General features: G+C 48.6%; 53 protein-coding genes and 1 tRNA gene (1 of these 54 running past the window's edge). 32 read left to right on the forward strand and 22 right to left on the reverse strand.

Translation table 11 applies throughout. From position 1 onward, the window contains the following. From WC647_11895 to WC647_11925, 7 genes are all read left to right on the forward strand, one after another. On the forward strand, positions 1 to 296 hold a 296-nt coding region (locus tag WC647_11895), incomplete at its 5' end, for a hypothetical protein (protein ID MFA6223005.1). A gap of 117 nt (positions 297 to 413) precedes the next feature. Further along, a complete protein-coding gene (locus WC647_11900; GenBank protein MFA6223006.1) occupies positions 414 to 704 on the forward strand; it encodes an antibiotic biosynthesis monooxygenase in 291 nt (96 codons plus the stop codon). A gap of 199 nt (positions 705 to 903) precedes the next feature. Continuing rightward, positions 904 to 1,413 carry a ferritin family protein gene (locus WC647_11905; GenBank protein MFA6223007.1) on the forward strand — a complete coding sequence of 170 codons (510 nt, stop codon included), beginning with the start codon at positions 904 to 906 and terminating at the stop codon, positions 1,411 to 1,413. Between the two features lie 9 nt (positions 1,414 to 1,422). Then, positions 1,423 to 2,472: a 4Fe-4S dicluster domain-containing protein gene (locus WC647_11910; protein ID MFA6223008.1), complete on the forward strand. Its 1,050-nt coding sequence runs from the start codon at positions 1,423 to 1,425 to the stop codon at positions 2,470 to 2,472. Continuing rightward, positions 2,465 to 3,352, forward strand: coding sequence for an FAD/NAD(P)-binding protein (locus WC647_11915; protein ID MFA6223009.1), 888 nt, complete (start codon positions 2,465 to 2,467; stop codon positions 3,350 to 3,352). Before WC647_11910 ends, WC647_11915 begins: the two co-directional genes overlap by 8 nt. Positions 3,353 to 3,373: 21 nt before the next feature. After that, entirely contained in the window at positions 3,374 to 4,222 is an 849-nt protein-coding gene (locus WC647_11920; protein MFA6223010.1) for a hypothetical protein, read from the forward strand. Next, a complete protein-coding gene (locus WC647_11925) occupies positions 4,176 to 5,465 on the forward strand; it encodes a Ni/Fe hydrogenase subunit alpha (protein ID MFA6223011.1) in 1,290 nt (429 codons plus the stop codon). The genes WC647_11920 and WC647_11925 overlap by 47 nt, the downstream gene beginning before the upstream one ends. 314 nt (positions 5,466 to 5,779) lie before the next feature. On the opposite strand, the gene WC647_11930 is transcribed toward WC647_11925, so the two are convergent. Then, the gene (locus WC647_11930; protein MFA6223012.1) at positions 5,780 to 7,588 is read right to left on the reverse strand and encodes a glycoside hydrolase family 15 protein; all 1,809 of its coding nucleotides are present in this window, start codon (positions 7,586 to 7,588) and stop codon (positions 5,780 to 5,782) included. 504 nt (positions 7,589 to 8,092) lie between these two features. Here WC647_11930 and WC647_11935 point away from each other — a divergent pair. Beyond that, on the forward strand, positions 8,093 to 8,335 hold the full coding sequence (locus WC647_11935; protein ID MFA6223013.1) for a hypothetical protein: 243 nt from the start codon (positions 8,093 to 8,095) through the stop codon (positions 8,333 to 8,335). A 178-nt stretch (positions 8,336 to 8,513) separates the two neighbouring features. Continuing rightward, positions 8,514 to 8,936, forward strand: a complete 423-nt coding sequence (locus WC647_11940; protein ID MFA6223014.1) for a DUF488 domain-containing protein — start codon at positions 8,514 to 8,516, stop codon at positions 8,934 to 8,936. A 236-nt stretch (positions 8,937 to 9,172) separates the two neighbouring features. Here the strand turns inward: WC647_11940 and WC647_11945 are convergent, their stop codons facing one another. Then, positions 9,173 to 10,171 (reverse strand): 4Fe-4S binding protein, encoded by a 999-nt coding sequence (locus WC647_11945; GenBank protein MFA6223015.1) that lies wholly within the window; start codon positions 10,169 to 10,171, stop codon positions 9,173 to 9,175. Positions 10,172 to 10,652: 481 nt separating this feature from the next. Here WC647_11945 and WC647_11950 point away from each other — a divergent pair, with 481 nt between their 5' ends. From WC647_11950 to WC647_11960, 3 genes are all read left to right on the forward strand, one after another. Next, on the forward strand, positions 10,653 to 13,214 hold the full coding sequence (locus WC647_11950) for a pyruvate formate lyase family protein (protein MFA6223016.1): 2,562 nt from the start codon (positions 10,653 to 10,655) through the stop codon (positions 13,212 to 13,214). A 75-nt stretch (positions 13,215 to 13,289) separates the two neighbouring features. Next, on the forward strand, positions 13,290 to 13,742 hold the full coding sequence (locus WC647_11955; GenBank protein MFA6223017.1) for a hypothetical protein: 453 nt from the start codon (positions 13,290 to 13,292) through the stop codon (positions 13,740 to 13,742). A gap of 36 nt (positions 13,743 to 13,778) precedes the next feature. Beyond that, positions 13,779 to 14,675, forward strand: coding sequence for a glycyl-radical enzyme activating protein (locus WC647_11960; protein MFA6223018.1), 897 nt, complete (start codon positions 13,779 to 13,781; stop codon positions 14,673 to 14,675). Between the two features lie 44 nt (positions 14,676 to 14,719). Here WC647_11960 and WC647_11965 read toward each other — a convergent pair whose 3' ends face one another. The 6 genes from WC647_11965 to WC647_11990 form a co-directional block, all read right to left on the reverse strand. After that, positions 14,720 to 20,668, reverse strand: coding sequence for an AAA family ATPase (locus WC647_11965; protein MFA6223019.1), 5,949 nt, complete (start codon positions 20,666 to 20,668; stop codon positions 14,720 to 14,722). Between the two features lie 503 nt (positions 20,669 to 21,171). Continuing rightward, a complete protein-coding gene (locus WC647_11970; protein MFA6223020.1) occupies positions 21,172 to 21,579 on the reverse strand; it encodes a transposase in 408 nt (135 codons plus the stop codon). A gap of 100 nt (positions 21,580 to 21,679) precedes the next feature. Next, a complete protein-coding gene (locus WC647_11975; GenBank protein MFA6223021.1) occupies positions 21,680 to 22,249 on the reverse strand; it encodes a flavin reductase family protein in 570 nt (189 codons plus the stop codon). Positions 22,250 to 23,128: 879 nt separating this feature from the next. Then, positions 23,129 to 23,764, reverse strand: a complete 636-nt coding sequence (locus WC647_11980) for a hypothetical protein (protein ID MFA6223022.1) — start codon at positions 23,762 to 23,764, stop codon at positions 23,129 to 23,131. A 401-nt stretch (positions 23,765 to 24,165) separates the two neighbouring features. Next, complete coding sequence (locus WC647_11985) at positions 24,166 to 24,411, reverse strand: hypothetical protein (GenBank protein ID MFA6223023.1); 246 nt, start codon at positions 24,409 to 24,411, stop codon at positions 24,166 to 24,168. Between the two features lie 17 nt (positions 24,412 to 24,428). Continuing rightward, positions 24,429 to 24,962, reverse strand: a complete 534-nt coding sequence (locus WC647_11990) for a hypothetical protein (protein ID MFA6223024.1) — start codon at positions 24,960 to 24,962, stop codon at positions 24,429 to 24,431. A 695-nt stretch (positions 24,963 to 25,657) separates the two neighbouring features. Between WC647_11990 and WC647_11995 the strand changes: the two genes are divergently transcribed. Next, complete coding sequence (locus WC647_11995) at positions 25,658 to 26,116, forward strand: hypothetical protein (GenBank protein ID MFA6223025.1); 459 nt, start codon at positions 25,658 to 25,660, stop codon at positions 26,114 to 26,116. Positions 26,117 to 26,129: 13 nt separating this feature from the next. Then, the gene (locus tag WC647_12000; protein MFA6223026.1) at positions 26,130 to 26,720 is read left to right on the forward strand and encodes a hypothetical protein; all 591 of its coding nucleotides are present in this window, start codon (positions 26,130 to 26,132) and stop codon (positions 26,718 to 26,720) included. A 244-nt stretch (positions 26,721 to 26,964) separates the two neighbouring features. Here WC647_12000 and WC647_12005 read toward each other — a convergent pair. The 5 genes from WC647_12005 to WC647_12025 all read right to left on the reverse strand — a co-directional run bounded on the left by WC647_12005 (position 26,965) and on the right by WC647_12025 (position 32,416). Then, a tRNA-Met gene (locus WC647_12005) sits at positions 26,965 to 27,041 on the reverse strand. A 55-nt stretch (positions 27,042 to 27,096) separates the two neighbouring features. Beyond that, positions 27,097 to 28,653, reverse strand: coding sequence for a radical SAM protein (locus WC647_12010; protein MFA6223027.1), 1,557 nt, complete (start codon positions 28,651 to 28,653; stop codon positions 27,097 to 27,099). A 26-nt stretch (positions 28,654 to 28,679) separates the two neighbouring features. Then, positions 28,680 to 29,804, reverse strand: a complete 1,125-nt coding sequence (locus tag WC647_12015; GenBank protein ID MFA6223028.1) for an acyl-CoA N-acyltransferase — start codon at positions 29,802 to 29,804, stop codon at positions 28,680 to 28,682. A gap of 97 nt (positions 29,805 to 29,901) precedes the next feature. Then, the gene (locus WC647_12020; protein MFA6223029.1) at positions 29,902 to 31,347 is read right to left on the reverse strand and encodes a radical SAM protein; all 1,446 of its coding nucleotides are present in this window, start codon (positions 31,345 to 31,347) and stop codon (positions 29,902 to 29,904) included. Between the two features lie 25 nt (positions 31,348 to 31,372). Next, a complete protein-coding gene (locus WC647_12025; GenBank protein ID MFA6223030.1) occupies positions 31,373 to 32,416 on the reverse strand; it encodes a hypothetical protein in 1,044 nt (347 codons plus the stop codon). Positions 32,417 to 32,602: 186 nt separating this feature from the next. Between WC647_12025 and WC647_12030 the strand changes: the two genes are divergently transcribed. Continuing rightward, on the forward strand, positions 32,603 to 33,787 hold the full coding sequence (locus tag WC647_12030) for a glycosyltransferase family 4 protein (GenBank protein ID MFA6223031.1): 1,185 nt from the start codon (positions 32,603 to 32,605) through the stop codon (positions 33,785 to 33,787). A gap of 36 nt (positions 33,788 to 33,823) precedes the next feature. Next, complete coding sequence (locus WC647_12035; GenBank protein MFA6223032.1) at positions 33,824 to 34,723, forward strand: class I SAM-dependent methyltransferase; 900 nt, start codon at positions 33,824 to 33,826, stop codon at positions 34,721 to 34,723. Here WC647_12035 and WC647_12040 read toward each other — a convergent pair. After that, positions 34,691 to 35,299, reverse strand: coding sequence for a histidine phosphatase family protein (locus WC647_12040; GenBank protein ID MFA6223033.1), 609 nt, complete (start codon positions 35,297 to 35,299; stop codon positions 34,691 to 34,693). The genes WC647_12035 and WC647_12040 overlap by 33 nt on opposite strands. Before the next feature lie 219 nt (positions 35,300 to 35,518). Between WC647_12040 and WC647_12045 the strand changes: the two genes are divergently transcribed. The 3 genes from WC647_12045 to rpmA all read left to right on the forward strand — a co-directional run bounded on the left by WC647_12045 (position 35,519) and on the right by rpmA (position 36,776). Continuing rightward, a complete protein-coding gene (locus tag WC647_12045; protein ID MFA6223034.1) occupies positions 35,519 to 36,019 on the forward strand; it encodes a phosphatidylglycerophosphatase A in 501 nt (166 codons plus the stop codon). A 105-nt stretch (positions 36,020 to 36,124) separates the two neighbouring features. Continuing rightward, a complete protein-coding gene (rplU, locus tag WC647_12050) occupies positions 36,125 to 36,499 on the forward strand; it encodes a 50S ribosomal protein L21 (GenBank protein MFA6223035.1) in 375 nt (124 codons plus the stop codon). Between the two features lie 16 nt (positions 36,500 to 36,515). Next, positions 36,516 to 36,776 carry a 50S ribosomal protein L27 gene (gene rpmA, locus WC647_12055; GenBank protein MFA6223036.1) on the forward strand — a complete coding sequence of 87 codons (261 nt, stop codon included), beginning with the start codon at positions 36,516 to 36,518 and terminating at the stop codon, positions 36,774 to 36,776. Between the two features lie 99 nt (positions 36,777 to 36,875). On the opposite strand, the gene WC647_12060 is transcribed toward rpmA, so the two are convergent. From WC647_12060 to WC647_12080, 5 genes are all read right to left on the reverse strand, one after another. After that, positions 36,876 to 37,580, reverse strand: a complete 705-nt coding sequence (locus tag WC647_12060) for an ABC transporter ATP-binding protein (GenBank protein MFA6223037.1) — start codon at positions 37,578 to 37,580, stop codon at positions 36,876 to 36,878. Continuing rightward, entirely contained in the window at positions 37,573 to 38,295 is a 723-nt protein-coding gene (locus WC647_12065; protein ID MFA6223038.1) for an ABC transporter ATP-binding protein, read from the reverse strand. The genes WC647_12060 and WC647_12065 overlap by 8 nt, the downstream gene beginning before the upstream one ends. Before the next feature lie 8 nt (positions 38,296 to 38,303). Next, entirely contained in the window at positions 38,304 to 39,311 is a 1,008-nt protein-coding gene (locus WC647_12070; GenBank protein ID MFA6223039.1) for a branched-chain amino acid ABC transporter permease, read from the reverse strand. 6 nt (positions 39,312 to 39,317) lie between these two features. Then, entirely contained in the window at positions 39,318 to 40,193 is an 876-nt protein-coding gene (locus WC647_12075) for a branched-chain amino acid ABC transporter permease (protein ID MFA6223040.1), read from the reverse strand. Positions 40,194 to 40,293: 100 nt separating this feature from the next. After that, positions 40,294 to 41,493, reverse strand: a complete 1,200-nt coding sequence (locus WC647_12080) for an ABC transporter substrate-binding protein (protein ID MFA6223041.1) — start codon at positions 41,491 to 41,493, stop codon at positions 40,294 to 40,296. Positions 41,494 to 41,666: 173 nt separating this feature from the next. On the opposite strand from WC647_12080, the gene WC647_12085 reads away from it, so the two are divergent. From WC647_12085 to cyoE, 13 genes are all read left to right on the forward strand, one after another. Beyond that, on the forward strand, positions 41,667 to 42,365 hold the full coding sequence (locus WC647_12085; protein ID MFA6223042.1) for a lipid-binding SYLF domain-containing protein: 699 nt from the start codon (positions 41,667 to 41,669) through the stop codon (positions 42,363 to 42,365). 337 nt (positions 42,366 to 42,702) lie between these two features. Continuing rightward, complete coding sequence (locus WC647_12090; protein MFA6223043.1) at positions 42,703 to 43,752, forward strand: branched-chain amino acid ABC transporter permease; 1,050 nt, start codon at positions 42,703 to 42,705, stop codon at positions 43,750 to 43,752. Between the two features lie 10 nt (positions 43,753 to 43,762). Beyond that, positions 43,763 to 44,641 (forward strand): branched-chain amino acid ABC transporter permease, encoded by an 879-nt coding sequence (locus tag WC647_12095; GenBank protein ID MFA6223044.1) that lies wholly within the window; start codon positions 43,763 to 43,765, stop codon positions 44,639 to 44,641. A gap of 11 nt (positions 44,642 to 44,652) precedes the next feature. Then, positions 44,653 to 45,090, forward strand: coding sequence for a hypothetical protein (locus WC647_12100; protein ID MFA6223045.1), 438 nt, complete (start codon positions 44,653 to 44,655; stop codon positions 45,088 to 45,090). 133 nt (positions 45,091 to 45,223) lie between these two features. Next, positions 45,224 to 46,408, forward strand: coding sequence for an ABC transporter substrate-binding protein (locus WC647_12105; GenBank protein MFA6223046.1), 1,185 nt, complete (start codon positions 45,224 to 45,226; stop codon positions 46,406 to 46,408). A 95-nt stretch (positions 46,409 to 46,503) separates the two neighbouring features. Continuing rightward, on the forward strand, positions 46,504 to 47,274 hold the full coding sequence (locus WC647_12110) for an ABC transporter ATP-binding protein (GenBank protein MFA6223047.1): 771 nt from the start codon (positions 46,504 to 46,506) through the stop codon (positions 47,272 to 47,274). Between the two features lie 58 nt (positions 47,275 to 47,332). Continuing rightward, positions 47,333 to 48,097 carry an ABC transporter ATP-binding protein gene (locus WC647_12115; GenBank protein MFA6223048.1) on the forward strand — a complete coding sequence of 255 codons (765 nt, stop codon included), beginning with the start codon at positions 47,333 to 47,335 and terminating at the stop codon, positions 48,095 to 48,097. Between the two features lie 29 nt (positions 48,098 to 48,126). Beyond that, positions 48,127 to 49,935, forward strand: a complete 1,809-nt coding sequence (locus WC647_12120; GenBank protein MFA6223049.1) for a long-chain fatty acid--CoA ligase — start codon at positions 48,127 to 48,129, stop codon at positions 49,933 to 49,935. A 563-nt stretch (positions 49,936 to 50,498) separates the two neighbouring features. Next, complete coding sequence (cyoA, locus tag WC647_12125; GenBank protein MFA6223050.1) at positions 50,499 to 51,425, forward strand: ubiquinol oxidase subunit II; 927 nt, start codon at positions 50,499 to 50,501, stop codon at positions 51,423 to 51,425. Between the two features lies 1 nt (position 51,426). Continuing rightward, positions 51,427 to 53,454, forward strand: a complete 2,028-nt coding sequence (cyoB, locus tag WC647_12130; protein MFA6223051.1) for a cytochrome o ubiquinol oxidase subunit I — start codon at positions 51,427 to 51,429, stop codon at positions 53,452 to 53,454. Beyond that, positions 53,455 to 54,072 carry a cytochrome o ubiquinol oxidase subunit III gene (gene cyoC / locus WC647_12135; protein ID MFA6223052.1) on the forward strand — a complete coding sequence of 206 codons (618 nt, stop codon included), beginning with the start codon at positions 53,455 to 53,457 and terminating at the stop codon, positions 54,070 to 54,072. Continuing rightward, a complete protein-coding gene (gene cyoD / locus WC647_12140) occupies positions 54,072 to 54,398 on the forward strand; it encodes a cytochrome o ubiquinol oxidase subunit IV (protein ID MFA6223053.1) in 327 nt (108 codons plus the stop codon). Before cyoC ends, cyoD begins: the two co-directional genes overlap by 1 nt. A 2-nt stretch (positions 54,399 to 54,400) precedes the next feature. Beyond that, complete coding sequence (gene cyoE, locus WC647_12145) at positions 54,401 to 55,300, forward strand: heme o synthase (GenBank protein ID MFA6223054.1); 900 nt, start codon at positions 54,401 to 54,403, stop codon at positions 55,298 to 55,300. A gap of 130 nt (positions 55,301 to 55,430) precedes the next feature. Here cyoE and WC647_12150 read toward each other — a convergent pair whose 3' ends face one another. The 3 genes from WC647_12150 to WC647_12160 all read right to left on the reverse strand — a co-directional run. Further along, complete coding sequence (locus tag WC647_12150; GenBank protein ID MFA6223055.1) at positions 55,431 to 56,021, reverse strand: carbonic anhydrase; 591 nt, start codon at positions 56,019 to 56,021, stop codon at positions 55,431 to 55,433. 85 nt (positions 56,022 to 56,106) lie between these two features. Then, the gene (locus WC647_12155) at positions 56,107 to 56,529 is read right to left on the reverse strand and encodes a response regulator (protein MFA6223056.1); all 423 of its coding nucleotides are present in this window, start codon (positions 56,527 to 56,529) and stop codon (positions 56,107 to 56,109) included. A gap of 9 nt (positions 56,530 to 56,538) precedes the next feature. Continuing rightward, positions 56,539 to 57,671 carry the 3' portion of an ATP-binding protein gene (locus WC647_12160; GenBank protein ID MFA6223057.1) on the reverse strand. It continues 577 nt past the right edge of the window, so the window shows 1,133 of its 1,710 coding nt (coding positions 578-1,710); the start codon falls outside the window, past its right edge; the stop codon is at positions 56,539 to 56,541.

Below are 57,671 nucleotides of genomic sequence, written 5' to 3' on the forward strand. Positions count from 1 at the left end.
GGTATGCTGCCCTGCCGGTGTCCCCGGTTGCCCAGGGTCCTCCTGAAGTGGTGATCTTTAATCAAGAGTTAAAAGAAGCCACTCGTGTGCTGAAGCAACAGCAGAGGGAAGCTGAGCGGGCCCAGGAACAGTTAATACTTCAGCGCCGTTTAGCCGGGCAATTTGCGATGTTACAGGTCCAGGCTACTGCGCAGCACGCAATAATAGAGCAGTGGAGGAAGGCGCACGCTAGTGAACCCAACTCCTGGTCATCAATGGAGGCGAGAGGGGGCGTTCATAAAAGGCGCTTCCGCTGATGGTTATATTTCTGATCCGAGAAATTGGATTTTTTTTTACGGAACACGTGAACAATTTTTAAGGAAGGCCAAGACAAAAAGGACATCAAACCTGAGGAACAGGAGGATGTATTTAACATGTTTGTAGTAATTATCAGTTTTCCACCAATCAAAGCAGGGAAAGACGCTGACTTTCTTGAGTGGTTTGCTTCGACAAACAAAACGTTTGCAAACTATAAGGGTTTTATTGGTCGCCGCCTCTTGAAGCCTGTGAAAGGCGCCAATTATACCGCCATTGTCGAGCACGAGAGTCAGGAAACCTTCTTGGCAATGCACAACAGTCCCGCCCACGACGATGCCAGCAAGGGGCTTGGGGCGTTGTTCGACGGCCACCCCTCTCCCGAGTTTTTTGAGGTGATCATCGGGTAAGGAGCGCCGAACAGAGAAAGATGCGGAAAGAGGCAAACGAGCGAAGGCAGGAAGAGTAGGCATCTACTTCAACCCTGTCGGTTCAGAATTATGGAGGTCACGACGAGCAATCCGCTTTATGCGAAGTTGGTGAATTTTGGCGTAAGGTTGAAGATGAAATTTTAGCCAAGTGTCGGCAAGCCGCTGAGGGAGAAAACCTATGAAGTATCCTCTCTTCCGTGCCGGAGAGATCCTGGATATGGCCATCCAGATAGAGCGTCAGGGGATAAGATTTTATGAAGTGTGCGCATCATCAACATTGCAGCAGGACGTTTTGGAGGTCTTCCGGCGCTTGATAGAGCAAGAACGTCTACATGTCGATATCTTTTCTCGTATGAAGGCAGGACTCGTCGATTACCCGCTTCCTGAAACGTACACAGGGGAAATGCGCAGCTATGTGGATAGCCTCGTTCGGGATCAGGTATTTTACCAGACGGCGGAAGCCTCTCGGAATGCCTCCGACATCAAAGATCCGTTCAAGGCCATCGAGTTCGGTGTCGGCTTTGAGAAACGCTCAATACTCTTTTACTCCGCCATCAAGGAAGTGATTCGTGATTCCGAGACCAATGTAGTTGACGACGTGATTAACCAGGAACATGGTCACATCCGATGGCTCCTTCGGTTACGCCAAGAATTGGAGCAAGGGCAAACCGAACAAGAGCAAGAGTAAGGAGTGGGCATGCAAACCTATGTAGTCTCACATGAAGATTGGAGCCTTTTCCTGGATCGTATCATGGAAGACTGGACGGTCGTCGGGCCAAGGCAGAGGCCGGATCAGCCAGGGTTTCACTATTTCGATCAGGTGAAAGGTCCGCTGGATCTGACGCTAGACTACACAACCACAACGATCCCCCCCAAAAAAGTGTTTTTCCCTCCGACAGAGAACCTGTTCCGCTTCACTGAGGGCAATCCGCCGTCAATAGACGTCGTCTGCGAGACAACCCCGTTCCTTCTCATCGGTGTTCATCCTTGCGATCTGGCGGCGATAGACGCTTTAGACGCTGCATACTCATGTCCCCCAGCCGAGATGCGATGGGCCGTACAAAGAAAACGAGCAACCATTATCGGCATTGATTGCCTGCCTGATGAGTATTGTTTTTGCGCTTCAATCGGAACCAGCGAATCCCGCAAAACCTGCGATCTGTTTCTGACACCGATCGACGGCGCCTATTTCATCGAGATACACACGGCGGCCGGTGAAAAGACGCTGAAAACTGCCCGAAAAGTTCCGGCGCAGGCCCGGCACTTGGAAGAAGTCAAGCGCTGGCGTTCGGAAAAAGTTGCACGTACAACCGCTTCGTTGGATTCGCCGATAGCCGAATTTGCAGACATTCTTGACCGTGGTGGGCTGACACCCGTATGGCAAGAGGTTGCGTCACGGTGTTACAGTTGCGGATCGTGCAACACAACCTGTCCCACCTGTTTCTGTTTCAGCATGGACGACGAATTCGACCTGACGCTTGCAGGCGGTGTAAGGAGACGTTCATGGGATTCTTGTCAACTGCTGGAGTTCGCTCTTGTTGCAGGCGGACACAACTTTCGTGGAGAACGTTGGCAACGGGTGAGGCACCGTTGGCACAGGAAATTCCTATATCTGTACAGGAGGTTGGGCCGTCCTTATTGCACCGGTTGCGGTCGATGCAGCCGCGCGTGCGCCGCAGACATCAATATAGTGGATGTTTCCAATCAACTCATAAGCTATTCCCAAAAAGGGGGTCACAATGCCTGAAAGTGTCTCCAAGAGACCCGATCTAGGCCAAGGTGTGTTCTATAAGCCGGAATTGGCGAAAGTCGTCAGGGCATACCAGATGAGACCCACTGAAGCTTTCCTGGAAATAGAACTAGCTGACGGCCGCCCATTGAACCATCAGCCCGGACAATTCGTCATGGTATCCGTATTCGGCCACGGCGAAGCCCCGATATCAATTTGCTCTTCTCCGTCTCAGGAGGAAAGCTTTGAAATCTGCGTCAGGGCAGTGGGCAATTTGAGTAGAGCCGTCGACGCTGTGTGCGCTGGCGATTGGCTCGGCATCAGGGGGCCCTACGGCAGAGGCTTTCCGGTCTCTGAGATGAGAGGTCGAGACGTCCTTGCCATAGCTGGGGGCATCGGTTTGGCTCCTCTCAGGTCTCTCATAACGTACGTGCTGGATAACCGCGAAGATTACCGCCGTCTTATCGTGGTTTACGGCGCAAGAAGCCCTTCCACCCTTCTTTTTCAGGATGACATGGAGCAGTGGTCCAAAGCTCCGGACGTGACGGTATACATTACCGTGGATCAACCGGATGACACATGGAAGGGGAGAACGGGCGTATTAACATTGCCTCTTCGAGAAATAGAATTTAATTCCGGCAAGGGCATGGTGGTTGCAGCAGTCGGGCCTCCCGTGATGTACCGATTTGTTGCGATGGAATTGCTTGGAAGGGGACTGAGCGAGGATCAGATATACTTCTCGCTGGAAAGGCAATTCAGATGTGGGATCGGGAAATGTGGTCATTGCCAGCTTAACGACGTCTATGTATGTCAGGACGGACCGGTGTTCCGCTATTCTGAACTCCTGGGCCGCACGGAAGCCGTGGAAGCTTGGGCGCCTGAAAAGGATCAGGATTAGGGCTTGCAAGGGAGCAATCTCATGAAGGGAAGTATCAAGCCTCGTGTAGCTTTCTTCGACTTCGCCTGTTGCGAAGGGTGTCAATTGACTGTTCTGCAGCTTGAAGAAAAGCTGCTGGAAATGCTCAATCATGTCGAAATAGTGGCTTGGCGCGAGGTCATGACAGATGAAAGCCAAGACTATGACATAGCTTTTTGTGAAGGAAGTATAACGAGACACGAGGATGTAGACCGCATAAAACGAATTCGAGAAACAGCCAAGACCCTCGTGTCTCTCGGAGCGTGCGCCAGCATCGGTTGCCACAATGCGCTGAAAAACACTAGACCAATGGAAGAGATGCTCAAAGTTGTATACGGCAGTGAGTGGCGTCACTTCGAAACCATGCCTGCACGCCCGATTACTGCGGTCGTCCCCGTTGATTATCAGATTCAAGGATGTCCTGTCAGCTTGCCTGAATTCTTGACAGTATTCAAACACATCATCACAGGACAAACCTATTATCCGCCAAATCAGCCGGTGTGCGTAGAATGCAAGCTTAATGACCATCTCTGCGTGTACGAGAAAGGTGAGGTGTGCCTTGGACCGCTCACCCGCTGCGGATGCAATGCGATCTGCACCGCCTACGGGGATCCATGCCGGGGATGCCGTGGCTTCATGGATCAGGCCAACCTCGAAGCCACAGCGATGGCTCTCTCCCGTGAACGGCTCCACTCGATTATGGATGTGGTAGCGAAAAAGCATCCTCTCACAGCAGAGGAAATCCTGGACAAATTCTCGATATATAACAATTGGCCGGAATTGGGACGTAAGGAGTTTTCCAGTCATGGCGAAGGACGCTCAGATAAAATTGCGCCACATGACAAGGGTTGAGGGACACGGCGATATCATCGCTGAGATTAAAGACGGCAGCCTGGTGGATGTTCGATTTGCCGTAGTTGAAGCGCCACGTCTCTTTGAAGCGTTCCTGGTGGGACGGACCTATGACGAGGTTGTTCATTGTGCGCCCAGGATTTGCGGAATCTGTTCGGTTAGCCACAAGTGCGCTGCCCTGAAAGCGACCGAAACTGCTCTGGGTGTAGAAGTCACCGAGCAGACGCTTTTGCTGCGGCGGCTCGCTTTTCACGGAGAAGTTATAAGCAGTCATATTTTGCATATCTACTTTCTGGCGGCGCCTGACTTCTTCGGTGTCTCCAGTGTATTTCCACTAGTTGAAACCGCTCCGGACGTCGTGCGGCGAGCTATGCGCATGAAAAGGCTCGCATACGACCTGTGCGACGTTACGCTTGGAAGGCATACACATCCGGTAGCGATGACTATCGGTGGTTTCAGCTTTGTACATTCGGAGAAGAGGCTTGCCGCGATGAGAGATCGCCTGGTGGATGGCCTGGAAGATATAAAGGTTACCGTAAAGCTGTTCAAGACCGTAGATTACCCTAAATTCGAGCGTGAAACTGAGTACGTTTCCCTCAGGAGCCCCACGCGCTACGCCTTTTATGATGGTGACCTGTTCTCCAGCGATGGCGAATGCGTGCCAGCCGGCAGGTACCGCGATTACATCCATGAGCGGGTTGTTCCTTATTCCACCGCCAAGCACGCTTCCTGGAGTCGGCCGCAGTACATGGTGGGAGCCTTGGCTCGTGTCAATAACAACCACGACCAACTCAGTTCTCTCGCCTTGGAAGCCGCCCATGATCTGGGAATTACCGCGCCATGCTTCAATCCGTTTGCCAACACTCTCGCGCAGATTGTCGAATGCGCCCATTGCCTGGAGGACAGTATTCACATTATAGACATGCTACTTGAGCGGGGAATAAGGGCCGGAGAAGAGCAGGCTGCGGTTTCGCCTCGTGAAGGAAGAGGAGTAGGAGCTGTAGAGGCCCCTCGCGGCACTCTGTTTCACGAGTATGAATACGGCCCAAATGGCAAATGCCTGACGGCTAACCTGGTTATTCCCACCGCACAAAACCTGGCAAACCTCGAAGCGGATATGCGAGCGTACGTGCCTGCGATTATCGAACAAAGCGAGGAATCCATCACCCATCAGTTGGAAATGCTGGCACGAGCCTACGATCCTTGCATTTCCTGTTCTACACACATGATTTTGGCTATGTGAGGTTTGAAACGATCAGTTCTTGTTTTCCGCTGGACCGTTACGTATCGGAGACGACCTTCCTGCATCTAAGCGCCATAGATAGCTATATGAATAAGGAGGCGGACTATGGATTGGCAAGCGCTCATCAGTTTCGCAGTTGTGATATTTGCGGTAGCCGGCTTCTTTTTCCTGGCGCGAACGCTATGGTCGATATGGCGAGCGAAACAAATATTGAAATAATTCTATGATTTCCCTGAGGCGCACTCCACGGACCGGGGTTGTCTCAGGTCCATGATGGCTTTAGCCATTGTTCATGGTTTGACTGCGGCCTTGTCTCACTCCATTTCCGCAAGGGCTACCGCAGCCTGGATAAGAGACAAATGCGTTAACGCCTGGGGGAAATTTCCGAGCATCTCATTGGAAATAGTGTCGTATTCCTCTGAAAACAGACCCAGGTCGTTGCCGGTAGCCAGGGCACGCTCAAAGATCTCGCATGCGTGGTCTCGTCGGCCCTGACGAGCCAGGCATTCCGCAAGCCAGAAAGAGCAGGGCAGGAAAACCCCTTCAGAGCCCGGCAACCCATCGTCGTAGGGGACATAGCGGCGCAGTAGACCGCCTTCTTCTAGCTCCTCCCACACAGCGTCGGTGGTACGGATCATGCGTTCGTCATTGTAATCCACGAAATCACAGCCAGGGAGCAAAAGCAGGGACGCATCCATAACGTGATGATCAAACGCCTGCGCAAAAGCTCCCCGGTTCGAGTCGTAGCCTTTTGTTTCAACAGCCAAGCGCACCTTATCTCGTGTTTTTTTCCATTTATCCAAGGGGGCTTGACGACCGGTTTCCTCAGCCAACTTGATTCCACGATCCAGGGCGTTCCAGCACTTCACTTTGGAGTATACGAAATGACGGGGCTCACCGCGCAGTTCCCAGATGCTACGGTCCGGGCGCTGCCAGGATCCGACGACAGCATCTACCACTTCAACAAGAAACTCCCAGTAGTCGTCGTCAGGGGATTCGCCGCGGTTGTGCCATCGGTAAGCGAGATCCAGCAGGTCACCGTAGGTATCCAATTGACTCTGTCTCCAAGCGTCGTTCCCCACCCGTACTGGCTTGGAACCACGATAACCTTCCAGTCTTGCGATTTCGTTTTCAGGGAGCCAGCGTTCCCCGCCAAGCCCGAAAACTATCTGGAGTTGGTCGGCGCTCGCTGCGCTCCTTTCAATAAACCGGCGAAACCCGTTGGCCTCTTTCACATAGCCGACTTCCGCCAAAGAATTCACCGTGAAGCAGGAATCGCGAATCCAGGAGAAGCGATAGTCCCAGTTGCGGCAACCACCCTGATGTTCAGGTAACGAAGTAGTGGCTGCAGCGGCTATGGCCCCGGTGGGCGCATTGGTGAGACCCTTGAGGATCATGGCCGACCGTTTGGTTTGGCCCGAATATTGGCCTTTGAATCTGCCCTTGTTACACCAGGAGCGCCACCATGAGATAGTCCCTTCCAGACGGCCGCTCAGTTCGTCTTCGCCCGGAATCTCCACCAGCCCTTCGTCAATGTCCTCCGGCTTCCTGAACATGATAGACAGGTAGGCCCGTGATCCTTTCTCCGTGACACATGAGCCCTCCAGCTTATGGCGATATTTCAGTTCCAGATGAGCGTTACTGGAGATCACGAGCCCGTGGCTGCCGCCGATGGCGAGGAAATTCCCACGTTCGTCCCTGCGAATCCAAGGTCTCACCGCTCCATAGCCAAAACGGGGTTCTACGTCTATCCTAAGTTCCACCGTCCCTTTCACTCCATCTATAGACCGGAGAATCTGCTGATACGGCTCATGTTGTCCTCCCTCACGCATGGTGAAGCAGTCGCGGACGCGGGCTTCGCCATCGTCTGTAATAAAGGTAGTTTCGAGAATCATCGAGGAGTCCAGGTATTGTCGTGTAGCTTCGAATTTTTTCACCGGGACAATCTGACAGTATCCTCCGTCGCGCCAGTCTAGAATGCGGCCGAAGCAACTTGCGGAGTCCATTCTCGGCGTGCAGAGCCAATCAATAGACGCAACGCTGGATACCAGTGCGCATGAGTGGCAGTCCGCTATAAATCCGTAATCGGCAATGGGTGGGTATACGCTGGTAATCATTTGCATAATGTGCCCAATCCTTTCTATTGCGAACCAAGATGGCAGCCTTCTTCAACAATCGGAAGAGGTGGTTTTGTCAGTTACTTGAGCCGGAATTATGCGGCTGTCCTGACATTTGTATAGTCTTCGGGCCGCTAACCTGTAAAGCAATATCCTGAAAATCACTGTTGATTTTCTGCCTCTTTCTTCTGTGAGATCAGTCGTTTCTATAAGCCGCCTTCGGCATTTGCCGGTAAATGGTCTGCGAGCCGAATGACCGACTTTAGGGAACTCCCGGGCTATGCTTCTACACCACATCGCCTACTATGCGAGGCCTGTCTTGAGTTTGCGTGTACCCAAGTTTATCCTTAATATATAAGAATGGCGCATTAAAGCCCTGATGGCGCAATATCTTTAACAAAGATCCAGAATGGGACTTTCTGAACCATAGATCCCATGAGGACGCTGAGACCTGATTACAGATCATTAACCATGGTCCGTTAGCCCATCATTGTTGAAGGAGGGATTAAGATGATAAATCAGACAGATCGCGACGGAACAACGGAAACGCTCGTCAAAGAGATTGACGCACAAATAGAAGAGTTAACGCAATGCGCTAGAGACGCGGCGCCTGAACTGAGAAAAGAATGCGAAGATAAAATTAGCTTACTGATTGCCAATCGCGAGGGTATTAGGCGTGGGTTGCTGCGGCTTAACGAAGCGGGGGAATTATGCTCATCGTGTCCATCGGAGCAAGTCGAACATCTTGGGTAAGTGAAGATGAAGACAGAGTTCACCAGCTCAGGTCACGAGGCTCGGCCCAGTGGGAGCCCGATAAAATATCATTGGGCTGTAAATTAACACATGTGAAAAAGAGTAGGAAGATGTGTTGCAAAACGTGTCTCCGGGTGACTTTGGAGGATAACACCCGGAATACGTTTGAGAAACACGGTTGGGTAAAGTTCTAGATCGTGCAGTCGTTTTCCTGAAGGCAAGAAAACCTGTGATAAGAATAAAGCGGATTTATGATGCCCCGTCCCGGAATGATGGCTATAGAGTACTGGTAGACAGACTCTGGCCACGGGGTATAAACAAACAAAAAGCCGGGATTGACATATGGCTGAAAGATGCTGCTCCCAGCGATGAATTGAGGAAGTGGTTCAACCATGATCCTCAAAAATGGGGTGATTTCAAAAAGAGATATTTTGCCGAGTTAGAACACAAACAAAGGATATTGGACCCTGTCATTGAAAAGATCGAGGAAGGCGTGACCCTTCTTTATGGAGCGAAAGACGAGCAACACAATAATGCCGTGGCGTTAAAAGAATATTTAGAAAAGAAAGTGGAGGCTAAAGATGAAACAAGTATGGATTGAGTTCAAATAGAAAATGGGATTGACATCCAGCTCGTTTTTTAGAATAAGCCGCCAACCTAAAATAAGCGGAATCTTATTTTAGGTTCAAGGCAAGACGCATGAAACGAACGCTCCAAGGGCATTATGTGACGGCGCCGACAGTAGGTGAGAAGGTTCAGGCCTTTGTCGCTGCGCCGCTGCCGCCACTCCCTCCCATCGACTGACCGCCGCTCAGAAATGCAACTGAAGTTTTTCCCCTAGTTAAAGAACTTTTCCGGGACAAAATCGGTCCCTCTGGTTTCCACCATACTTATAGCTTCGGTGGGACATGTAACCTGACACAGACCGCATCCCATGCATTTGCTCGCGTCCACAAAGGTGGGTTCATTTTCTTCTGCGACTATCGCCCCAAAGTAACATCTGTCGACACATGCGCCGCATGACGAACAAAGATCCGGATCAACCTTGGCTGCGAATCGGCTCGGTTCTATAACACTGATGCTGTGTTTAATGAGTATAGGCATGGTCTGACAGCAACAGGGGCAGCAATTACAGATAAACTGATCGACATTCTGTTTATTCATGACGACATGGATTAAACCGTCTTCTTCCGCTTTGCGCACTATGTCAAGGGCTTCTTGCTTGTTCAATCGTCTTCCGGTTCCACGGGCTATGTTGTATTCGGCTCCTTTGTTTATCTGGAGACAGGCTTCCAGGGTCCTGTCACATTTGTGGGCGGTCAGGCGGCAAGTGCATTTTGTGACGGATATCACATTAGCCTTTTCGATAATTTCACTTACATCTTCAAAAGCCAAAACATGGGTTTTCGCCTGAATTGTAACCCCGACGGGAATAACCCTTGTGAAGGGACGAGGGAACATTTTGTTGAAATTCTTTGCAATTTCAGGCCACTCGAGTTCCATGAATTCCTGCCATACATCGAGGAATTCCTGGGGAGCTTCCGGCCACAGAATAGACGCGTCATGGAACTGAATAAGGTCCCGAGACATTTTGTACTTCGGCGGATCGGATTTTCCGGAAGGGAATACCACCCCTTTAATAAAAAGAGTGTGCAACATTGAGGAAACTTCAGATTCCGTCAAATTTAACTTTTTTGCCACCTCAGGAGGCGTCCCAGGTAACGCCAGAAGCAGTTGAGCTTCCTTCAAATCAGCTATGATCTGGAAAAGTTTCGCTATCCTGTCCGATTGACCCAGGCCGATTCGAGTCGCCAGTTCACCGTATATGGATTCCATTACTAATCCCCTTATATAGACTTTCGAGGCCCCAAACCAAAAAGGCTACCGGAAGACCCCCGTAACCTCTCTCAATAATTGACAACGGGGAGAGGATTTGAACCTCTGGGTTAGGACACCGGGTAATTGGTCATCTCCCGTGCCCTGAGCGCATACACCCTGGTTTTGAATACCAATATATCATAACCAAGTCAATTTGTTCCGGCAGAAAAAGGGCAACCGATCTTGAGAGCTGAAGGCCTATGACGTGACTGGCCTAACAGGTTAGCTAAGTGAATCCATCTACCTTAACATTTTAGAGCAGTTATAAAATAGATCATTTCCTTTATGAGACTTTCCGACTGGCAGCTTTACCCGACGTCCATATTGACATATCTGATCTTACAACATTTACTCATTGAAAATATCTTGCCTTCTTTGATACCATTTACTTCAAGTTAAGGATTTCAAGGAGTTTTGCGACCAGGGGAGGATAGCGCTCATGAACCAAGTTACCCTCGGTGACGTTTCTCTGAGAGGAATCAGCCTTGACCAATATGATGAACTTGGAAAAATGCGAGACGCATACTTCCAAGCGGTCCCCGAAATTTGTATCGAACGCCCTTGTTTGGTTACCAATTTTCACCTGGAAATGGGTTTGCTTGATCAGCCGAGGATCTCAATCCTGGACAAGGCCCGTGTGTATCGGAAGGTTCTTGAAGAACGTGAGCCTATTGTTTCCCACACATCGGCGCGCGACCACAATATGCGCGAGTTCTCCATTGATGACACATCTCCATTTGCCGGATCCACCACAAGCAAGTTCAAGGGAGTCCTGCTCCACCCTGAACTGCTGGCCCTGGCTATGTGGTCTGAACTGAACACCGTTTCGGACCGGTCTCAAAACCCTTTTTTCATTGACAAGAATGATATTGAAACTTTGACTCTTGCTATTTTTCCCCATTGGCTGAAAAAGTCCGTGTGGGAAATCACAAGGTATCGCGACTATCCAGGTCAGTTTCACACGATTACATCTCGCGAACCTGACAATATGACGCTTCTTCAGAATGCGGTCTTTTTCATTACAAGCAAAGTGCTGTGTATATCGCACGCTATACCTGATTTTTCAAAAGCTCTGGACTCTGGTCTTGGCTCGATGATTGAGGAGGCTATACGTAAAGAACACGAAACTTCGGATTCGAGCAAGAAGCAGTTTTACCAGGCGGTGAGAGAAACGATGGAAGGTATTATCTCCTATTCCACGAACCTCGCGAATCAAGCCAGGGAAGACTCCAAAAGGGCCGATATCGATCCAGCCGAAAAGTCCCGTCTTGAAGAAATTGCCCAGATCTATCGAAACGTGCCGAAGAAACCGGCGCGAACCTTTCGAGAGGCCTTGACCACAGTGTGGATATGCTGGACCGCTATTCATCTTGAAAACCCAAATGTTGGGATGAGCCTGGGGCGTTTGGATCAGGTCCTTTATCCATATTACAAAAGAGATATCAGTTCCGGAGCGCTGACAGTTAGAAGAGCGATAGAATTGATTTGCTACCTATGGCTTAAAATTGGGGATCACGTCCCGATGATGCCGGAAACAGGTGAGCAGCTTTTTGGGGGAACAGGCTCCAATCAGGCCATCACCTTAGGTGGTGTGGACAAAAACGGAAATGACGCAGTAAACGACCTCACGTACATCATGCTCAAGGCGACTGAATTGATGAGGTTGAGGGACCCTAATCTGAACGCAAGGTATCACTCTGGAAAGAATTCCGACGAATATCTGAAGAGGATTACCGAGGTCAATATCAAGACAGGGGCCACTCCAGCCATACATAATGATAGGGCTGTATTCAAGGCGCTTCGTTCCAAAGGCCATTCGACGGAACAGGCCTGGGATTACGGCATTGTCGGCTGCGTGGAACCCGTGAGCGCTGGAAGGACCTACGGTCACAATGCCGCGATCATCCTGAATCTAGCGTCAACTCTTGAAATGGCGCTGTTCCAGGGAAAGCACAGGCATACCGGTAACAAGCAAATCGGCCTTCAAACGGACAATCCCGCCATCTTTAATGATTACGCACAGTTCTGGGACGCCTTCAAGCGCCAGACTGAGTGTCTCATAGACCGGGCGGTTGAACTGAACAATCAGTTTGGCAAGACCCACCAGGATTTTTATCCTACTCCAATCCTGTCAGCCTTCTTCGAAGGTCCGATGGACAAGGGCGTGGATCTGATCCAGGGTGGCGCTACGATTAACAGCTCAGGAGCGGCAATCGTGGGTTTCGCTGACGTAGTGGATTCACTTGCCGCGATCAGGAAGTGGGTGTTTGAGATTGATGATAACCAAAAAATAAGTTTCCCCAGACTGCTTGCAGCTCTCAGTAAGGATTTTGTTGGAAACACACACGAAGCTATTGGAAAACTGCTTTGGAATCAGAATAAGACTCCCAAGTTCGGCAATGAGCATCCGGTCGCGGATCAGATTGCACGGGACGTTGTGACAATGTTGGATGAGCAGTTCGGATGCAGGGTCAATTACCGCGGTGGCCATTATCGAGTCGGATACTGGACCATGACCATTCATGCAGCTTTTGGTAAACTCACCCAGAGTCTTCCCAACGGCCGCAAGGCTCGTCAGAACTTTGCCAGCGGCATTACTCCAGTTTCCAATGTTACGCCCTATTTGAGCAAAGCCCTTGGTTCAGTGGCGCAACTTCCGGCCGAAGCTCTTTCCAGCGGAGTGGCGCTAAACATCAAATATACTCCGGAAACAGATGTGGTTCTTATGCGGGATAACTTTGCGGCTACGGTGAAGGCTTTCTTCAGTAGTGACTTTGGTGGTCGTGATGGAGGCTTTGAAATTCAGTTTAACATAGTGTCACGGGAAACATTAAAGGCGGCTCAAAGGAGACCTGAGCTACACGGTGATCTTCTCGTAAGGGTCTCGGGCTACACAGCCTATTTCCGGGATCTCAATCCCCAGATGCAAGAGGAGATCATACAGCGTACAGAGTATCTCCTGTCCACCGGCAATGCGCAGCATTGCATCGAAATCTCCTAGTTCGAGTCGTGAGAAGACGGGTTTCTCAAGGACCATTTCTCGCCAAGATATTAAAATCCCTAAAGAAGGAGAAAAATGTCCATTCTAGATGAATTTCAGGCCATAGTGGGGGAATTGAGCGCAGACATCTCGGACCGCACCCTGGAAACACTTCTTAATGGAATGAGTTTGGCCTTTAGGATATCAGAGTCCGGCATTGGGAAAATCCTGGGTCTGGACGGCTATAGCAGGAACATCGAGAAGCCATTCAGCGCAGTTTACGTGTTTTGCAATGAAGACGAGGAGGTGGAAGCGACAGCCCGCTTTCAGAATGGAGAAATGCTGGTTTTCGATGATGGGGCTAAACAGTGGGATCTTAAGGTAAGTTTCAAGGATGTAAAAGCGTTCTGGAAATTTATACTTTCGGGGGGTGATGATATCGTGGATTCAATACTGGCTAATGACGTAGAGGTATATGGTAACGTCAACTACCTCCACAAGTTCGGTTTCATGGCCAAGGATCTAATGAAGAGATTGGGGCTTGCCTGAGGATTTCAATCTCCTTTCGATGTTTCGATTTTAGACGTGACACAACTGCCTCTAATAATTGATATCAAGCGGTACAGTTTCGAGGATGGCCCAGGGATACGCAGCGTCGTCTTTTTCAAGGGTTGTCCCATGAGATGCGTATTCTGCCACAACCCTGAATCCCAACAACTCGGACCGGAAATCGCATTTTCGAGCAATCTGTGCATCAAGTGCGGGGCCTGCGTGGATGTCTGCCCGCAAGGAGCTTTGGACGAGTTACTCAGCGGCCGAATTCTCAGAGACAAATGCAACTACTGTGGGAAGTGCGCGGATGTCTGTCCGACCGACGGCCTAAGACTCATCGGCAAGTATTATTCGGTGGAAGCCCTCACGGAGGTACTGCTCCGTGATTTCGAGTACTACCGCCACTCGAATGGCGGAGTAACCCTTTCAGGGGGAGAATCCACTCTTTTCCCTAGCTATCTTGAACTTCTTCTCAAGGGCCTCAAGGCAAAAGGAATCCACATAGTCCTCGAAACATCGGGATATTTCAACTATGGCGCCTTTCGACGCAAGATCTATCCATACCTCGACCTTATTTATTACGACATAAAGTTTGTCGATAACGCAACTCACCTAAAGTATTGTGGACGACCTAACGGAATCATTCTCAGGAATTTCCGCGAGTTGATGACAGAGGGCAAAGTTGATATCCTCCCTCGCATTCCTTTGGCGCCTGGCGTCACGTTGACCGAGACAAATCTTGGGGGAGTGGTGGATTTCTTGCGCTCATCCGGCGCAAAGACGGTGGCGCCTATCTCTTACAACCCGATGGGGCTTTCAAAATTCGAAACCCTGGGTAGACCGAAACCCAACCTGCCCGAGAGGTTCATGACGCCGGAAGAAACCAGCCAAGCCTACGAAATCTTAAAAAGAAGCTCTCTGTTCCGATAATTCGGTTGCTTCACAATGGGGGCAATGTCAAAGACAATTCATAATCATGTCTTGATTGTCGCTACGCGCCGTATCATTTCAAACAACACTGGAACATCAACAGGCTTCGCCAGTACTCCATCTATGCCGGATTCGTCCATTCTTTCCCGGTCAAAAGACTGTCCACCCCATCCTGTTAACAATACAAAAGGAGTCTTGGGAATCCCTTTGTCCCGGCACATAGATCGGACCATGGCGCCCACCTGCCAACCACTCATTCCCGGCATTCCCAGGTCGCAAAGCACAAGATCCACATGACGCTGTCTGTAGAGATCAATTCCCTGGCTGCCTGAAAATGCTGTCAGGACAGTTTGGCCATGTCCGGTAAGCAGATCGTGAAACAGAGTCACCAGCGCCTCTGTATCATCAATGACCAGGATTGTCAGCTCAAGGTCACTGATCGTTTCAGGAGCAAGAAAAACTTCTTCGTGGGGCGCCTCGGCAAGAGGAAGTTTGACGGTGAAAGTTGTCCCGATTCCAACCTTGCCGGCCACTGAGACTATGCCACCGTGGCTTTTCAGAATCCCCTGACTGACCGCTAGCCCTAAGCCCGTTCCTGCCGCCCCTTTAGTAGTCCAAAACGGCTCAAACAATCTTTCCTTGTCCGCTTCGGAGACCCCCACGCCGGTATCCCGGACTTCAAGGATTACGTGATCTTCAACTACAGAGGTGGTGATTTTTATATATCCGCCTTTCGGCATTGCTTCAGCCGCATTCTTGATGAAATTTACCAGTACCTCGAAGAGTTCGCTGTCTTTTCCGGAAATAAAACAGCCATCGGCGAGATGGTGTTTCATTTCTATTACGATGCCCTTCTTTTCAAGGTTGGTCTTCCACCACGGGCGACTTATTTCGGAAGCCTGTCTCACGACTTCAGACAAATCAAATGTCTTTTTTTCAGGGGATTTGTCATCAGCTCTAATTTTCGCATAACTCTGGAGTCGTCTGACGGTGTCCGAGCCAAGTTTTGAGGAATCAAGAATGCGTTCGAGATTCTTCCTGATTTGGCCGGTTTTCCCGGATTCGAGATCAACGAGAGCCAACTCGACTCCGGCCATCGTTACCTGGAGCATGTTATTGAAATTGTGGGCTACTCCGCCGGCTAGGTCTGCTATGGCGTTCAAACGTTCGGTTCGGACGTGAAGGTCCGCGGATCTCTTAAGCTCTGTTATGTCGGTCAAGAAGCTCAGCGTCGCAGGACTGTCTTCCCATGTGACAACCACCGAGTTGATCTGAACCCAAATCGTAGTTGAGTCTTTTCTAACAATTCTGAACGGATAAATGTTAGGCGCAGGCTCCCATTCCAGACGATCCAGGAGTCGTTCCGTGACCAAATCCCGGTCTTCCGGATGGACGAAGTCAACAAAGGGTCTGGATAACAATTCTTCAGACGAGTACCCGGTGAGACCCATGGTCCTGGGATTCAAAAATTTGAAATCACCGTCCTGAATGACAAAAATGGCTTCCTGGGCATTCTCGAATAAGGACTTATATCTTTCGGCGGTCTCGTCAAGGGCCTTGTACAACCTGGCGTTTTCTATAGATATCGCAGCCTGAGCTGAGAGTACTTTCAACATTTCTGCACGGCCTGCTGTGAAAACGCCTGTGGCCTGATTGTTTTCCAGGTAAAGTAGACCCGACAATCGGCCGGTGGCCATTATAGGGAGACAGAAAACCGATCTGAGTCCTCTTTGTAATACGTATTCATTGTGAGTGAATGGGCCTTCATTTCCGGCGTCACTCAAAAGCACCGGTTCCTTTGTTCGTGCGACATAGTTCACTATTGCGGAGGACACTTCCCGACTTTCTTCAACTGGAACGGGTCTGCGTTCATACTGCGCCCCGTGCTCTGCGTCCGCAGAAGCTTCTATGGTGAGAGCCCCTTCTTTATGTAATATCAGAAGCCCTCGTTCAGCTCCGGCGACCTCAATCACTATCTTCATAAGTTTCCTGAGTAAATTCTCAAGAACGATTTCGCCGGAAATCATCTGGGAGGCTCTGAGGACCGCTGCCAAATCGAGGGTTTCATCAGAAATGGTAGTGTCAGAAACTGTCAAAAGGGGAGTTTTTCCCAGCAATTGGGAATAATTGTCTTCTATGTGATTGACTTTCGCTTGCGCTCCCCAACGGGAGTAACAATATCGAGCCTGCTCCATGTGCGCTTTTGCGCTAGCCAAATCCTGCCTCGACAAGTAGAACATCCCCGCTCTCTCGTAGGCGAGAGCCTCTTCGTTGATATAGCCACTATCCCGAGCAAGCGAGATGGCTTGACTATAATGATCAGCAGCCTCACTACCTTGCCCCAGGACTCTTAATCGCTCGGCCTGCGCCAGATGGAACTTGTGCAAAAAATTGGCCGGCGCCGTCTGACTCCACTTCTTGAGTTTCTTTAGATCAACCATGACTTTGTTCAATATGGAGCGCCGATGTTTATGGTCCGATTGTGAAAGGATCTCAATACGCGCGAGGGCGCTATAGAAGGCCACCACAGGAACAAGCACGGTCGCTCGACCGCCATCCAGATATTCTTCCGCCTTTTGGCCGTTTTCGATGGCGTCGTGATAGTTGTAAAACAGGTAGCACAGGCGGAGCTTTTGTACAAATGTGGTCAGAGCGATTGCCCTCTCATTGGACTTTAATAACTCCGGCAATGTCTCTTCTTCATCATAGGCCTGGCCAACCAGGCGACAGGGATTTTCCGAATGCCCCATCATATTAAGTAATTCCTGGTGGTAAACCTGTATTAAATAGGCGGGGAATTTTTGTCTCAGTTTGCCGAGCGCATCCACATACCGGGTCATTTTTTGCCCAAGTTCGGCAAGATCCTCACCGGCGCCGAAAGAGTGAGTGCAGAAAAAAGCTGCGGAAAGAGAGGCGTATTCAATGTCTCCAAGTTCAAGACCGGTCTGAAAACCGTCCTCAAGATATTTCAGGCCGTCCCTGAGGGGCTTACACCAGAGAAATATGAGAGCGTGAACTGCAAAATTTACCTTTGTATACTGACTTTTGAGGTCAGGCCGTTGTATGAGTTTGAGAGCAAGTTCCCCAAACCTGTGTCCTGACTTGATGTCACCAATTATCGAACAGAGAATCAACCCGTATCCGGCATAGACAAAGGCTGATTGCTGCGTGCTGCCATGTCTCACCGAGAGACGCACCATCCTGAAAAGCATGAGCAGAAACAAATTTGGGACCACGGAATAGGCGGCGGAAACAACTGTTTCCATAATACGCATCGCCCCGAGCTTTTTCTGATCACGCATTTCCGGGAGGTTTTCAATTTCCTCAATTCGTCGCCCACTCAGAGCCAACTTTGTCTTAACAAAGTCGGCGAACACCTGCACCTTACTCGGGTTGTCGGGGAACTTCTCGCCGAGTTCAGCCAAAAGGGGCAACGCAATCTGAATTGCCGCAGCCCTGTCGTTAAGAGCTATGAGAGCCCGGATTTGCATTTCGTACACTGGAACCTTCTCTTCCAGTCGCCGAGCGTGTTTGGTAACAATTGACGTCAATCGTCTCACATCGTCAAATCTGGTAGTTATGTAGGCTGCTTCAGTGGCCTCGATACACAGCCCCAATGTTAAGTCGTAGTCTCGCTGCCAGCTATCGTCTCCCAGTACCATTAGACCAGTCTGGAAATAAGTGAAAGCAGCTTCATACGCCCCTGATACCCTGGCTTTTTTTCCTGCTTCCAGGTTCATATCCGCGAGTTCACTCTTCTCCACGTCAGACACGATCAGGCTGGTCGCTAAATTCATCTGGTTGACGGCCTCGAAGATCGTATTGCCCAGAGGATCTCCAGAAGTCCTGTGAATCAAAACCTGGCCTATATGTTGGTGAATCGCAGGCCTTTCCTGCTCGGGAACCAGTGTATACGCCGCAAATTGGATTCGATCATGGGCAAACCTGTAGTCAATGCTCGTGTCTTGATCATGAATCGGAACATCGAGTTCAAGCAATTTGTATCCTTCACCTATGGGATATATGAGGCCTTCTGAAACGCTTGACTTGAGAGCAAGGACAACGTTTCGGGGTGATTCGCCGGTAGCCCAAGACAGCAGGTGAATCCCGAATTCCGTTCCAATACACGCGGCTATTTTCAACAGATCCTGATTGGTCGACGGCATTCTCCGGATTTTTCTTACCATGAGATCAACAACGTCATCCGGAATCTGATGGTGTTGAATACGTTCCAAATCCCATCGCCAGGCGCCGAGACGAAAATCGAACTCAACCAGCTTCTCTTGATAAAGGGTTTGAAGAAACTCTTTCAAAAAAAACGGGTTACCGGCCGTCTTTTGTTGGACCAATTCAGCCAGGGCTTTGGAAGCAACCGTCCGGCAATGAAGGATGTCCGCAACTAATTCGGAGACCTGTTCGAGTCCGAGGGCTCTCAGGTGGATACGGTTGATGAGGATGCTCGCTTTTTGAACCGCCTCCAGGGTAATTAACAGAGGGTGGGATGAGTCGACTTCCTTGTCACGATATGCCGCAATAAGGAAAATGCGCCTTGTGTCGGAATCCGTCATTAACAATTCCAGCAATTTGATCGAAGACGTGTCTGCCCATTGAATATCATCCAGGAAAATTACGATGGGGCGCTCACTATTAGACAAGGCGCGCATGAATTTCTGAAACACGATGCGAAAACGGGCCTGAGCCTCTATGTGTCCTAATTCTATGACCTCAGGTTGCGGCCCAACAATGAGTTCAATTTCTGGTATGACTTCGGCTATGACCTGGCCGGCGTTTCCCAGAGCGGCAAGGAATCGCGATTTCCAGTCTAAAAGACTTTCCCTACTTTCGGTCAATATCTGACTCACAAGCTCTCGACAGGCAGCGATCACTGCGCTATGAGGAATATTTCGACCGAACTGGTCGAATTTTCCAGAAACAAAATATCCGCGTCGCCCGGTAACGGGCCGGTAGACCTCCTGTACTAACGCAGTCTTTCCGATGCCGGCTTCTCCAGTGACCAGAGTGATTTCCTTTCCACCTTCAGCGACACGGGTAAACGCAGCTAGCAAACTTTCCGTGTCCGCATCTCGACCATATAACTTTTGTGGGATTTCAAATCTCTCTGGAACGTCTGAACAGGCGAGTTTGAAAGTCTGGACCGTTGCGTGTTCACGAATCCGGCGCAAACAAATCTCAAGATCCGACCTGATGCCCAAAGCGCTTTGATACCGGGACCCTGGGTTCTTTGAGAGAAGTTTCATGATGACATTGGAAACAACCTCAGGGAGCGCAGGATTGATTTTGATTGGAGACTTTGGTGTTACGGCAATATGGCTGTGAACTAATTCGAGAGGGTCACTTGTCTCGAATGGGAGTTTCCGGGTGAAAAGTTCATATAGCGTTACTCCCAAAGAGTAATAGTCGGTCCGGTAGTCGATGTGACAATTCATCCGGCCGGTTTGCTCCGGAGACATGTATGGCAGGGTTCCATCCAGAATGCTCGGGTTAACCAGAGTAGTGTCTTCGTGGGCCATATCAGTGGAAATACCGAAATCTATTATTTTGAGTATTCCAGAATGGAGATTCACGACTATGTTCGAGGGGTTGATATCCTTGTGAATCACATGAGCGGCATGGATCTCGCCAAGGCCGGCGCAGATTTGGATTGCCTTGGCCAGAGATTCTTCCAGACTGAACTCAATTGATTCCATCAGAAACTTGAGCGATTCTCCCTGAATGTCTTCAGTAATCAGCACGAGACCATTCTGATATTTCTCCAGCCCGTATACCTGGATTACCCCCGAAAGCCCCTGTAACGCACGGGCAATTCTGTATTCGTTCTTGTATTGAGCGATCTCCTGGGGCCCTGGGCGCTTTTTGGCGTGTAGTTTTAGAACTACAGGATCTTTACCCTCATTACGGACCGCTCGATAGATTTCCGAGATGTGGCTTTCGTAGATCTTCCCGATAATCTCATAGCCTGTGATATTGATCATGGGTGTCCCGATCTGCGTTCGCTAGGTCTATGCGCTGAAACTGGTCCTGCCCCAAAAAGCGGGGCGTCAGCAGGGAAGGCGAGGACCTATTTATAATTTTTCCGGCTGAAAACCCTATTTTAGCGGGGGCTAGATCCTAGGGCTGTAGCCAGATAAGATGTTGGGGTGGAAATGAGGTTTCCAGTTCGGCTATCGACCAACTCGAACTGAGACATTACACAGTGAAATGCTTTGAGCCGGAATGCCGGTACTATAATGCTTAACTTTATCAGATCTATGAAGATTTCATATTAGATTATGAGGCGAAACTTGTCTATGACTAATTCACTGACTAATTCACTAACAGGAGATTGTTGTTGCCAGGGGGCGAGATTTTCCCTGGCCCAGACCGGCGGTGTGGCCTCGCTGTGACGGTGATCTAGTCTGGGGTCACGGATTCGTGTCTCCTTTTTTTACGGTTTTGTTGATGCGGTTTTATTGCGACGGTATCGGTGTCCCGATTGTTATTGTGGGTTGCGGTTGCGCCCATCGCAAAACATCCCCCTAGCATACATGGAGATGATTTTGTCATCGAAGCCCTTGAAGCGCCTCTCACTCTTGGAGACAATGATCGGATCGAAGGTTGAATTGCGATCCCGGGGAACACTGATGTCCTTTTGGCCAAAATCACCATTGAGCTTTTTGTTATAGCTGCCGTTTCTGTAATTCCCCGAGTTTTTACCCAAAGACGCATGCCTGTCATAACCAAGGTTTTCGCTCATCTCCGCCTGCATCGGTCGTTCCAACAGGCGCTTGGTAAGTTGCTTTAGTAGACCGTTTTCTCCTATTAAATCTTCCGGTTTCTTGTAATCTCTGATCAGTTCAAAGTAGTTCCTCGGTAATGGCCATCTTCTTGCTCCTTTGTGCTGGATTTAAACCGCATTTGGCCATTTACACAAAAGATTTTGCAGCTTCGCACAGGGCAGCCGCATCCGATGGAATAGGATTTGCTCTTAAAGGGTAATCGAAAGACTATTTTAGGTCCTTTCCTATCGAGAACGCTTTGCCAAGACGCCGACCGACGCCGTAATAACCCCGGGAAGTATCAGGGGCCCATATGAACGGCTTGATCTTGTCGATTTCAAGTCCATTTTCTCCCACAACCGTCTCGTCTGCCTTTATGTCCAGAATTTCACCTATGAACTGTGTGTGGATGCCAATTTTGTGGTGATGGATGACCTTACATTCCAGAGCCAATGGAAATTCGGCCACATATGGAGCGTTCACCACGTCGCTTTTCACCGGAGTAAGTCCGGTCACCGCAAATTTGTCGGTATCTTTCCCCGAGGCTATACCGATGAAATCAGCCTGCTTCACGTAATCCTCCGAGGGAATGCTTATCGTGAACGCTTTCTGTTCCATGAGATTACCGTAAGTGTAGGTTGCCTCTCGAACTGATATTGAGACGCAGGGTGGAGCGGTGCAGCAAATCCCACCCCAAGCGACGGTCATAACGTTGGGCTTGCCGGCCTTATCGTACGTGCCCACTATCAAAACGGGGGTAGGATAGAGAATGGTTTTGGCTCCTATAGATTTTTTCATGACATTCCTCCTGATGGTCGGGTTACAAGTCTGCCGGACAGAGCGCTGCCCGATGTTGGTTCTGTCTTTAATCTGTTTAGCTGAGCACAAAACGTGAGAGATTTCAAACGGAATTATCGTCATTATACTATCTCGCGCTCACAGGCAGTATATTCTAATTTTTTGAGGAACCATTTAGTTTTCCTCCGTTCTGTCCACCTCGTGTAAACAGATTCAAACCGCATCTTCCGAATCTCCTGTAACACCTCTGTCTGGCGCATAAGCCAACTCCATAGTGACTTATTAAACCGGACAAATTATGTGCTATAAAATAGGACATTCTATTTGCTCCCTACACCTATCCAGTAAAAGATCATGGACCTCAAACCCCGATATATGGCCCCATGATCCAGGGCATCCTAAGAAGATTCAATATAAAGATAAAGCCGGAAGATTTCTGGAAAGAGTAAAACTATACCTCCACAGATTGCTTAATCCTCCAATTCAGTATGACCGATGGACAGCTCTCTCCATTCATAGGGGAGTCAAAAAGCTATTCTTCATATTTGTTGAGTCAGGTTTATTGTCCACGGGACCAAAGTGTTCTTGAACAGAGGTGGATGGGCCCCAAACAAAAAAAGGCTACTGGAAGAACCCTGTAACCTCTCTTAATATCTGGTAGTGGGGAGAGGGATAAGAACCCCTTAGCTTTGGGTCATGAGCCCAAAGAATGCTAGATGCTCCTGATGTTCCCGGCTAACAGCGGGATGAATGATGATAATATCCTGTTGCGGGGGAGGCGGGATGTTGTCCTCTGATACCGAATCGCAGGCCGGGAAACAATCTATGCAGCTCGACATATACAACCAAGGCATTCTATCGAGCTGTTTATCTACAACACTAAAAGAAACAAAAAACTTTTTGTCGAAATTTTCTTAAATTCGAATCCCAGGAGCGCAAAAATAACGGAATGGCGGCATTATAGCGCCTGGCTCCAGCGTAAGCTGAACGAGCCCAACGATTTGCGGCTCTGAACAAACCATCCGGAAACTCTTCTTCGGCGTTCGGATAATCTGTGGGGGCAAATTCTTTAAGTTCGTCTTCATAGATCCAGAGAACATCGCCAACCCCCTGCTTTATTCCGACGACATCGAAATTATATCCCGTTTTTCCATCCACATCTTTCAGAACACGCTCGCCATTCCAGTAACCTGCGGCATAACCACTTTTCGTAGCGTGGGAATCGGCCATTAAAAACATATAGGCCATACCCGGCTCGGCGCCAACGCAGTCTACGTTCCAGAGATCAACTAGATCCGGTCCTAGAGTATAAATCCCTAGATCATATAAATCGGGAGCAGTTTCGTGAGTTTCACCATCCCAGAAGGCCGCAGGGCATGGAATCCTCAGAGCTTGTTGCGCCCACCGTGACGCTGCCAGCATAGTGCCTTGAGCCGAGTTCTCACCGTGAGCCACGTTGAACTGACCGTATTCTTTTAAGACATCCGAACTGACGTTATATAGAGCTAAGGGCATATCTAACTCCTCTACAGCAATGAACCGTCCATTTGGAACAATTGAGCGCTACTTTTAAGCGGAAACTGCCTATTTAGGCTGTTGGACTCTATTCGGGCATAAGAATTCAGTAAACTTCATCAAGATTTCTTCTGTCAAGGCTCTAATAGGGTCACTCACAACTGCAAAACTCAAAACAGGAATGTTAGCCCCTCACCAAAACGGCGCTCTACGAATTCCTGTCCTTCAATAAACGGAATAGTCTTATCAGGAAGTGTTTCTGCCTTTTCTTCGATCAATTCTGAAATTGTGACCGATGCAACTATAATTCCATGGTCGCCAGGCCCCATCGCCCGTGCTGGTTGTCAACCACATTATCATGGAGTTCTCCCTGAACAGGATAGAAATGTTTGACATTAAAATTAGATTGACGCTATCGGATACAACCTTGGAAACCATCGTTCAACTGCGTCAATCGGGAACGAGAGAATAAGAGGGCTGTGGGTGGTATCGGATTTCAGGTATCCCTTTTTAAGGAGGCCGGAGGTGACGTTTCGCGCCATGCGCTCACCGTAACCGGTGATCTCTCCGACTCGGCCACGCGGCACCTCCCACGCCAGCAGGGCTTCGCGTAGTACAGGAAATGAACCTTTGGGCAGATTCTTCACCTGCATTTCCTCTTCGATTACAGAAAACGAGGCAGCTCTTCGGCGTTTGGCGGAATATGTCTCCCCACTTGCGCCCATCCTGTTCGCAGTTCACCAGGGATCACACGCAGCCGTTCGCCAGTGTCCGGATTTTGAACCCAAAGCAATTCTTCCGGCAGGCGTTGGCAAAACTCGCGGTGCAGCCAGACAAGGTAATCAACGCTTGTCGTCTCAACCTGCAAATCTTTGTGATGATCGATGAGCCGCTGAACTTCTATATGGGCAACGGCTTCGCGTTGAAGCGCCCTCTTCCCCGCATCAGTCGAATAGTCGGCATGAGACAGGGCGAGGTCAATATCGCGGGGGTGCGTATCATGTCCCTCTATGAGGTTGGAGTAATAACAGTTCATTGAGCGGACAAGATCGCCCAGGCCCCGTCGCACTGTCAGGGGCAGTTGGCTCGCTAAGCCACTGGCCTTCGTTGCCATATCAAAGGCGAGGTCTTCGAGTCTACTCTCACCATCCGGCGGCAGCATCGGTTCCATCAATGTTGCGCTTTCTGTGGCTTTCATACGATATATTCTTTCCCCTATTGCCGTCTCGGCTGAAAGGCATTTTGATCTCTCTATCTGATGGCTGTGACATCGTGCTTTCTGCTTTTCGGTCATGCATGAAATATCTTTGCAGCGGGTTACCCCCTCCGAACCGTACGTGCGGATCTACCGTATACGGATCCCCGATTGGTGGTTCACATCCTGGAGGATTGACTGGCTACAGCATGGGTTCCAACAAAAGAGATCACCCCCTGTGAATCCCAGAAACGATTATACTTGTGTGCGAATTCACACTGGTTGTATGTTGATTTGGCCCACAAATTTTCATTGGGGATCGTGAGCAGGCTTTAGACAAATAAGCCCACCATACCCGTTTAGAAGATCAATCAGATATCAGCATCGTAACTATCTGAATAGTATGGATAAACATCCCATGAATGCTAAAGAGACAAGGATACAGGAAATTATAGAAGGGGTTAAGCAATATATAATACCGCTTTTTCAGCGCACTTACAGTTGGACGGAGAAAGAATGGGAAATTTTGCCGTTTAAATATTGAACAACCACAATTTCATATAAGATCAATATTCTATCTGTTGCCAACACCCACAAAGAGCGCCAATAACGCTGGACATCAATGAGTTAACCTTTTATTCTATATTAGAAATCGTGCCGGCCATTCCTTAAAATGTCCAATGTGCGGGAGAATTCTCATGAGTCTGGAAGACAAACTGAAAAGGCTTACCGAAAGGGCCGCAGAAGAGAAGGTGAATGGGGAAAGTCTCAGGTCCGAATGGATCTCAGCGGTCGGTGATCTATACGACGATGTTGAGAGTTGGCTGAAGCTTTGGAAAGAAAAAGGCTATCTCACGGTGACACGAACTCCCATACTCAAGTCGGAAGAACCTTTGGGAGATTACGTGATTGATACTTTGGAAATAACCGCCGGTGATGAGACGGTCGTGTTCGAGCCGTTCGGGAGGAATGTCATAGGTGCGCTCGGGCGAATAGACGTGTACCTCAGGGGATTCAAATCTGATGCTCAGTTGTTGCTCCGCTTGAGAAACACGGAAGGATTACATCGATGGGAACTATGGAAAACTAAGTTTTCTGGACCCAAGTTCCCGTTCGACAAAGTCTGCCTTGAGAAACTCCTAGATGAGTGGTTATAGTCGAGGGGATGACGTGAAACACGACAGCAGAGAGTTGGAGGATACACTAGAGATTTACCGAGCCCTAAGAGTATGCTGTACAGAGGCGATGGAGTTAGCGAAAAGAAACGCCTGGAAGAACTTAGCCAAGAAGCTCGAAGCAACATCCAAGAAAACGCATGGTGACGCCCCTTATAGCAAGAGAGATCTTGAGAATCTTTTTGATAACCATGTGATGCCGATTTTAGATGAAGTCTGCTTCATCGATTTGGTCAGGGTTTTCGAACGTATTGTCTTTGAACTCGTCGATAATGCATCCGGAGAGATTAAAAAGACTATAAAAGGGTCTAAAGCAAACTATCCATTTTATTTATGCGCTGAAAAGTTCGTCAAATCATCAACGGAAAGGGATATAAGAAACTTGGGAGATATCCAGGAGATCTTGAAAGGCGGTGTCTCTAACAGTTTGTACGACGATCTGGGGAAGATTGTAAAGTACAGAAACTGGCTTGCTCACGGCAACAGGTTTAAGGACAAAAAAGACCAAGCTGCACGACCCGGAGAAATGGATTGGGTTTTGGATATTTTTAAAGAAATATTGACCAGAATCCGTCCAATTACCTGACACACAGACTCACATTCCGCTGTTTTCACCCAACCGGCAGGGACGATATTTATTCAAAGCCTCGGTACAGGCTAGTTTACGGGTTCAGTTAAGGTTTTTTAATTATAGCGCAGACGGGCAACGTGATTGAACTGCCCAAGACCAAGTGAAATATTAAAGAATTCGGATGGAGGCGGATGGACACCTATATGGACACAAAACAAAAAAAGGCTACCGGAAGAATCCTGTAACCTCTCTTAAAATCTGGTAGCGGGGAGAGGATTTGAACCTCTGACCTTTGGGTTATGAGCCCAACGAGCTACCTGGCTGCTCCACCCCGCGGCATCTCTATAGTTTAACAAAATGATTCGTTATGTCAACCCCGTTTATCATGTGTTTACGAATATTTCTTTTTAGCGAGGATTTCTTTCCTTATTTTGAACATATCCTCCCCCATTACTAAAGAAGTCAGGTAAGGAACTAACCGACTGGGATTTTTCCTCATTATACCAATCAATTGTCTCCAATATTGCAGTCTGGCGCCTGACACTATCCCCTGCCTCCAACTCAGCCGAATGATTTGACTTATGTCCAGTAGGACCCTACGTAAACCCGGAGGCTCCTGCACGCTTTTGGGGATCTTTTTTCCCTGTTTTTCCGCCATGGCCCTTCTTGTCGGGCGCATGGTGAGATAATAATTATAAGACCGCGCAAGAAAATTTGAGGAGTTGTACAACTCATCCCAAACATCCGTGAATTCTTTGTCAATTTCTGATTCCGGTCTTGACGGGATATAATTCATAGCGGATGAAATAAAATTGCCGCCGGTTTTATTTTCAATCAGCCTTCCTTCGGCCTTTAACCTGTCCCACAGTTTTGTATTGGGAATAGGCTGAAGCTTGTTGAACATTATAATCGGGATATTGGTCTCTTTGACAAAGGAGGCTATTCTTTTCCCCATACCAGGCTTTTCCCCATCGAAACCAATTATGAAACTCCCCAGGACGGTCAGGCCATTTTTGGTTATGTTATTTACCGACTCCATAAGTGGATTTCGAATATTCTGAAATTTGTTGGCGCCGGCCAGGACATCTTCATCGGGAGATTCCAGCCCTACGAAAACGGTAGCGAAATTTGGCTGGGTCATAAGATCTATCAGTTCAATGTCTTGCCCCAGGTTTATGGACGCCTGAGTTATGAAGCTGAAGGGACTCCCATTTGCCTTCATCCAGACATCCATATCCTTCAGGAGGGCCACAGCGTGTTTTCGGCTACCGATAAAATTATCATCACAAATAAAAATCATGTCACGCCAGCCGAGCTTATAGACTGCTTCAAGCTCATTAACCACCTGCGTGGGGGTCTTATATCTCGGCTTCGGGCCATACAGGTTAATGATGTCACAAAATTCACAGCCAAAAGGGCAGCCACGTGATGTCTGAATCCCCAGGGCTTCATAGTTTTTCAGGTTGAGCAGGTCGAAGCGTGGTAACGGCGACAATGCCAAATCAGGTTTTTCGGGGTTTTCTATGACACCCCCTGACTGCCCCTGTTTAAGGCTCGCCAATAGCAATGGTATAGTGTTTTCACCTTCGCCTCTGACCAGGAAATCACACCCGGCCGCCAGCGAGTCCTCCGGAACCGAAGTGGCGTATGGTCCCCCAACAACTACTGTTTTTCCTTTATTCTTGGCCTCCCTGATTAACTCAATAAAATTGTCCTTTTGGATCAACATGGCTGAGATCATGACCAGGTCCGGCCAATCCCAATCTATATCAGACCTGGGCTGGGCCGCGAGATCCACAAGACGAATATCCCAATCCCTGGGCAAGAGGGCCGCAAGGGTAATCAAACCCAGGGGAGGGTTCATTGTCTTGGTGTTCATGAATTTTAGCTGTTCAGGGAAACTCCAGTAAGAATTTGGAAATTCAGGATTTATTAGTAAGGTCTTCAATATGTCATCCTCAAATTAATTTTTAATTAAGTTAGCGCCTTCCTGTAAATTCTGTAAACGCTGTGTTTCTTTGCTCCCATCTCAATTTCAAGCTGATTGATATCGTGATTATCCTCGAGGTTCCATCCACATTCCAGAAACTCGATCCGGTCGTGGCCCCGCAAAAGGCTGTTCAAATGATGAAACACCACAAGAGGAACTCCCAGCCTCTTGAATTCCTTCCTGACTCCACCCATTGCGGCCCTAAAACCTACGAGAAACCTGTTTCTGAGCAGAAACTTGATTCCTGTTATGAGTCCCATGCGGCCATTGGCCTGTTTGAGCAGGGGGTTCATGTCCGGCAAAACCATGACGACGCCTACAGGCTCATCATCATATAGAGTAAAAAACAGAAGATTTTCTTCAAGCACCCGCTTCAGGTTTTTGGCCATCTCACGGACTTCTCCTTCACTCATGGGGACAAAACCCCAGTTCTCCGCCCACGCTTGATTGTACAGCCTGGCGAGAAGCGCTATGTCAGAATCATAATTTTCCCGTGAAATGTTCCGAATCTTCACATGCCCCTTGCTGAGCACTCTTTTCCCAAGCCGCTCAATGCGAGGTCCAGCAGGGTCGGTCTGATAAACCCTGAAAGTGAACAGATCCTTTTCCTTCACATATCCCGCCTCTTCAACAAGCCCGGAATAATACGGAAAATTCCAGGGCATCATTATTGTGGGCAAATACTCGAATCCTTCGATCAGTAGGCCAACCTCGTAATTTGTAGATGGGTTTAACGGGCCGCGAATAAAGGTCATTCCTTTCGATTTTACCCACTCTTCGGCGCACGAGAATAGGGCCTTCGAAGCTTCGTGGTCATTAAAGCACTCGAAAAACCCCCAGATCCCCATTTTCTCATTGTGGTAATCATTGTAATTGTTATCGATTATGGCTGCGATCCTGCCTACAGGGCGTCCGTCCCTTTCCGCAATAAACAGTTCACGCTTGGAAAACTTCCAGAAAGGGTGCTTCGCAGTATTCAGGAGTCTTTTGAAATCGCTCTTGAGTGGAGGAACCCAATTCGAATCCGGTGGATAGATAGCCCAGGGCGTATCGACAAACCTGTTTAGATCTTTTTGCGTCTGAACCTGAACAATTCTTATTTCACCCATGTTTATTAAAGCCTCTCTAAGTAATCACTAAAAATTTGTCGCCATTGCATTCATTCGAAGCTCAAACAATATCGTCAATCAACAATAGAGGACAAATCTATGCGTCTGTTTTCCTTGAGTCATGGTAATTTCTGGCAAATTCCAGAAATCGTTTGTAAGCCTCGTCAAGATCATATCCTCTGGCGCAGGAATGTGTAGCGAGCCCCTGGTGAAACCAGCGATACCAACGATCAATGTCGTCCGGATTTTCCTTAATGATCTTGGGAAAGATGTCGGTTCCAGGATAGGGAGTCACCATGTTGATTTCAACATGGTCCGGTTGCGCTTCAAGAATCAGTTTTTTGCTTAACTCAATATCTTCTTCAGTTTCTTCAGGAAAACCTATCATAAAAAACGCATGGGATTTAATACCTTCTTCTCTAAGCATCCTCACTGCGTCTATCACATGTTTGTTGGTTTCCCCTTTCCTGATGAGTTTTAGGATCCTGGGACTCCCACTTTCCACTCCCAACGTGACCCGCCTGAAATTCGCCTCTTTCATTTTTCGCACTAACTTCATGTCGAGTGTGTCGGCTCTCACTCCACCCGTGAACTCGAAACAGTTCAACCCATTGGCGACAATGGCGTCGAGCAGTTCCATAGTCCTGGATTTTATCACTGTGAAAGTGTCATCCAAGACCTTAAGAACCCAGCGTCCGGGCAAAGGATCAGCAGTGTTCATGGCGTCCCCGGGATAGGCCGGGAATTCTTGAGCCCTCTGTCTCAGGATATTGAGTTCTTTTATGATCGAATCTATCGACCGCAGACGAGCCTTTTTCCCCCAGATGTTGCGGGAAGCGCAATATGCGCAGTTAAACGGGCATCCCCTGCCGGTCATTATGACATCCCCGTAATAACGGCTTCTGTCGATTAATGCCCTGTCAGGTATCGGTAACTCGTCCAGGTCAGCTATCAGTTCAGCCCTTGGGTTAATGACGATTTTCCCATAGTTTTTCCATGCGAGAGACCTTACTTTAGAAAAATCCAGCGTTCCCTCAATCGCACGAAGCAGATCAACCAGGGCAAGTTCTCCTTCGCCCATTATCGTCAAATCTGCGGAGGTATAAGCCAGACTCTGTTCAGGCAGGACTGAAGGATGGCTTCCTCCAAGGACTACAGGTATATTGAATTTCTTGAGCCGTTTTACCAGAATCCTTACGGTATCCATAGCTCCGGAATTACAGGTGATTCCTACGAGGTCAGGTTTTTGGGCTACAATCTCAGACTCAATCAAGTCCCAAAATTTGTGTCCACTATCGTTAATTATGGATTCCATCATGGGGATCCTGGAGTTCATTACCAATTCAGGATCCAGGTCCGTTGGAAAAGAGGAATCTACTGTCTCGAGAGTCACATTTTCGCCGTCAATGACCCTAATATCCCATCCTGAATAGTCTCGCGCGTACGTTCCAAGGTAAAGAAGGTTCAGGGGATAGGTTTTCATCTTTGGGGTAGTTAACCCAAACAGCGAATAAAAAGGCGGTCGCACTAGGACCAATTTCATTACTCAAATCCTGTAAAATCTTTAATTAATTACGTTCTTCCAGGATATTACCGAACAAGCGAATATATCTGTCCACTCGTTCATCCCACGAATGTTCCCTGGCCATATAGTCCATAACGAGCGCTTTTTTTGCCAAAGGAGCGTTTTGCGACAGTTTTCGACAATGAAACACGAGAGAGTCTATGTCACCATGCTCGAACACCGACCCATAAGCGAGATCCAGTATCATTTTGTTGTTCAGGATTGGTTCTTCAGACAGAGTGGGTAACCCTCCACGCAGATAACTATAGATTTTCGAAATGTCGTTGTCAAAAGGATGGATCCCAGTGGCCAATGCCAACCCGATATGGGCGTAATAAATATAATCCCATGTCTGATTCTCCTGCTTCTGTCCATGGCTGACAATCAGAGGGCTCAAGTCCATTTCAGCGCCACCGTACATCATGGCCTTGTTAAGACCCACCACGTGAATCTCTGCAATGTCAACCACGCGTCCGGCCAGTTCGTTAAGCATGTCGATCATTCTAGGGGCCGCCAAGCTGCCTAAAAAAAGGATGACCTTCTTATTAGTCTTATATGGATTCACGCCTGGCTTCGGAATGTTTTTCGGACAGCCCGTAGGCACGAGAGCGGTTTTGTTGCGGGAGCCGTACAGATTGATCCATCTGGATCGGTTCTCCTCGTTGTTAAAGACAACAGTATGAGCTTTCTCGAGAATCAGGTCCTGGCATTCAAGCAGGTGAGATCTAAACCGTTCATCCCTTTCCGGGTAAGTTTTATCGACTACACGGACTATCCGGGAGACTATCTTCCCGTTTTGGGAACGGATTAGTTTTATGGAGTCATGGTAGCAGGTTTTGATTATGTCGTAATACCCAGAATCCTTGAGCTTATCCAGGCCATAGACCCTGATCCCCGAGTCCAGAACACTGGGACGGGAAACTGGAGCAAATATATCAGTCTGGATTCCGCGGTTCAGCAAACCCGAAGAAATCGCGCGAAGCCTGATCAGATCAATGCTGACAGGATCCCCACTAGGATCCTTATGAAAAACCAGAGCTACTCGCATGTCCGATAGCTTAAACCCCTGACAAATATGAACTTACCTGACAGAACTCTCCGAAACCTTTGCCTTACATCAAAATCACGCACTCAGAATATCATCTTGCTATTCCAGTTTTACCAAGGTGGTGATAAAAGACTTATTGTTTCGATCTCTAAGTAAAACGGCTTTTCACTGCCGTGGTATTATTTCATGAAAGATAATCATCCTAAACTACTAATTGTAACACCAGAATTCCCTCCTGAACAGTGGGGAGGGTTGGCAAGGACGGTGCTGAAAGTGGCCATGCACGCCATGAATTTAGGGATCGACACCCAGGTGGCCCGCCTTACCGTAGAACCGGATAAGGTCATACTGCTTGACGAGAATCGTACCACTACAGTTTTCGAAGGGATCGTTACTCACAGCATAATTGTAGGTAAAGATAATATTGATCCGGATCAGAGAGATATTTGGGGATGTCCCCACAACCTGTCATTACAGATGATGTTTCAATCGTTGGAATCTCTTGAAGCGACAAACAAGTATGATATTTTTCAGTCGTTTTTCCTCTATCCCGTAGGCTATCTCACTGGTCTTTTAGCCAGGAAGGTTAAAAAACCAATGATATCGTGTATAGTAGGAAATGACGTAAACAGATATTTTTTCAGTCCTGAAAAGGTATCTGTTTGTAAGAGCGGACTCGATAATTCCGATTTTGTGGTTGGCTTGAGCAAGAGTTTGGTTGACCTGGCTGACGCGTTATCTCCTATTTCCGGAAAATCACGCGTAATATATAATTCAGTTACTATACCTGATGAGTCATGGGAGCCCAGGACAGAACACCCCTCCAGGATCAGGATAGGCTGCGGAGGAATTTTTAAATATGCCAAAGGGCTGCCGTACCTGTTCAAGGCAGTGGCCGAATTATCAAAAAAATGGAATTTGCATCTGGCGCTAAGGGGTATAATAAGACACTCGGAAAAAGATGTATTTCAGGAAATTCTGACAAGGACCAACATCCGGCGATTGGTCACAATGCTCGAACCTGCTCCGCACGAAGAGATATCAGGATGGTTAAGGTCTCTGGACTTATTTGTCCTTCCGTCTGTTACCGAAGGTTGTCCTAATATAGTTATGGAAGCTATGGCCGCAGGAGTTCCTACTATCGCCACCGAAGTCGGGGCCGTTCCTGATTTGATCGAAGATGGAGTTTCTGGGCTTTTGTGTCCCCCGGGGAATTCGACCGCCCTTGTGTCCCGGATTGAACGGCTACTTGAAAACCCTGATTTGGCCAACAAACTTTCCAAAGCAGGGAGAGAGAAAATGAAGCTCTTCTCCGCAGAGAGGGAGCGGGAAGACTGGAAACAGGTGTATCAGAAGTTTGTAGAATTATAAGTTTACCACATGGCTATGAGTGAATAGACTGATAACATGAATGCTCCACCCCAAAGATATCCGGACGATCATTGGATAAGGTCATTCGACAGCGAAAAAGCGCTGAATATTTACCTGGATCAACAATCCAAGGCTTACAGCAAAGTCAAAAATGACTTTGTTCGAGAACTGCTTGGAGACCTGCAAGACAAAAGAGTATTGGATTATGGTTGCGGGGCGGGCTACTTTTGCGTGTACGCGGCTAAAGCGGGCGCGGCCGAGGTGCTCGGTGTTGACGTTGAACACTCTGTTCTGGCCACAGCTCGGTACTTTGCCAAACTGGAAGGTGTTTCAAGTCGTGTCGCTTTGATCCAGAGCGCGACGTTTCCTAGCTTTGGAGCTAGAAGAGCCTTTGACGTCATCATCATGAAAGACGTAATAGAACACGCTCCGGACGATATGGATCTCTTAAGGGCCGCTTCCAAAACTTTAAATCCCGGCGGTTTCTTAATAATCAGCACCCAGAACGCCGTGTCCCTCAATTATGCTATTCAGGGCGCTTACCATCGGGTGTTACGTCATGACAAGCAATGGTTCGGCTGGGATGAAACTCATCTGAGATTTTATACGCCGCTTGGTCTGGCCAGAAAGCTGAAAGCCGTGGGGCTTGAATGTGAGGCGTGGCGTTCGGCGTATATAGTGCCTTACAAGATCCCAAGGCCAGGAACTGGACAAAAGAAATTTTACAGGTTGGACGCCTTGAGTTGGATAGACAGAACTCTGGGATCAGTTTTCCCATACAACCGTTTGGGCTGGAATGTTATCGTGAAAGCTCGCGCGTCAAGACTTGTCAAATCGAAGGCCCATTTTGAATCAGTGATAAACGCGCCTTTTCCTGCGACGCCAGTTTCCATAAACAGAGAATCATTGAATTTCACTAAGGAAACCAATCCCTGAACCGGTGGACAATCCCAGCCAACTGACCGGCGAACCGCTTTGAATCACATAAACCGTATCATGGGGAAAACGGATAAATAGAGCCTGTTCCGGCTCCATTCCGAGGAGACATTTCACCAGGACCCGGTTCAGCCCGGCGTGCGCAAGGATTACGACACTGGAGTCGACAGGCAGCTCCGACAGTTCCTGGATGAAGCCGCTCAGCCTGAATTCTCCATCGAGGTAGCTCTCTCCTCCCGGAGGTCGGTCGTTCCACCCGGACCTTATAGATGGACGTGGTCCGATGACTTCGGTCCTCAAGGAACCTTCCCATTCTCCACAAGAAATCTCGACAAGATCTTCTCGAAAATGAACAGGAATCTTTAGGGCCTGGGAATAGATTGAGGCGCTAAGAGCCGCTCTTCCCAAAGAACTGGAATAAATCGTTTGAGGCTGGTAATGGGCCACCAAATGCGGCATTTTCAATGTGTCGGCCATTCCGGTCGCGGTAAGCAAGGAATCCGATCGGCCCTGGATGACTCCCGCCTCGTTAAACCGAGTTTGGCCGTGACGGGCCAAAATAATCTTTAAGGACAATTCGTGAACACCAATTCAATATTCTAGATCTCAACCTTGATGCGTTGGTTTATAACAGAAAATGAAAATCGGTAAAACCCTGCCCCACAAGTTTCTCAGGAAGGTGGAACCAGTCACGGAACATTACTGTTATAAAACAAGGTTGAATAAATGTTGCGTAAAAGTGTAGTAAATAACCTGGTATTTGTTGTTGGCTGGATTTAAGCAGAAGAAGCAAGAATGGACACATCATATACTGAAAAAACAAAAGAAGCTGTTTGTACGGGATTCTGGCTGGGATATTCACCGTTCGCTTCGGGAACCGTCGGTACCCTCCCTGCCGTATTGATATACATTGTTATTCGGTGCGCCCTTGATCCGGCGTATCATAAACTGGCAATATTGTTGTTCTTGACACTCTCATGTGTGGGCTGCGTGGCTTTGGGGGAGTGGGCTGAACAAAGGAGTGGAAAGAAGGACCCAGGAACTTTTGTTCTGGATGAAATAGCGGGTTTTTTTCTGACGGTTCTTTTCTTTACAACCCCCAGCATTATTTTGACTATTTTTTGGGCGTTTGTCGCTACTCGATTCTTTGACATCATCAAACCGTTTCCGGCAAATATGGCTCAGGACGCGCACGGTGGATGGGGAATTCTCCTGGACGACCTGTTTTCGTCAGTTTACGCCATATTTTTTCTGAGAATTTTTTCGTGGCTTTTCCCGAGGATTTTTGGCTTTTAGAAAGAAACTAACCAATTTAACCGCCTTTTTCGGCAATTTAGTTAGATCTTGACATTTGCCAGTCATAATGGTTTATTAAAACGTTATTGTTAAGGAGGGTTTATCATGTACGCCATCGTCCAAACCGGCGGGAAGCAATATAAGGTAGCTCCTGGTGATCAACTGAAAATAGAAAAAGTTCCCGGTGAACCCGGTGAAGTAGTAGAGTTGTCACAGGTGCTCGCAGTCGTAGATGAACAGGGACCAACATTTGGAACCCCATTGCTTGAGAACGTGTCTGTTAAAGCCCGGATGATCAGGACTGCCCGTGATAGAAAAATCATCGTTTTTAAGAAAAAGAAACGACAGGGCTACCACAAGAAACAGGGACACAGACAATGGTATTCTCTCTTAAAGGTAGAAGAGATCAATCAATTAGCAAACAAATCCGATCAGTTGAGCGCCAGTCCGATTGAGACTGAAACCGCTCAGCAATCGTGACAACGGAGGATAGGCCATGGCTCACAAGAAAGCTGGAGGAAGTTCGCGTAATGGAAGGGATAGCCCTGGTCAACACTTCGGTGTGAAGCGCTTTGGAGGCCAGGTTGTAAAGGCTGGTAATATTCTGGTACGCCAAAAAGGCACAAAAATTCATCCGGGGCTCAATGTAGGTCTGGGCAAAGACTATACTCTGTATGCAAAAATCGACGGAGTTGTTACGTTCGGAGTCAAGGATAGGCGGCGCAAGCAAGTCTCCATATTACCAGTAACGGCATAATTGATTATTCAAATCCGGCGTTGGAAATGCTTTAGAAAAAGCGTTAGACGCCGGATTAGTTTTTAATTTCCCCCATTCTCGGCCATTTAATTTTAGGAATCAAATTCCGAGATAGGCTTCCTTGATGTGGTCGTTGTTGAGGAATTCATCTCCGGTTCCCGAAAGGGTAATTCTGCCGTTCTCCAACACATACGCTCTGTTACACATAGCGAGTGTATGGTGAACATTCTGCTCGACCAGCAACACGGTCACACCCTCCCGATTTACCATCTCGACGATTTTGAATATTTCAGAAACCATTATTGGAGCCAATCCTAGTGACGGTTCATCGAACATAATGAGTTTGGGCAAGGACATGAGACCGCGAGCTATGGCGGCCATTTGTTGTTCTCCACCTGACAGGGTACCGGCGGGCTGAGCGCTCCTTTCCTTGAGCCTGGGAAACATTTCATAAAGCCATTTTAAGGATTTTTTGCGCTGGGCTTTGGCTTTGCGTGTTAGTGACCCGAGAATCAGGTTTTCCTCGACGGTCATTTCCGGGAAAAGTCTCCTGCTTTCAGGCACGTGAGCCAGACCATAGTCTATGACTTTATGTGACGGGACCTGGTCAAGCCTGGTTCCCATAAATTCCACATACCCACTGGTAGGCTTAACTAAAGATGATATGGTTTTCAGGGTCGTGGACTTACCGGCGCCATTGGCGCCCAACAGTACCACTATCTCTCCTTCATTTACCTCAAAGGAAACATCCCAGAGGATTTGAAGGTCACCGTAGTAAACATTCAACCCTTCAACCTTAAGCACGATAATCAGCTCCAAAATAAGCCTTGACGACTTCCGGGTTAGCGGCTACCTCAACCGGAGATCCTTCAGCAATCAACATTCCGTGGTTTATTGCGATGATGCGATCGGAAATCGTCATTATTACTTTCATTATGTGTTCTACTATAATGATGGTTATTCCTGAATCGCGAATCTTCTTGATTAGATTGATAGCCTCGTCCAATTCAGTAGGGTTAAGGCCGGCCGCAGTTTCATCCAGAAGAATGAGTTTGGGCTGGGTCGCCAAGGCTCTGGCTATCTCGAGCCTTTTGCGTGAGGCTATGGGTAAACTTTTGGCAATCTTGTCCTTGTAATGGGTCAACCCGCAAAATTCAATTGTCTCTTCAGCCCATCCCACTGCTTCGGCTCTGCTACGGCGTCTCAGGAACGCTGACGCTATAACATTGTCCAAAACAGTCATTCTCTTAAGAGGCTTGACTACCTGAAACGTTCTTCCAACCCCTCGTTTGCAAATCTGATGAGTCTTTAGCCCCGATATTTTTTCTCCATCGAACAGAATTTCACCTTTGTTCAAGGGAAAATAACCGTTGATCAAATTAAAAATCGTGGTTTTCCCAGATCCGTTGGGCCCTATCAATCCGCAAATCTGTCCATCTTGTACCGCAAAACTCACCCCATTGACGGCTGCAAGTCCACCAAAGAATTTTACGATGCCTCGGACTTCAAAAAAAGCCATAATTTTCCTCAAACCGCCGTTTTCTTTTGTCCAAACAACGATCTCTTGATAACTTGCCAGTCTCCGACGATTCCATTGGGCAGAAAGAGGATGACCGCTATTACGAGAATTCCGAAGCTCAATACGTGAGCTTCGCTGACGTATTTCACAACCACATTCATAAAAGACCAACCGGTAAACTTGCCGATAGCGTGGAGTGACCCGAATCCACCTGTTCGGAAAATCTCCTGAACCGCCACCATGATAAAAGCCCCGACCATAGGACCATAGATGGTTCCCACTCCTCCGACGATTCCCACCAGGATAGCCATAATCGATATGTCATGTAGGGAAAAGACAACCTTGGGGTCTATGAAACCCATATAATTGGTATAAAGAGCGCCGGCGAGACCAATTAGAAAAGCCGAAATACACAGCGAGATCATCTTGTAATAAAGGGTGTTAATTCCCATGCTCTCGGCCGCGTCCTGATCTTCGCGGATAGAAACGAAATAGTATCCCCATTTTGATTTCATAACCCGGTCAATAAACACGACGGCGAAGACAGCGATTGCCAGCGCCACGTAATAGTAGGGAATCTTGGAAATGAACGTTTGCATCACGAGTATGCCGATCATTCCGTCGGTAAGCGATTCCCATACCGTGGCAACATTCCTGAAAATCTCATTCAAAGCCAAAGTGGCCAAGGCAAAATAAGGGCCACGTAGACGAAAACAAATCCACCCAAATGGAAACGCAATTATCACCGAGATCAACGCCCCCAGTGGAAGCCCCCACCAGGCCGATATTTCAAGTTTGCTGCTGAGCAGAGCCGCTGTATATGCCCCAACTCCAAAGAAAGCCGCCGCTCCGAAAAGAACCTGGCCGGTATATCCGGAAATCAGGTTCCACCCCGATCCGATGGCCACCCACATCAGAACTAGTATCATTAAATGCTGATAGTACGATTCCTGAATTATCAGTGGGAATATCAACAGGCAAATTAACAATATTAGTTGGGCGGGTGGTCTTTTCATAAACTTCTAAACCTTCGTCAGGCGTCTAAAGCCGCCGGGAAGGAAAAGTAGAACCAGCAGGAATATTACTAATCCGACCATGTCTTCAAAATCCATCCCAATATATGTGGCGCCGAATGATTCGGCGAGACCGAGCGTCAAGCCGCCGAAGATCGCTCCGACCGTAGATCCTAAGCCTCCCAATATCGTGATAACGAAAGCCTTCCTGGTAAATGGACCGCCAATATCAGGAAACAGGTAATAAATGGGCAATAGCAGTGTGCCGGCCGCAGCTACCAGCCCTGCGCCGATCCCCATTGTAATGACTTTTATTCTTTCAGAATTGATTCCCATCAACTGAGCGGCTTCGCCATCCTGAGACACAGCTCGAATAGAACGGCCGATGTCGGTTTTTATCAGAAATATGAACAACCCAAGAGTCAATAGGCAGGCGAAAACGAAAGCAATTGTCAAGGCGACTGAAAACGATATACCGCCGATAAAAAAGGCGGATGATGAATAGGATGTTTTTACTGAAAGATAATTTGAGCTGAAAATGAACCTGGCGACTTCGGTCAGCACCATGGCTATGCCTACTGTCATCAGCACCTGGTTTTCAGGAAGGATGCTGTCCACTTTCATCAGCGGATTGAGAAGATATTTTTGGATTATGACTCCCAACAGGAAAAGGGCCGGCATACTGATCAGGAGTGTAAAATACGGGTCAAGCCCAAGGAAGTGAAACATGGTATAGGTCACGTACATGGCGACCATCATGAACTGTCCATGAGCCAGGTTGATTATGCCCATGACCCCCATGATCAAAGTCATACCTATGCCGATGAGGGCGTAAAGCCCTCCCTTGAGAACACCGGCGACCAGCGTTTGCAGGAAGACTTCCATTAATTCCGTTCTTGTTCAGTCGAGATTGAATTCTACGTTTCAGAAAGACCCGACCCCGTTATGGGGCGCAAGGGTCGGGCTTCTCTCATCAATTATGCGTCTACCTCTGAGACCATTCCGGGACTGGATAGACATAGGGTTTGGTGGCGACGTTTTTCGGCCATACCGTTTCAAGAATTCCCTTCTGCCATTGCACCAGATATGTCGGTAACGCGTTTTGCTGTTTCTTCTTACCGTAAGACACAAATTTTACCGGACCAAAGGCCGTCATCGTGTCGGTAGCGGCAAGGGATTCACGGACGGCGGCGGGTGTGAGTTCTTTGGCGCGTTTCAGGGCGTCAGCCATAACGTAAATACAACCGTAAGCTTCGGCGCCATGATATTCAGTCGGTGTGCCGAATCGTTTCTGGTAATTTTCGAAATATTCCTTTGCCCCTGGATAAGGTAACTGCGGTGACCAAAGGTCCGCGGAAAAAACGTAGTTAGCGGCGTCCCCCGCGTTTTTAGCGAATTCAGGCAGAGTAAATCCGGCGCCTCCGCCGACAAACAATTTGGGATTGAAGTTGAGTTCCTTTGATTGACGCATCAACAGAGCGGCGTCCATGACGTAAGAAATCATATAAACAAAATCAGGCTTGGCGGCCTTTACCTTGATAAGGAGTGGCTTGAAATCAACCGCTCCGGCCTCGTAGCCCTCTTTCATCAGTACCTTGTAGCCGGCTTTTTCGCATTGCTCAGCGAATTCTTTTGTTCCAGATTGGCCAAAAAGGGTATTTTCATGAAGTATTGCGACGCTTTGTGGTTTTACCACATCAGCCAGGAACGAATTCAGAGCCTTCGGATATTCACTCACCGGTGGAGCAATCCTGAACACATAATCCCATCCCTGTTCGGTGATCTTGTCCGCTGAGCCTGTGCTGACCAGAAAAGGGATCTTGCGCTGCTGCGCTACTGCGCAAATGGCGTAAGTGACAGACGAGGAATATCCACCTGTAAGGGCCACAACCTTGTCCTGAGATATCAGTTTTTCAACCGCTGACCTTCCTACGTCCGGTTTTCCTGTATCGTCCTCGATCAACAATTCGATAGGCCGACCGTTAATGCCTCCAGCCTTGTTGATTTCTTCGAGGCCCATGAGAAGGGAATTCTTTTCAATCTCTCCAAACTTCGCCTGCTCCCCAGTGAGAGGCAGTACCACTCCGACTTTAATGGGAGGGTCGGCGGCCCACCCCAGGCCAAAGCCCAAGCCCAAGATCAGACACGATACAACCGCCAACAGTCCAAATGCGCTGATTCTCATTTTAGACTCCTTAGGTTTATAAATGGCATGTGGGAAAGATGGTATCATCTAATGAAATATCGGGATGAACCCAAATTGTCAAGGTAATTAAGCTGAAACCCTTTATCTGTGACCCGTTGCGTAATTTGCTTGAACCATGTAAACATTAAGTTGAATCTGGACTAGGATGGCCTATGAACCCAAAGAGGATATTGAATTTCCTGCTTTTCTTGGTCTTAATTGAGAGCACAGTCCTTAATCCGGCTAATGCGGAAAATTCTGAACTTGAAAACAGGTTGAATGAATCCGCCAAAATAATAGGCGAAACTCTCCAGGCTCCTGATGGAAAAATACCAGGAGACCTGCTTCGCAAGGCTAAGGCCATAATTATATTTCCGTCAGTCATTAAAGTGGGCATGGGAATAGGTGGCCAGTATGGCAAAGGAGTGGCCCTGAGGCTTGATTCCCCAGAACGCAAGTGGGGGCCTCCAGCCTTTGTGACACTTATTGGTGGCAGCTTCGGTTGGCAAATCGGTGTCCAGTCCGCTGATTTGATACTTTTGATAATGAGTGACGTTGACCTGAAGAATATTTTCAATAAGAGGTTTACGATTGGCGTTGACGCATCAGTGGCCGCGGGGCCTATTGGCCGGGAGGCGTCGGCGGATACGGACATTACATTTACTGCGGGTATTTTGTCCTATTCCCGATCAAGAGGCCTTTTTGCGGGTCTAACAGTGCAAGGCGCTTTTTTGGAAGCTGACTGGAGCGCCAATGAAAGCTACTATGGTTCAGACATCTCAATTATCGACATTTTCTTTCACAAGCAGGGGAAACTGTCTCCTGCAGCGTCGAAGCTGGTTGAAACCTTGAACTCAAGCCTGTCAAAATAGAAAAACTCAACCGCGAAAACCTGCTGAAAAGCAAATGTGGAGATTGTAAATACAGATCTATTTATGGGGGATGTAGAGGGCGCTCCATGGCCTTTTCCGGATATAATCCATCGGAAGATCCTTCCTGTTTTCTTCAGGAATGTCCAAGATCCCGGAAAAACTAGTTGACAAATGGTGTCCAATTCAACGAAAAATCTTCTGATTGCTTTAGATCTACTTTCCGGCGACGAGATTCTTAAAGATTCCATTTAATATTGCGCTTGATTAACCACTCCTGTAATTGCTGCGGTTGCTCACAGTCTAAAATAAGCCCCAAGGAGGCGTAGTTGTCTCAAAAATGGACATGAAGCGAGACTATTACGAGGATATACAACTTTTCAGGACCAATACCACACTTGTTCTTAGTGTGGTCCTTTTTGGCGCCTTGGCTTCAATACCTTTTTTCATCGGGGATTATAACTTATACATTTTCAACCTGATCGCCATCCACTCAATTGTCGCGATAGGCCTGAATATACTTGTGGGCTATACAGGGCAGATATCTCTCGGACACGCCGGTTTTTTCGCAATTGGCGCCTATACCGGAGTCCTGTTGATGGTCAAAGCCGGGCTTCCTTTCCCCGTAGCGCTTGTAGCGGCCGGTTTTGTCTCTTCCGGGTTTGGTTTTCTGTTGGGGCTTCCTTCATTGAGATTAGAGGGACCGTATTTGGCGATCGCTACACTCGGTTTCGGCATGGCGGTGACGCAGATAATCAGCCATTTGGACTTTGCAGGAGGGCATATGGGGCTGGAAGCGCCCAAGATGTCCCTTGGGGGGTTCGTGGCTGACACGGGGTATGAGCAATACGCTGTCATAATGACCGTTACGGCTATCATGACCGTGGCAGCCATCAATTTGATGAAAACCCGTGTGGGTAGGGCTCTTGTCGCGATCAGAGACAGTGAAATAGCAGCGGAAGCCATGGGAGTAAATGTCCTGAAATACAAGACCCTGGCTTTTGCCATAAGCGCTTTTTACACAGGTGTGGGTGGAGCGTTAATGGCGTTTGCGCTTGCTCATATAAGCGCGGGCAGCTTCAACCTGATTTTGTCGATAACCTTCCTGGCCATGATAGTCGTTGGCGGTTTGGGATCCATAATGGGCTCTATTCTGGGCGCCGCGTTGCTTACATATCTGCAGATCAAATTGCAGATCATTCAGGAAGCGCCTTTCGTAGGCCCAGCGCTGCTCGATATTTCAAAAAGATTCTTCACCGCGGAAGGTTTACCTAATATCCAAAGCATTATCATTGGAGCGATCATGATCGGGATCGTGATTTTCGAACCCCATGGAATGAGGGGCATATACCTCCGATTCAAGCGTTACTGGAAAATGTGGCCGTTTTGAGAGGATATGAATGAACTTCCTGATGGATTTAATCGTTGGCGGTTTGGCGATTGGCGCCTGTTACGCTTTAATAGCCCTGGCGATGGTCATTATTTACAAGACGTCTGAAGTGCCGAATTTCGCCCAGGGTGAGATGGCCATGATCGCCACGTTTGTGGCCTACACCATGATAGCCGGTTACGGAGTGGGTTTCTGGACAGCGGCTGCGCTCACACTCATTTTCGCGTTCATTTTGGGCGCTTTGTTGGAGATCTGTTTCCTCCGGCCCGCCGACAATCCAGGTGTCCTTGGGTCCATAGTAATTACCCTCGGAGCCGAGATGATCCTTTATGGGATAGCAGGCTGGAAATGGGGAGCCAATCAGAACCCTTTTCCTGTTCCTTTTTCCGAATACTCCGGGATAAACATTGGTGGAGTCATAATTACCGAAATAAACCTTTGGACGGTAGTGGTGAGCCTTGCCGTGATGGTCATTCTCTTTCTGTTTTTTCGGTTCACCAAACTTGGAACAGCCATGAAGGCGGTTCAACAGAACCCTTTCGCCGCCAAAGCCATGGGTATACCGACTCGACGAATTCTCACATTCACTTGGGGTTTGAGTTCCATGACCGGCGCTATCGCAGGCATGTTGATTGCTCCAATGGCCACACTTGATCCGAATATGATGCTGGATCCAATGCTCAAGGGCTTCGCCGGGGGAGTGCTCGGAGGATTAACGAGCTTGCCCGGAGCGGCCGCGGGCGCTTATTTGCTGGGAATAATCGAAAATCTTTTCGGAGGGTACGTATCGCTGGAGTTTAAATCACTGGTGGCCTTTGGTGTAATAGTGTTGATCTTGTGTGTGAAACCTTCGGGCCTGTTTGTGAAACATTATGAACGCAAGGTGTAGGTATCCTCAAAGTGAAACGTAGATTTTTCATTGTTTCCGTCATTTTGAAACTCGTGATCATTCCGTCATTTCTTTCATTGCATATATTGTCGTGGGCCGGTTCCCAGGATGATTTACAGGCCGTAATCAAAGACTATTTTGAAGCTGAAATGAGCCGGAACGCGGATAAGGTATGGAATCTGCTAGCTCCGTCTTCAATATTCAAGAAATTTTATTCATACGAGAACTACCTTGAATTGTGCCGTTCGAATCCGATCAGAGTCCTGGGTTATGAACTCAAATTTCCGCCGGAGATTTCCGAAAATAACGATAAGGGAAACTTGCCCAATGTTGAGAAAATCGGCACGGTGGTAATTAAAGTTCGCCTAAAAGGCGATTCGGGAAAAGAGAGTGAAAACATAAGCGTGTTTATTTTCCTCTTTGAGAATGGCTCCTGGTACAAGGGTTAGAGCGCTTGCTTGTTTTGAAGGGCGTTATCATTACACGTGATGAGAAAAACTCTCATCAATCATCCTTACAAATCGGTTAGCCCGGTGAAGCGGATTTGCTCCGGTTAGTCTGAATAAGAAAAAGGAGTAGTTAATGAAAAAAGGCCTGAAGAGATTGGTGGTTTTAGCGGTTCTAGTGGGGCTGACGATTACCGTCAACACCGCTTGGTCTGCTGACAAAGTTAGAGGGGTAAGTGACACTGAAATCCTGATAGGTCAGTGGGGTCCCCAAACAGGTCCCGCGGCTCTATGGGGCGCGGTCGCTCGAGGAACAGGCGTGTTTTTTGATCTGGTTAATGAAGAGGGTGGAATAGCCGGTCGAAAAATCAAGTACTTCCTTAGGGATGACTCTTATCAACCAGCCAAGACCAAAGCCATCGCAAAAGAATTTGTGGAAAGCATAGGGGTGTTTGGTGTCGCTTCCGGAGTCGGCACCTCTACAGGCATGGCGGTCCGCGATTACCTGATGGAAAACAAGGTCCCATGGGTTGGCCCTGCTACGGGATCCGCCCATTGGTCGGTTCCACTACAAAAATATCTGTTCGCTGTCTACCCGCGGTACACTGACGAAGCCTATCTCCTGACGCAGTACCTCGTCGAAAAGATGGGTAAGAAGAAAATAGCCTTTTTCTACCAGAATGATGATTACGGAAAAGAAGGTCTGCTGGGCGCCCAAAAATACGCCAAAAAGGCTGGAATTCAATTGACCGCTGAAGTTCCCGTAGAGGTTACCGACACAGATCTGAAATCCCATGCCTTAAAGCTCAAAGAAAGCGGCGCCGAGGCGGTGATACTCTGGATACTGCCCAAACACGCTGCAATAATACTTGGTCAGGCCAAAGCCGCGGGTTATGAGCCCCAGTGGGTAGCGAGTTCCACTCTTTCGGATTCCCACTTGATGCACAAAATCACAAAGGGTCTGTGGGCTGGAGTCGTTTACGCAAACTTCCTGAACGTGGAAAGTCCTTTGGTAAAGAAATATCTCGAAGCTCAGAAAAAATTCGCTCCGAATGAACAATACACTGGAATTTTCTTCCTTGCCGGCTTTGTCTTTGTTGAGCCGATGGTTGAGGGTCTGAAAAGAGCAGGTAAAGACTTGAATCCCGATACTTTCGTGAAGGCCATGGAAACTATTCGACACTGGAACGATTGGTTGGGATACGACTGCACGTTTACTCCAGAAGACCATCAGGGGATGAAATCTGTTTTCATATCGAAATGTGGTCCTAACGGAGAGCCGATTAAGATGTCTGACTGGCTCACCTACAAGGGTGAATGATTGTTGCGCTAGTTTCTGATGAGGCGCGGGTCGTAAATGGCGAATTCCCGGCCGCGCCTCAACGAATAAAAATCAAGGGCGTTTAATTATCCAAAATGGCTCTGCTGTCACTGAACAATTTGTTGGTTTCTTTTGGTGGTCTTGTGGCTCTCCATGGGGTTTCCATGGAGGTGGAAGAAGGACGGATATTCTCGATCATAGGACCGAACGGCGCCGGTAAGACCACTATTTTTAACTGTATCAGTGGGATCTACAGACCTACGAAAGGTAAAGTCATCTTCAAAGGTCAGGATATAACCGGCAAAAAATCTCACCATGCGGCAAGTCTTGGTATTGCTCGAACCTTTCAGAACATAGAATTGTTCGGGGGCCTGACCACAATGGATAATTTGCTCCTGGGACGTCACATTCATATGAAAACAGGCGTTTTTTCAGGAGCTTCGTTCTTGGGGAGGAATTTTCGAGCCGCAAAGGAAGAATGCCATCACCGGGAAGTGGTGGAACGGATCATAGAATTCCTCGAAATTGAGGCTTATAGGGATTCCTTCGTGTCCTCATTGCCTTATGGTGTTAGAAAACTGGTCGAGTTGGGTAGAGCGCTGGCCATGGAACCTACTCTCTTGCTGCTGGATGAGCCGACAGCAGGAATGAACCAGGAAGAAAAACGGGACATGATGTTCTGGATCCGGGACATTCGTAATGACTTTAAAGTCACAATTGTCATGGTTGAACATGACATGAATCTGGTCATGGATGTTTCAGACGAGGTGATGGCGCTGAACTTCGGAGTGAAGCTGGTTCAGGGTACGCCGGATGAAGTCAGAAACCATCCTCAGGTGCTCGAAGCCTATCTTGGACAGGATTAGGACCATTTAATCAATATGACAAGTTCACGCTGAATCAAGATCGAAGAAAAGCGGAGCCATGCTCGAATTACGAAACGTTGAAATCTATTATGGCAAAATTATGGTGGTCAGAGGCCTGTCTCTAAAAGTGGAACAAGGCCAGATTCGAGCCATTCTTGGCGCTAACGGAGCCGGCAAGAGTTCTACTCTCAAGACCATTATGGGTTACATCGAGGACCAGCCCGAAAAGGGCTCGATCTGGTTCGAGGGAAAACGCATCGATGGTATGAAAACCGAAAAAATAGTTCCCCTCGGAATAGCCTACGTTCCCGAAGGGAGAGAAGTTTTTCCGGAACTTACGGTCAAAGAAAACCTGATGATGGGCGCCTATACCAGGAGAGACAGGGATATAGACACCGACTTGCAACAAGTTTTTAGTTATTTCAAAGTGCTGAAAGACAGGCTGAAACAATTAGCAGGAACACTCTCCGGTGGAGAGCAGCAAATGCTTTCGATCGCTCGAGCCCTGATGTCCAGACCCAAGCTGATGATTCTCGATGAGCCGTCTCTTGGACTGTCCCCTTTGTTGGTCTCGGAAATATTCGACATCATAAAATCCATAAACCGCGCCGGCGCCACTATCCTTCTGGTGGAACAAAACGCTCGTAAAGCGTTGTCCATAGCGGATCACGCGTTTATCATGGAATCCGGACGAATCGTGCTTGAGGGAACTCCCGAGAAGCTCTCGGAAAACGAGGACGTTCAGGAATTTTATCTTGGCGTAAAACAGGAAACTTCGGTCAAGGGATTCCAACGCTACAAACGCAAAAAACGATGGCGTTGATCAGAAATAATAAACCTGGATAAATTTCTATGTTTGACACTAATTTGACAATCGCTCAAATGTTTCTGGCCAGAGCGCAAGTTGCGCCCGATAAAGTCGCTTTAAGACGAAAATACCTGGGCGTATGGCGCGACATAACATGGTCCGATTATCTGAGAAACGTGAAATATACCTGTCTGGGACTGGTTTCTTTAGGTTTGGAAAAAGGCGACCGAGTCGCTGTAATTGGTGAAAACAGACCGGAATGGCTTTATGCGGACCTCGCTACTATGGCGGCGGGAGCTGTTACCGTTGGAGTCTACACTACAAGCTCCGTTACTCAGTGTGAGTATGTTGTTGGGCACTCCGAAGCAAAGTTCTATATCGGAGAAGATGAGGAACAACTGGACAAGGCTCTTGAGTTTAGGGACAAAACCCCTGAACTTAAGAAAATAATCGTTATGGATACCAAAGGCCTCAAGCGTTTCTCCGACCCCATGGTTATGACCTTTGACGAATTGCTAAAACTTGGGGAATCTATGGAGGAAAAGAACCCGGATCTGTTTGAAAAATTAACTAATAATACAAACTTGGATGATATGGCGCTGATCATCTATACTTCCGGGACAACCGGCCCTCCCAAAGGCGCTATGCTTTCTCATCACAATATCACCTGGACAACAAAATCCATTGGCGACGCTACACCGATCTTTGAAACCGACGAACTACTGTCGTTTCTGCCTCTAAGTCACATTGCGGAGAGAATGTTCAGCGTTTTTCTTCCAATACGATACGGGTACACTGTCAATTTTGTGGAAAGCACTGACACCATTCAGGCGAACTTTCAGGAAATTTCGCCCACGGTTATCTTCGCTGTGCCAAGAATTTGGGAAAAATACTATTCAACAATCCGCATTAAAATGGCGAACTCGACCTGGTTCAAGAAAGTCTGCTACTCCATCGCCGAGAAAATAAGCCTGCAATATGGGAAGGCCCGATTTCAGTCTGGGGCGGCGCCTATATATTTGAAAGCTCTACGGTCAATCGTGAATATCTTGATCTTTTACAAGCTCAGGGAACGTCTTGGGTTTGAAAGAGTCAGGCTCGCCGTATCGGGGGCAGCTCCAATTTCGCCGGATGTCCTGAGATACTTTCATGGTATCGGAGTTCCTTTGAGGGAAGTTTACGGCCAGACTGAAGGATCAGGCCCTACGTGCATTCATCGGGGAGACGACATTGAATTAGGTAATGTCGGGCCGGCCTTGCCCGGCGTTGAAGTCAAAATAGCCGACGATGGTGAAATACTCGTTAAGGGCGGCAATGTATTCATGGGGTATTTCCGAAACCCTGAGGCTACAACTGAAACGATACTGGACGGATGGCTTTGTTCAGGCGATGTTGGGCGCCTTGACGACAAAGGTTTTCTGAAAATCACGGATCGGAAAAAAGACCTGATCATTACGGCAGGCGGGAAAAACATTGCCCCTCAGAACATAGAAAATCAACTGAAGTTCAGCCCATACATCAATGACGCAATTGTCATCGGTGACAGGCTGAAATTCATATCGGCCTTAATTGTGCTTGATGAAGAAAACGTAGTCCAGTTTGCTCAAGACCACAAGATACCGTTCACCACTTATGAAAGCCTCACCAAGGCCCCGGAAATAGTAGAACTCATCGATTCCGAAATCCAGGAAGTCAACAAGAGCCTGTCTCATGTGGAGACAGTCAAGAAATTCAGGATTGTTCCCAAGAAGCTCTATGAAGAGGACGGCGAAGTAACTCCTACAATGAAAGTAAAGCGACGCCACGTAAACAAGAATTTTGGGGATCTGATTAAAGCGATGTATAAGAGCTAGCAAATTAAAGGTCGGGGTTTCGGACTGCCTACGAGATTAATGCGCCACGCGTCCGTTAACCGCGAACCAACGTCTGTCACAACAGACGGAGGCGTAAATGTGAAGTCTTCGAGGCGGAGAATAATAAAGGGATTCAAGAATGCCGTTCAGGCGCCGTTTCCCAATGGTAGCGACTGGAACTGATGTGCGGAATTGATCTACGAAGTTAATCAAAAGAGCAATAAACGCACAGGAGATAACATACTTAACTTACAGAATAAATCGGCAGACATAAACAATATGGGGCGAATCTGCCATGTCTTCTCTATTAATCAAAGTGTTCACATCTTGCGGCGCTGCGCCGATCTATCCTGATTACAAGAAAATCCGTCTCTATAACCTGTTGATATTGAGTAACTTGTTATAAGCGTCAGCAGCGGGCTGATAATCTGGCATAGGATTTGCCTCTATAGATTTTGATAACATAGAAATTCTATGCCCGGTAACTTTAAATTGGAGCTACGTCAGGGAGTCACCGCGGAGCCGCGATTCCGGGTCAAGACCCTTGAGGCTTTGGGGGATAAATGAAGAGAAACAGATATTTCGTTTTTGTCGGCTTGTCATCCCTGTGCGCCGTAACTTTCCTTGGAGGTTGCGACACGATACTCTTGTTGAACCCCAAAGGACCGATCGGCGAGTCGGAGCGGTTCGTCATCATTACAGCCATAGCGCTCATGCTGATCGTCCTCATTCCCGTCTTCATCATGGCTTTCTGGTTTCCCCTAAAGTACAGGGCTTCCAATATCAAATCGACTTATATGCCTAAATGGAACCATTCGGCTAAAATCGACTTTTTCATGTGGGCGGTTCCCATTGGCATTGTCACGGTTCTTGCGATTCTGGCCTGGACCAGGACCCATTCTCTGGATCCCTATAAGCCTATACCTTCGGCCAACAAGCCCATCAACATCGAAGTCGTCTGTCTGGACTGGAAATGGCTCTTCATCTACCCGGATCACAATATCGCGACTGTCAATCAAATCACTTTTCCCGTCAACGTTCCGGTCAGCTTCAAAATCACCTCTGACACCGTAATGGCTTCCTTCTTCATCCCGCAACTGGGCAGCCAGATTTACGCCATGGCAGGCATGCAAACCCGATTGAGCCTCCTGGCTGATAAACCAGGGACTTATGCCGGGCAAAATCAGCAATTCACCGGTCGCGGTTTCGCTGACATGCATTTCCAGGCGAATGCGGTTTCCAGTGAAGAATTTAAGTCGTGGGTGCAAAAGATCAGACAATCTCCGGAAAAGCTTGATCTGGCCCGATATGAGGAGTTGACAAAGCCGAGCGTCGGTTACCACCCCGTGACCTATTTCTCTTCAGTCAAGCCCGATCTGTTTGTGTATATCCTGCGCAAATTCAATCCGACTATGGGAGAAAATCACGGGGCTATGGGCGGAGAATCGGTTTCTACTCACGCAGGGACCGATGTTTCGGAGGAAAATTGAGATGTTTGGAAAGTTAAGCCTTTCAGCGATTCCGTATGATAATCCGATCACGATGGGCGCCGTAGGTGGTGCGGTTGTCCTCGGCCTGGTGATAATGGCCTTGATCACCTACTACAGAAAGTGGACCTACCTGTACAAGGAATGGCTGACCAGCCTCGACCACAAAAAGATCGGGATCATGTACATTATTCTCGCATTGGTCATGCTGCTGCGCGGGTTCGCCGACGCCATTCTGATGCGCTCTCAGCAGGCCGTCGCCGCGGGCGGTTCCCTTGGCTTCTTGCCCCCTGATCACTTCGACCAGATATTTAGCGCTCACGGCTCGATCATGATCATGTTCATGGCCATGCCGTTTATGGTCGGGTTGATGAATATCGTTACGCCGCAGCAAATCGGCGCACGCGATGTAGCCTTTCCCTTTATGAATTCGCTCAGTCTCTGGCTGACCACGGCAGCGGCATTACTGGTCATGGTATCTTTGGGGTATGGCGAGTTTTCCAAAGCCGGATGGTCGGGATATGCCCCGCTGACTGAACAGGAATACAGCCCCGGCGTGGGGGTGGACTATTGGATATGGGCCTTCCAGATCTCCGGTATTGCTTCAACCATGACCGGTATCAATTTTCTCGTCACCATCGTGAAGATGCGGGCTCCCGGCATGAAACCCATGCGGATGCCGTTGTTTGTTTGGACCACTTTTTTCACCATGGTGCTCATGGTTTGGGCATTCCCGGTTCTGACGGTCGATCTCGTCCTGTTGACACTCGATCGCTACCTGGGCATGCATTTTTTCACCAACACGCTCGGCGGCAATTCGATGATGTATGTCAACCTGTTCTGGACCTGGGGCCATCCCGAGGTTTATATCCTGATCCTGCCGGCTTTCGGGATCTTTTCGGAAGTCGTAGCCACTTTCTCTGGAAAACGGCTATACGGCTACACATCGATGGTCTATGCCACTGCGGTCATCACGGTCCTGTCCTTTTCCGTCTGGTTGCATCATTTTTTCACCATGGGCGCCAGCCCCAACGTCAACTTATTTTTCGGTATTGCGACCATGTTGATTGCCATCCCCACCGGGGTAAAGACCTTCAACTGGCTTTTCACCATGTATCGTGGCCGCATAAGGTTTACTACGCCGATGTACTGGACCCTGGCGTTTATTGTGACCTTCGCCGTCGGCGGGTCTTCAGGCGTAATGATGTCTATACCACCGGCTGATTACGTGCTTCACAACAGCCTGTTTCTGATCGCTCATTTCCACAATGTGCTGATCCCCGGCTCCCTGTTCGGCTTTTTCGCAGGTTTTTATTATTGGTTCCCCAAGGCCATGGGCTTTCGTTTGAACGAAAATTGGGGCAGACGCGCCTTCTGGCTCTGGCTGATCGGCTTTTATCTCGCTTTTGCTCCCCTGTACGTGCTGGGTTTCATGGGTATGCCCCGTCGTATGGCGCATTATGCCAACGCGACTTGGCATCCCTATCTGATCGTCGCCGCATTGGGCGCCGCGGTGATCCTGCTCGGCATCGTCTTTCAGGCAATTCAATTGTTTGTCAGTATTAGGGAGCGCCGCGCCCTCGCTGATCCGACAGGCGATCCCTGGGACGGCCGCACGTTGGAGTGGATGACATCGTCTCCTCCAGCGGTCTATAATTTCGCGAAAATACCTATCGTAGAAGAAGTCGACGCATTTATGGACATGAAGGAAAGAGGCGTCGCATACCAGCGGCCGGATCAATATACCGATATCGAAATGCCGAAAAACACGCCGCACGGCCTTATCATAGGCGCATTGGCTTTCGTGTTCGGGTTCGCCATGATCTGGCACGTCTGGTGGCTGGCCATACTGGCTGCCCTGGGTATTCTTTTCACGGTCATTGCCCGCTCAATGGATGATGACATCCATTACATCATACCCGCCGCCGAGGTTGAGCGGATCGAAAATGAACGCTATCTACAGTTGGGATCCATCGTAAATAGACGTCGCACATACGATCAGACCATCCCAGAACCTGTAGCGGAGATGTAAATGATGACAACAGACGTTTCAACCTTAGGCGCCACTAATAACCTGGAAGTTGAACACACCGATACGGTCGCGATTCAGACATTCGGTTTCTGGATCTATCTTATGAGCGACCTCATCCTGTTTGCGACGCTCTTCGCTACCTTTGCCGTCCTGGGGACCAACTATGCCGGCGGACCGACGGGGAAGGAATTGTTTGACCTGCCTTATGTGTTGGTTGAAACCCTCTTCCTGCTGTTCAGTAGCGTGACCTTTGGTCTGGTGATGTTGGCCGTGCGCGACGGCGTGAAAAAGTGGGTTCTGATTGGACTCACCGTCACGTTTCTGTTGGGGCTCGGATTTGTCTCCATGGAAATCAACGAATTCCACCGCATGATTGCCGAGGGCCATGGACCGGACCGCAGCGCCTTCCTTTCGAGTTTTTTCACCCTGGTAGGGACTCACGGTACCCATGTGACCTTTGGGCTGATCTGGATGGCGGTCATGATGGTTCAGGTGGTCGCCAAAGGTTTAACCTCTCCCGTTCAATCACGGCTGATGCGTCTGAGTATGTTCTGGCATTTTCTGGATATCATCTGGATCGGCATTTTCAGTATCGTCTACCTGATGGGGGTTGTGTAATGAGTCAAGCATCCATCGACAGCGTCGGCGCAAGCAGGGGAAGTCTCAAATCTTACGGCGCCGGCTTCGTTCTTTCCCTCATTCTGACCGCCATTCCGTTTGCATTGGTGATGAGCGGCGCCCTGTCGCCCTGGATGACCCTGGCCGGCATATTCAGCGCCGGCTTCGTGCAGATTCTGGCGCACATGCATTACTTCCTGCATCTGGACACTTCATCGGCGGAGCGTTGGAACGTGGTGGCGCTGATGTTCACTTTAGTGATCATGGCCCTCTTTGTCGGAGGAAGCATCTGGATCATGTATGATCTGTATTATCGAATGATGTGAGAATGCCTGGAAGGATCAAAAACTATCTGCTCATTGCCAAGCCGGGGATCGTTTTGGGCAATCTGATCTCCGCTGCCGCCGGCTTTTTTCTTGCCTCCAGGGGGCGGGTTGACGGCCTTGCCCTCCTGGTGACTCTCATCGGCATATCCCTGGTTGTCGCTTCCGGTTGCGTTTTCAACAACTGTATCGATAGAAAAATAGATCGAAAAATGATCCGGACGCGCGGCCGAGCGCTTGCCAGAGGGCTCATCTCACTGAAGATCGCAATATTCTACGCCACGATTTTGGGCATTTCGGGACTGGCGCTGCTCTGGGTGGCGACAAACCTGCTGTCCGTTGTCATCGTGCTGGCGGGCCTTGTGATTTACGTGGTCGTCTATAGCCTGTACATGAAACGCAATTCAGTCTACGGGGCATTGATCGGCAGTCTGGCGGGAGCTGCGCCGCCCCTCGCCGGATATTGCGCAGTCTCCGGTCGCTTCGACATGGGAGCGGTGATATTGTTGTCGATCTTCAGCCTGTGGCAGATGGGTCACTGCTACTCCATCGCCGTTTTTCGGCTGGATGATTACGCCGCTGCGGCGATCCCGATTCTGCCGGTCAAGCGGGGAACAACCGCCACTAAAAGGCATATTGTTGGTTATATCCTCGCTTTTATGGCGGCTACTCTGATGCTGACCCTCTGGGGGTACACAGGTTATAGAGCCTTTGCCGTGGCGACCGTGTTGGGACTTTCCTGGCTGTATATGGCCTGGTCCGGCTTTGAAGCCTCCGATGAGCGGCTCTGGGGCAAAAAGCTTTTTATCTTCTCCATTCTGACCATATTCATTCTGAGCGTCATGATTTCAATCGATTTCACAGCGCCTGAAGCGTCAGAAATGCTTCTGAGCTATGCTCCGTAGTCCGGAACGCTGCAGCGTCCACTGGAAAAAAGAAACCGCTCGACCGCCTTTCTATGTTTTTAGAATCAAACCCCTCACTCCGGGAGTTGGCGGAAAATAACTATTGGAATGATTTGCCGAATAAATGTTTTCAATCCCAATCAACGTGTCCGCTCCCAATGTCATAATGGGCGCCTATTATTTTTAGGGAGCCATCTTCTACGGCTTTTTTCATGGACACACTCTTGTCAGTAAGATGATCCTTAATGTAACGTACATTAGCGCGGATACACTCGTCCAATAGCTCGTCCATCTCCATGTCGGGATAAATCCTGCGAGTTTCCTCCACAACAGGCGCAATCCGTTCAGCGAGAGATTTAATGTGCCCTTGCATTTCGTGACCCTGAACAACAGCGGTTACGGCTCCACATTTGCTGTGTCCCAGCACAACCACCAACGCGACCCCCAGATGAGACACGGCGTACTCAAGACTCCCCAACTGCTCCACCCCGGCTACATTTCCGGCTACACGAGCCACAAAGATATCCCCGATGCCGCAATCAAATAGCATTTCGACCGGAACACGGGAGTCAGAACACGCCAAGACTGCGGCAAATGGCTTCTGGCCATTCTCCGCAGTGTGAATTCGTCTATGTTCATGGTGTTCGTGTCCTGTGTGGGCGCCTTGTGTGAATCTTAAATTCCCTGCTTTAAGCAACTCCAGAGCTTCGTTGGTCGTCATTGATATACTCCCAGCCGGGGCCGTTTGAAGCCAGTGACAATCACAAGCCTGATTGAAATCCTGAATACGCTGTAAATCCATATTATTAGTCGATGTCGCCATTATCGGTAGGGAGGGTTTTGCGCTCATGCGCCTGCCAGATTTTGGCCATGAGATCCTCAAAATCGCATGGTTTTGTAAGGTAGTCATAAGCGCCGAATTGCATCCCGTCCCGGGCCGCCTGTTCCGACCCGTGTCCGGTAAGCATTATAACCTCCATTTTTGGAACCATTTTCTTGAAGATCTTCAGAACCTCTATTCCGTCCATATCGTCCATTTTCAAATCCAGGACCGCCACATCAAAATCTTCATGCCTCGCCAGTTGAATCCCCTGCGTCCCGTTATTGGCTATTTTGACAAGGAAGCCCTTTCTTTGAAACCTCCTGGCCAAAACACTCACGTACGCCTGTTCATCATCAACCAGCAACAATTTGATTTGATTTGTGTCACTAACAAGATCAGAACTCATTGTTTCCCTCTAGTGGCCCGTTTTCTCTTCCCGGGCCTTGGGTATCGGAAACTTTACATGGAAGGTGGTTCCCATGCCTTCAGCCGTGTTCACGCTTATGTCTCCACCCAATTTCTTCACGATTCCATAACAGATGGAAAGGCCTAGCCCCGTGCCTTTGCCGACCGGTTTTGTAGTGAAGAAGGGATCAAAAATCCGCGGTAGAACGTAACTGGGGATTCCCGGTCCGTTGTCAGCCACATCAACAACCAGGAAATCACCTTCCTGCCTCGTCGATATCTTGACTGCGCCGCCTTTTGGCTCGATGGCGTCAATGGCGTTGTTTATCAGATTGATGAATATCTGTTGCGCTTCCGAAGGAGACACCCGGATCGTGGGTAGTCCATCGGCGAATTGAGCCTGTATTTTGACGCTGCCCGAACGGACCCGCTGTTCGCAGAGGGATATAGCTTCACGGGTGATATCGTTAACGTTGACTTTCTTGGGTATTGGATCCGTTTTTCTGGCGAAACTTAACAGCTTGTGGGTGATCTGTTTGCAACGCACTCCCTGGGCCTTTATCTGAGCCAGGGACCTTTGAAATTCGTCCACCATCGGTATGGATTCGGGACCGGCGTCTGTTATCAGATCCTGCATCCAACCAGCTTCTTCCAGCATGACCGCCACCGGATTATTGATTTCGTGCGCTATGCCGGCTGCCAGTTCTCCCACTGAAGCTAATTTTCCGGCCTCAATAAATTTCTCGGTCATCATCTCCTTTTCCTGGTCAGCCTGTCTTATTCGCTTTACCAGTCTCTTTGAAAGGAGAACAGCAACAACGATTATGCCTATGACTCCCACGAAGAATATCAGGACACTTACGGTTCGAACCAGGTAGAGGGCCTTGTAAGCGTCGGACTCAGTTTGCTGGAAGGCGAGTACCCAGTCTCCATTCTTCAGTCTGGACATGACGTGTATGACACCCTTACCGTCTACTTGAGAATTGGAGACTATGCCTTCCTGCTCGTTGTCCCGAGTATCCGGAGACAGAAAATTCAGGTATGGGTCTTTCAGGGGTGGAACCTCGGTTCGCGGCTTGGTCTGAAATTCGCCTTTCTTGTTCAGGATGAACGCGAAGCCCGTTTCCCCGATTCGTATGTTTT

The organism is Desulfomonilaceae bacterium, from assembly GCA_041662605.1.
GTDB lineage: Bacteria > Desulfobacterota > Desulfomonilia > Desulfomonilales > Desulfomonilaceae > CAJBEZ01.

Bases quoted from the DNA above. Each gene is read 5' to 3' on its own strand.
- WC647_11900 (MFA6223006.1), top strand. From the start codon at position 414: ATGTTTGTAGTAATTATCAGTTTTCCACCAATCAAAGCAGGGAAAGAC.
- WC647_11905 (MFA6223007.1), top strand. From the start codon at position 904: ATGAAGTATCCTCTCTTCCGTGCCGGAGAGATCCTGGATATGGCCATC.
- WC647_11910 (MFA6223008.1), top strand. From the start codon at position 1,423: ATGCAAACCTATGTAGTCTCACATGAAGATTGGAGCCTTTTCCTGGAT.
- WC647_11915 (MFA6223009.1), top strand. From the start codon at position 2,465: ATGCCTGAAAGTGTCTCCAAGAGACCCGATCTAGGCCAAGGTGTGTTC.
- WC647_11920 (MFA6223010.1), top strand. From the start codon at position 3,374: ATGAAGGGAAGTATCAAGCCTCGTGTAGCTTTCTTCGACTTCGCCTGT.
- WC647_11925 (MFA6223011.1), top strand. From the start codon at position 4,176: ATGGCGAAGGACGCTCAGATAAAATTGCGCCACATGACAAGGGTTGAG.
- WC647_11930 (MFA6223012.1), bottom strand. From the start codon at position 7,588: ATGCAAATGATTACCAGCGTATACCCACCCATTGCCGATTACGGATTT.
- WC647_11935 (MFA6223013.1), top strand. From the start codon at position 8,093: ATGATAAATCAGACAGATCGCGACGGAACAACGGAAACGCTCGTCAAA.
- WC647_11945 (MFA6223015.1), bottom strand. From the start codon at position 10,171: ATGGAATCCATATACGGTGAACTGGCGACTCGAATCGGCCTGGGTCAA.
- WC647_11950 (MFA6223016.1), top strand. From the start codon at position 10,653: ATGAACCAAGTTACCCTCGGTGACGTTTCTCTGAGAGGAATCAGCCTT.
- WC647_11955 (MFA6223017.1), top strand. From the start codon at position 13,290: ATGTCCATTCTAGATGAATTTCAGGCCATAGTGGGGGAATTGAGCGCA.
- WC647_11965 (MFA6223019.1), bottom strand. From the start codon at position 20,668: ATGATCAATATCACAGGCTATGAGATTATCGGGAAGATCTACGAAAGC.
- WC647_11975 (MFA6223021.1), bottom strand. From the start codon at position 22,249: ATGAAAAAATCTATAGGAGCCAAAACCATTCTCTATCCTACCCCCGTT.
- WC647_11980 (MFA6223022.1), bottom strand. From the start codon at position 23,764: ATGCCCTTAGCTCTATATAACGTCAGTTCGGATGTCTTAAAAGAATAC.
- WC647_11990 (MFA6223024.1), bottom strand. From the start codon at position 24,962: ATGAAAGCCACAGAAAGCGCAACATTGATGGAACCGATGCTGCCGCCG.
- WC647_11995 (MFA6223025.1), top strand. From the start codon at position 25,658: ATGAGTCTGGAAGACAAACTGAAAAGGCTTACCGAAAGGGCCGCAGAA.
- WC647_12015 (MFA6223028.1), bottom strand. From the start codon at position 29,804: ATGGGTGAAATAAGAATTGTTCAGGTTCAGACGCAAAAAGATCTAAAC.
- WC647_12020 (MFA6223029.1), bottom strand. From the start codon at position 31,347: ATGAAATTGGTCCTAGTGCGACCGCCTTTTTATTCGCTGTTTGGGTTA.
- WC647_12025 (MFA6223030.1), bottom strand. From the start codon at position 32,416: ATGCGAGTAGCTCTGGTTTTTCATAAGGATCCTAGTGGGGATCCTGTC.
- WC647_12030 (MFA6223031.1), top strand. From the start codon at position 32,603: ATGAAAGATAATCATCCTAAACTACTAATTGTAACACCAGAATTCCCT.
- WC647_12035 (MFA6223032.1), top strand. From the start codon at position 33,824: ATGAATGCTCCACCCCAAAGATATCCGGACGATCATTGGATAAGGTCA.
- WC647_12045 (MFA6223034.1), top strand. From the start codon at position 35,519: ATGGACACATCATATACTGAAAAAACAAAAGAAGCTGTTTGTACGGGA.
- rplU (MFA6223035.1), top strand. From the start codon at position 36,125: ATGTACGCCATCGTCCAAACCGGCGGGAAGCAATATAAGGTAGCTCCT.
- rpmA (MFA6223036.1), top strand. From the start codon at position 36,516: ATGGCTCACAAGAAAGCTGGAGGAAGTTCGCGTAATGGAAGGGATAGC.
- WC647_12065 (MFA6223038.1), bottom strand. From the start codon at position 38,295: ATGGCTTTTTTTGAAGTCCGAGGCATCGTAAAATTCTTTGGTGGACTT.
- WC647_12070 (MFA6223039.1), bottom strand. From the start codon at position 39,311: ATGAAAAGACCACCCGCCCAACTAATATTGTTAATTTGCCTGTTGATA.
- WC647_12075 (MFA6223040.1), bottom strand. From the start codon at position 40,193: ATGGAAGTCTTCCTGCAAACGCTGGTCGCCGGTGTTCTCAAGGGAGGG.
- WC647_12080 (MFA6223041.1), bottom strand. From the start codon at position 41,493: ATGAGAATCAGCGCATTTGGACTGTTGGCGGTTGTATCGTGTCTGATC.
- WC647_12085 (MFA6223042.1), top strand. From the start codon at position 41,667: ATGAACCCAAAGAGGATATTGAATTTCCTGCTTTTCTTGGTCTTAATT.
- WC647_12090 (MFA6223043.1), top strand. From the start codon at position 42,703: ATGGACATGAAGCGAGACTATTACGAGGATATACAACTTTTCAGGACC.
- WC647_12095 (MFA6223044.1), top strand. From the start codon at position 43,763: ATGAACTTCCTGATGGATTTAATCGTTGGCGGTTTGGCGATTGGCGCC.
- WC647_12105 (MFA6223046.1), top strand. From the start codon at position 45,224: ATGAAAAAAGGCCTGAAGAGATTGGTGGTTTTAGCGGTTCTAGTGGGG.
- WC647_12110 (MFA6223047.1), top strand. From the start codon at position 46,504: ATGGCTCTGCTGTCACTGAACAATTTGTTGGTTTCTTTTGGTGGTCTT.
- WC647_12115 (MFA6223048.1), top strand. From the start codon at position 47,333: ATGCTCGAATTACGAAACGTTGAAATCTATTATGGCAAAATTATGGTG.
- WC647_12120 (MFA6223049.1), top strand. From the start codon at position 48,127: ATGTTTGACACTAATTTGACAATCGCTCAAATGTTTCTGGCCAGAGCG.
- cyoA (MFA6223050.1), top strand. From the start codon at position 50,499: ATGAAGAGAAACAGATATTTCGTTTTTGTCGGCTTGTCATCCCTGTGC.
- cyoB (MFA6223051.1), top strand. From the start codon at position 51,427: ATGTTTGGAAAGTTAAGCCTTTCAGCGATTCCGTATGATAATCCGATC.
- cyoC (MFA6223052.1), top strand. From the start codon at position 53,455: ATGATGACAACAGACGTTTCAACCTTAGGCGCCACTAATAACCTGGAA.
- cyoD (MFA6223053.1), top strand. From the start codon at position 54,072: ATGAGTCAAGCATCCATCGACAGCGTCGGCGCAAGCAGGGGAAGTCTC.
- cyoE (MFA6223054.1), top strand. From the start codon at position 54,401: ATGCCTGGAAGGATCAAAAACTATCTGCTCATTGCCAAGCCGGGGATC.
- WC647_12150 (MFA6223055.1), bottom strand. From the start codon at position 56,021: ATGACGACCAACGAAGCTCTGGAGTTGCTTAAAGCAGGGAATTTAAGA.
- WC647_12155 (MFA6223056.1), bottom strand. From the start codon at position 56,529: ATGAGTTCTGATCTTGTTAGTGACACAAATCAAATCAAATTGTTGCTG.